Consider the following 57671-nt stretch of genomic DNA (forward strand, 5'->3'; position numbering starts at 1 on the left):
TCTCCAGTCAGTGCTTGTCCTGACTGGAGTTGTTTTAAGGCTGTTTCAAAATCAAATGTAGTTGCCATAATGCATCATTCCTGTTTTTAACAGTTTAAGGAAATGACACAGTTTTTTGAACACTACCGAAAATGTAGATGCAATCAGGCTGAACGAATACAAGGAATCTCACTATCCATCTGCTTTAGTGTTGTTTTGTATTTCCTGCGTTTCTACAATTCGTGTCACTAAAAGTTGGTCAATTTTAAAATGATCGACGTCGACCACTTCAAATTTATAACCATCAAAAAGTACAGAGTCGGCAGGACGCGGGATTTTACGTAGCTTATACATCATAAAACCTGCAATGGTTTCATAATTTTCATCATCTGGCATTTCATCAATTTGCAGCGCGTGTTTAATGTCTTCAATTGGCGTACTGCCATCAATTAACCAAGAGTTGTTATCACGTTTAATGATTTGCTGATCTTCTTCAATAGGTGTTACCCAATCGCCCATCACAGTAATCATAATGTCAGACAGGGTAATTACGCCTACAACCAATGCATATTCATTAATCACTACGGCAAATTTTTCTTTGGTCGAGCGGAAACGATCTAACACTTCAGAGAGCGTGAGTGTATCTGGAATGGTTAATACATTACGGATGGTGCTTTCATTTAGTTGTAGTAAAGATTGATTATTGAGGATTCTGACCAAAATATCTTTAGCATCAACATAGCCGATCACATCATCAATATTTTCACTGCAGACTAAAAATTTGGAATAAGGATATTCTGCAAGTTTTTGACGAATACTGGCTTCAGATTCCTTTAGGGTAAAAAACACCACATTTTCACGTGTGGTCATACTCGAAGGTACGTTACGTTCTTCAAGTTCAAACACGTTTTCAATAAAGTGATGTTCCTGCTTTTGTAAAACACCTGCTTGAGCGCCTGCATCCATGACTGCAGAAATATCATCAAATGTAATATTGTCTTCGCGCGTGGTATTTACTTTAAATAAACGGAACAGCACGTTGGCAATCGCATTAATCATCCATGCCAAAGGCTTGCATATCCGAATAAAAATTTGAATCGGATTAATCACCGATACCGCAATTTTTTCAGGGGCGATCATTGCCAAACGCTTAGGCATTAGGTCGGCAAATAAAATAAACAGCGAAGTCACTAAGGTAAATGACAAGGCAAAACTAAGCGTTTCAGCCCATGGTCCTTGATAGAAGCGCACAACTAAGTTGTAAAAATAAGGACGGAATGCGCCTTCACCTAAAATACCACCTAAAATGGCAACTGCGTTTAAGCCAATTTGTGAGGCAGCAAAAAAATCAGCTGAGTTTTCTTGTAGGTCTAAAACTTTTTGGGCACGTTCATCGCCTGATTCGGCTAGAATTTTCAGTTTAACTTTACGTGCACCAGCCAACGCAATTTCAGTCAGCGATAAAAAACCAGCTCCGACAATGAGGATGAGGATAATAACAATATTCTGGAAGAGGCTCACGAATCCACCTGTGGATTATATTATTTTAAATATAACAATTTGAATCTTTATTAAATCATGATTAAACAATGAGGAATATCGAAATATTCCTCATCTGAGTATAAGCGTTTGTGCCAATAAGTTCAGTGAATTTTTAATTAATAGGCTGAAAATTGAGAGTTATTCAGTAAAAACTCACGGTTTTCTTCTTCAATCATTTGGCGCGCTACATATAAAATCAATTGGCGTAACCAACGGTGTGCAGGGTGATGATGTAACAACGGACACCATGCCATCTTTAATTCAAATTCTGGAATATAAAATGGTGGGTCTTTAATCAGTAAACTTTGGCTTTTGGCTTGTAAGCGCGCAATACGTGTAGGTAAGGTTGCGACTAAATCTACATTAGACGCGAGTAGTGCAGGCATTTGATAATGACGGGTAAACACCGAAATTTTACGTTTTTGTCCAATACGCTCTAAAGCTTGATCAATCCAACCCAGTCCCGCTTGTTTCTCTGGATTCACACCAAAACCAACGCCCATACCTGTTTTAGAAACCCAAATATGTTGTGCATCTAAGTAGCTTTTTAAATTCAGGTTATTGGCAGCAGGGTGTTTGTGATTGAGCAGGCAAGAAAAACTATCACGCCAAACTAAAACCTGATGGAAACTTTGTGGAATTTCATTAAAACGGTTAATCGCCAAATCGACTTTACCTTGTTCCATGTCGCGATAAGACACATCACTCGGGGTTAAAAAGTCTAATACCACATTAGGTGCTTCAGAGCGTAAAGCTTTAACCAAGCGTGGGACTAATGTGGCTTCTGCGTAATCGGAGGTCATAATCCGAAACACACGATTTGAAGTATAAGGGCGGAACTCAGTACGCGGCTCCAAAATCATAGAAAGGTCAGATAAGGCATCGCGGATACGCGGTTGTAATTCTAAGGCACGTTCAGTTGGCGTCATGCCTTCAGAAGAACGAATTAGCAGGGGATCATTAAATAAATTGCGCAAACGACGTAAAATGTTACTCATCGCAGGTTGGGTAACGCCCAATTGTTCTGCAGCACGGGTTACATTTTTTTCACGAAGTAAGACGTCAAGATAAATTAATAGATTAAGATCAACCCGCTCCAGATTCATAAAATAAATACCGAAAATAAAATCACTAAATTATTGGAATTATGCCATAAGCCGTAAGGCTTGTGTATAAATTATGATGAAAAAATCGACGAGATAAACAGCAAAAAATCTGAATAAAAACAGCCACCCCCATCATTATTTCCTAAAGAAATGTAGGTTGCCTAGTACTGCATCTATACTTTTTAATCTTAAATGCAAAAACACTTAAAAGCATTGGCAGAACTGATAGCAGATTCTATTTTGTATGAAACTTATGCACTTACATTGCGCTGAAAAGCAGCAAAATTTTGCTAAAAAATGGCAGAAATCGCCAATGCAAGCATTTTTTATGAAATGCAAGACTTAAGTCTAATGCAGAAAATATCGGCACAGAGATGAATTTGTAAGCAAAGATATTTGATTGATTTTCTAAATAAGGTTTTTAAAATCAATATGTTGTGTTTTTCTTGTTTTTGTGAATTAAGACTTTGATCTATACATTTTTTTAAAAAATACCGAGAATTACACGAGAATATTGGATTAATTCATTCAGTCACTCTACTCTGTATTCATCGTAACGAAGTGCTCTAAATCTGAGCAATCAAGCATAAGCGCGATTTAGCCTTCGATTGATAAATCCTAAATAATATTACAGGGTACAATATCATGACTACATACCAAACAGCGATTGATGCAATCCGCGAATTAAAAGCAAAATTCGGCAACACTTGGGCAGACATCAGTCCTGAAGATGCTGCGCGTATGCAAATGCAAAACCGTTTCAAAACTGGTTTAGATATTGCTAAATATACAGCTGCGATTATGCGTCGTGATATGGCTGCTTATGATGCTGATTCAAGCAAATACACTCAATCTTTAGGTTGCTGGCACGGTTTTGTTGCGCAACAAAAAATGATTGCGAACAAAAAATACTTCGGTACTACTGAACGCCGTTATATCTACCTTTCTGGTTGGATGGTTGCTGCACTTCGTTCAGAATTCGGTCCACTTCCTGACCAATCTATGCACGAAAAAACTTCTGTTCCTGCATTGATCGAAGAAATCTACACATTCTTACGTCAAGCTGACGCGAAAGAATTAAACGATTTGTTCCGCGCACTTAAAAAAGCACAAGACGCTGGTGATACTGCTAAAGCTGCTGAAATCACTGCTCAAATCGACAACTTTGAAACTCACGTTGTGCCAATCATTGCGGACATCGACGCTGGTTTCGGTAACGAAGAAGCAACTTACTTATTAGCTAAGAAAATGATCGAAGCGGGTGCATGTGCACTTCAAATCGAAAACCAAGTTTCTGACGCGAAACAATGTGGTCACCAAGCTGGTAAAGTAACTGTTCCACACGAAGACTTCATCGCTAAAATCCACGCGTTACGTTATGCGTTCTTAGAAATGGGTCTTGACGACGGTATCATCGTTGCACGTACTGACTCTGAAGGCGCTGACTTAACTCAAAAAATCCCAGTAGTTAAAGAGCCAGGCGACATCGCTTCTCAATACATCAGCTACTTAGACACTCAAGAAATTGACATCTCTGAAGCGAAAGAAGACGAAATCCTAATCAAGCGTGATGGTAAATTACACCGTCCTAAGCGTTTAGCTTCTGGCTTGTACCAGTTCCGTGAAGGCACTCAAATTGACCGCGTTGTACTTGACTGTGTAACTAGCTTACAAAACGGTGCTGACCTTCTTTGGATCGAAACTGCGACTCCAAACGTAGAAGAAATCGCTCACATGGTTAACCGTGTACGTGAAGTTGTGCCAAATGCGAAACTTGTTTACAACAACTCTCCATCATTCAACTGGACACTGAACTTCCGTCAACAAGCGTACGACCGTTGGGTTGCTGAAGGTAAAGACGTATCTGCATACGACCGCGCTAAATTAATGAGCGCTGAGTACGACGATTCTGAATTGGCTGCTGAAGCTGACGAAAAAGTACGTACATTCCAAGCAGACGCTTCTCGTGAAGCAGGCGTGTTCCACCACTTGATCACTCTGCCTACTTACCACACAGCTGCTCTTTCTACTCACGAGCTTGCTCAAGGTTACTTCGGTTCTGAAGGTATGTTGGCTTATGTTGCTGGTGTACAACGTAAAGAAATCCGTGGTGGTATCGCTTGCGTTAAACACCAAGCAATGGCTGGTTCTGACATCGGTGACGATCACAAAGAAATCTTCTCTGGTGACAACGCGCTTAAAGCAGCGGACGAAGCTAAAAACACAATGAACCAATTCAACGCGTAATCGCTTGATGGTTTAAAAGAAAACCCTGCATCTGCAGGGTTTTTTTATGGCGATAAAAATAATCAAAGAATGCTGAAACACTTTTAAGAAACATCTTTAAAGAGATGTTTCTTTATTTATGAACAGTCAGCAGTTTGAACTTATTTAATTTTGATCACATCTGCCTGTACAGAAGTAGGGTAATGGAAAGACACCTTAATCCATTGTTTTTGTTGTGCGGGAATAGGCTCTAAAAACTGTCGATCGACTACCGCAGTATATTCCTGATACTGCTGATCGACCAAAATTAAATCATTGGCATGTAATTGCAATGCTTGATTAGATTGATTGTGAATTGCTAGAAAATAATCGTGTGCCATCACAGGGTCGTTTAACTCTTTGACCTCAACATTTTGTACGTGTTCGGCCTGAATATCGACATGCTTCAGCGCATTACTGACTTTTATACTTTCTACAGGATGTAGGAAAACCTGGGTTTCAATTTTCGGCTGATTTTTTATATTTCTTTGTTTGTATAAATTGAATTTAAGCCCGTGAGTTGTAAGCTGAATGCGCGCGTAAGCTTCTACATTTTCTGTGTGGAGCAACCATTCATCAATAGTAGTTTGAGATGGATGTTGATTCTGTTTTTCTCGCTGTTTGTTGTCTTGAGCAGCTTGAATCGTTCCTGTCACTTGGTTTTCGCTTTGGCGCTGTTTCGAGCGTTTAATGTCGCTAAGTTGAAAGGTTTGATCATCATTCAGGCGTAAGTGAATCACATGTTGTTCACAGTGGTCACAAGGTAATAAGGCTATAAAGTTACCTGTAGCTTGTCTTGACCAAGAAGTTGCTGATTTTTGAGATTCAGTTTTGTGCGCGACTGGTGGTTCAGAAGCCAAATTAGCTTGATATTCCTTACTTTGCTCGGTTGACCCGCAAGCAGCTAAAAGTAAGCTAAGTGTACTGAGTGCAATCGGATAACGATTCAGCATAAATGTTCTGAACTCAAAACTCTTGTTGCTGCCACCTTAAGCTTTCACCTTGTATCTGAAAAGCTAATTCGCCTTATATTTAATGAAAATTTGTAGCAAATCATAACAAGTTCGTGTTTTAACGTTTTAAATTTTACTTCAAGGATTACATCGGATTAGACCTTGAAACTCATCAAACTACGCGTAAATTCATATATTTACAATTTTTAAATCTGCTTAAATCTGGTAATAAATGGATGTAAAAACAGTATGATGTTGCATGGAATAAGAAAATTGAGATGAGTGCAGGGAATTTTTATACATTTATAAAGTATTTGTTTATTTATTAATCGTTTTAGACTTTTATATTTGGTGATGCTTGCTAGAATTCGCACACTTTATTTGGGGTATGCGGTTGTGTTTGAAAAGTTAGCTGAGCGAAGCTTAAATTTAATGGGTTGGGAAATCGACAATCATTGTCCGTTGGAATTAGACCAATATGTGATGATTGCAGCACCGCATACCAGTAATTGGGATGCCTTATATGCACGCTTAGGGCTTAAAGCTTTGGGCGTCAATGTTCGCCTGACCATTAAAGACAGCTATATGAAATTGCCGTTTGGGCCGTTTGTCCGTGCCATGGGTGGTATTGGTATCGACCGTCGTCCGAAAGCACCAGGCGAAGCACGACCTAGTATGGTTCAGCTCATGACGGACTTATTTAAAAACCATCCTAAATTGGTGATGTTGGTGACGCCTGAAGCCACACGTGCGCGTCAAGAACAATGGAAAACAGGTTTTTATCATGTTGCGTTAAATGCAGGTGTGCCAATTGCTTTGGCGTATATGGATTACGCAAAAAAGAAAACGGGTGTGGGAAAAATTGTGCATCCAACCGGTGATTTTGAAAAAGATATGGCTGAAATCATGGCATTTTATGCGCAGGTTCAAGCAAAATTTCCTGAAAGTTTTAGTGTCGATACACGTTACTATTCAGAATAAGCACACTATTTCAGTGTAATAATCTATCAAAACTAAAAGACAGGGGATTATCCCTGTCTTGCTTTAAAACGTGGATTGGATTTGCAAATCACAAATAATTTGCCACGACGTTTCACAATTTGACAATCGGCACGCGATTTTGCACTTTTTAAAGATGAACGAACTTTCATGAAGATAAACACTACAATATGTAATGTTATAATATTACATTAATAGATGACTCTTGAAAAGTGTCGATAGTCATAAAATTACCGCGTATCTTTTAAGGAGAAAATTTAAACAACAATCTTTTGGTATAAGCCCGCACGTACAGTTCCCGCTTTGCTCTCTTTAACTTTTTGCCAAGTCTGCGGTAATTTTAACAGGTTTAAATCACGATCTGCTTCAACATAAATCAGACCTTGTGCCGCAATGAGTGGATCAGCCAACCCTGCCAATTCTTCCCATAAATCTAAACTATAAGGCGGGTCTAAAAATACCAAATCAAACTGATCTTTTAGTGTCGCCAAAGCATGTTGTGCGGTAGAAACTTTTAATTGTGCTTTGCTTTTATTGACGCGTAATAATTCTAAATTTTGCTGTAAAAACTGTGCTTGTGTACGGTTTGGCTCAATCATGACCACGTGTGCCGCACCGCGAGACAGGGCTTCAAAAGCTAAAGCGCCCGAACCTGAACAGAGGTCTAACACTTTGGCGTTTTGCACATCCCACATTAACCAGTTGAATAAGGTTTCGCGCACTCGGTCGGGCGTAGGGCGTAATCCCTCAATTGAAGCAAAAGCCAACTGACGACGTTTCCATTCTCCACCAATAATGCGTAGTTGATTTTTCATGGCTTAGTCGCTCTCAATTGGGTTAGTGGGTACAACTGCTGTTGGCGCAGTTGCAGGTGGATTGGTTGGAGCTGAACTCGGAGTAGTTTGCGAAGGATTTGGGTTGAGCGCAGGGTGATTGGTTGCTGTATTCGGATTATTCACGTTATTCGTATTTGGTGCAGTAGATGAAGGGACTTCACCACTTGGCAATTCACTTGGTTTTAAACCTGCAGTCATTAAGCCACCACTCACTTGTGCGGCAGATGGACGAATTGGCTTTTTATTTTTATTCAGTAACCAATAGTCTAAAATTGGACGCGCCAAAGCCGTTGCTGCAGAACCACCGCGACCATTTTCTAGAATGATGGCAATTGCGATTTCAGGGTTTTCGGCAGGAGCGAAGCCAACAAATAAACCGTGGTCAAGCTGACGGTCGGTCAATAAGGCTTCGTTATAGCGTTTACCTTGCGCAATACTTTTAACCTGTGCTGTACCTGTTTTACCTGCAACTGAATATTGCAAGCCGCCTTTAATCCCTTTACCTGTACCTGATTGAATCACATCAACCATGGCATCACGCATTTTAATCCAGTCTTCTTCTGTGCCGTTAAAGTCAATTTTTCCGTTGGTACCATTGTGAACTTTAAATGGTTTCGCGCCACGACTTTCACGTAACACGTGCGGTGTGACTTTAAATCCTTTGTTGGCGGTGATGGCGGTGGCCATTGCTAATTGCAATGGTGTCGAGGTAAATGCACCCTGACCAATACTGACGGAAATTGTTTCACCTTTCATCCATTTGGCTTTGCGCGTACGCATTTTCCAGTCCGGGTTTGGGTAGAGTCCTGTGCTTTCACTTGGTAAATCGACCCCAGTTTTTTCACTGAAGCCAAATTGACGCATCCAGTCGTTCATTTTTTCAATGCCCATGCGATACGACAATACATAGAAGTAGGTATCACACGACACGACTTGAGCTTTGTGCATATCGACAATGCCATGCCCAGTTTTTTTATGGTCACGGAAACGGTGGCTGTCGCCTGGTAAAGTGAAATAACCATAATCCTGAATGGCGGTTTTCCAGTCGACATAGCCATAATGAATACCGCCTAAACCAAACATCGGCTTAATGGTAGAACCCGGTGGATAAACACCTTGTACTGCACGGTTATAGAGTGGTTGATCTAAATTATCGCGTAAGGCAGAGTAGTCGGTATGGCTAATACCTGTGACAAATAAGTTAGGGTTAAAACTCGGACTGGAGACTAAAGCTAAAATTTCACCTGTACGTGGGTCAAGTGCCACAATTGCACCACGGCGTTCTGCCAGTTGTTCAGAGGCGACCACTTGCAAGCCATAATCCAATGACAAAAACAAATCATTGCCACGTACAGGGTCTTTACGTCCTAAATTGCGCAGCACATTACCATGTGCATCGGCTTCTACAGATTCGTTGCCGGGTACGCCATGTAGCAAGTGCTCATACGATTTCTCCACCCCAATTTTGCCAATCAAGTTGGTGCCTGCATAAGCATCTTTGTCAATTTCTTTCAGTTCTTTGTCGTTAATGCGCCCGACATAACCAATCACGTGCGCAAATAAGTCACCATGCGGATAGTAACGTGTCATCTGGGTTTCAATATTGACCCCAGGGAATTGAAATTTAACTTCACTAAAACGGGCAATATCCGATTCATTTAAATTCAGCTTGATCGATACACGTTCAGTTTTACGTGAAGTTTTAATCCGACTTTTAAAGCGATCGATATCTTCTTCTGTCAGTTGTAAAACAGGTGTCAGTCGCGCAATGGTATCGTCAATATCTTCAACATCTGCACGGCTTAAAGTGGCTGAGAACACAGGGTAGTTATCTGCCAATAACACACCATTGCGGTCATAAATATAACCACGTGCAGGTGCGAGTGGTTGTAGCCGAATTCGGTTTTTATCTGATGCAGTCGCAAATTCATCGTAGCCGCTAATTTGTAAAAAGGCATAACGAGCCACCAACAGCAGCAAGAAAAAAACCACAACACCCACCGAAAAAAAGATGCGATTGCGAAAAATACGCTTCTCTTGCTGAGCATTTTTTAACGGATAGTGTTGTTTCATACAAAAATTGGCTTAACAAAAATGAGGGAGAACGAATTTGGACTATTCTAACGCATCTATTGGCAATTTTGAGTAACCATGTTTGACTGAATTGCCCGATTTAACCTAGAAGATGGGCGCAATCTTAATTTTTGACTTTAGCGACATCAAAATTGTAATTTGCTGTATATAAGAATCCTGACAATTCTGCTAGAGTCAAAACACGAAAACAGGACTGTTTTTAAAATTAAAACAAATGGACACTGGTGACAATAATGACAAAAGTCTATTCTTTCGTGGCATTACTTGCCTTTTCAAGTTTTAGCTTTGCTGGGAACACTACTTTTTTACCTGAAGCAAAAATTAGCGCAGATAGCGCAAAAACCTGGAATGTAGGGGCGGGTATTACCCAAAAATTACTGCATTTGAATGGTGAATGGGTCAATCCTTATGGCATTGCCTATCTAAAAGCGGGGGCTTTTTTAAATGGTGACCATGAAGTCGGTGGGCAAACAGGTTTTCGTTACCCATACCACCTCACAGGTAAAGACAAAAATGGTTATTATATTGGCGCTTACGCAGGACACCTAGAATCTAAATGGGTGGATGGTGAAGAAAAAGCGCGTTTAGGTGCAGGCATTGATCTGGCTTATGTATTACTGAGCCCTGAACGCATCAGTAGCTTTAGTGTTGGCATTGGCGCAGGTGAAAAATTGGAAGATCGACAAGGGCGAGTGATTGCGGAAACTGAGCCTAGACTACAATTTTCCTATACGCTCAGTATGGGTTTGTAGTCAGAATAGTGACTTTTAACTACTTTAGAATCTTGTAATTAGAACTAAATATGGAAAAAATGCATGCTTGAGTACGTCAATCAGTTGTGGCAAACCTTTTTGAATCGTCCAGATTTTTGGGCCGTGCTCAGTATTATTCCTGTGACTACTTTTGTGACTTGGGCGCACGTGTGGATGGCACTAAAAATGGTGTTCTATCCAATTAGCTTTTGGGGCTTTCACCTTGGGCCTATTCCTGTGGGATGGCAGGGGATTGTACCGCGTAAAGCAGGGCGTATTTCAGGCATCATTACCGATAACACATTGTCAAAATTAGGTTCATTGCGTGAGTTTCTCAATGCTATGGACCCTGACGATATGGCGCGTATTATTGGTGAGCAAGTGGGTTTTGAACTTGAGCACTTAATTGATGAGGTCATGTTAGACCGCAATGCTGTGCTTTGGGAAAACCTACCGTATTCGATTAAACGCCGTATTTACGCACAGGCGCATAAACAATTGCCAGGTGTGCTGCGTGAATTGGTGACTGAACTGACCTTGAATGTTGAATCCTTGGTGGATATGCGTGAAATGGTGGTCAGCCAAATGGAAGGTGATCGCCGCTTAATGGTACGTATGTTCCTAAAAGTCGGTCAAAAAGAAATTAACTTTATTTGGCATATCAGTGCATTGATTGGGATGTTCTTTGGTATTTTCCAAATGATTGTTTGGTTTCTTGTACCATGGCACTGGACGGTTCCATTTTGGGCGGCAATTTGGGGCTTCTTGACCAACTGGATTGCGATTTGGATGGTATTTAACCCAGTCGAACCACATTACGTGAAATATCCGCAGTTCTTTAAATTGACTGAAAATCGTCAATTTCCATGGATTAAGCCAGTGATTCCACGCATTGGGACTTATAATATTCAGGGTGCGTTCATGAAACGCCAAGAAGAAGTCTCGGATGTGTTTGCAACGGTAGTCACAGAAGATCTGATTACGTTAAAATCGATTATGACTGAAATGATGTATGGCAGTAAAAAAGACAAAACCCGCCGTATTGTCAAACGCCACATCAACGAAATTATGGAAACACCATTGGTTCGTACCTCTTTACAGTTGTCTTTGGGGCCAAAAGAGTATGCCAAACTCAAGACTGACTTGATTGATCGTTCGATTGAAATTACGATGGTGCCTGTATGCGACCCTGCCTTTAATGCGAGCCGTGCACAGAAAATTTATCAAATGTTCAGAGATCGTATTCGTGAACTGACGCCAAAAGAATTCCAGAATCTCTTGCGTCCTGCCTTTCAGGAAGATGAGTGGATTTTAATTGTCTTGGGTGGTGTAACTGGTTTTATTGCTGGTTTAATACATTTGTTTGTCGCTTTCTTATAAGAGGATGCTGGCTGCGTAAAGGGCGATGGCTCTGATATGCAACGAGTGTCAAATACATTGTTAAAATGAGGATGTTTTTTTATGCGCATTATCTTACTCGGACCACCTGGAGCAGGTAAAGGTACACAAGCTCAGTTGATCTGTAAGCGCTACAATATCCCACAAATTTCAACCGGTGATATGCTCCGTGCTGCAATTCGTGAAGGTACTGAATTAGGTCTACAAGCCAAAAGCGTTATGGACGGTGGCGGTTTGGTATCCGATGAACTGATCATTGGCTTAGTGAAAGAGCGTATTGCGCAGCCAGATTGCGTGAATGGTTGTATTTTTGATGGTTTCCCTCGCACTATTCCACAAGCTGAAGCCTTGGAAAGCGAAGGCATCAATATCGACCACGTGATTGAAATTGATGTTGCAGACGAAGAAATCGTACAACGTTTGTCTGGTCGTCGTCAGCACCCTGCATCTGGTCGTATTTATCACCTTGTTTACAATCCACCAAAAGTGGAAGGTAAAGATGACGAAACTGGCGAAGATTTGGTTCAACGTCCAGATGACCAAGAAGAAACCATTCGTAAGCGTTTAAAAGCGTATCACTCAGAAACTGAGCAATTGGTTGGCTTCTATCAAGGTCGTGCTGCTTCTGGTGAAAATGCACCAAGCTATAACAAATTGAATGGTCTTCGTCCAATTGAAGAAGTTCAAGCAGATTTGTTTGCTATTTTAGACCAAGCAAAATAAGTCTAGGTCTTAGACCAAGTCTGTTTAAAAGAAAATAAAATCGTTTAAACAGGCTGCTTGTTTTGACTTTAAAAGAGTCCTGATTCATATTAGGGCTCTTTTTATTTGTTTCAGTTTGGGAGAGTGCTTTGCAACATGCTGCTGTGATCATCATGTTATTGGCAAGTATTGCCGTTTTAGGCTTTCTTGTTTTTGTGAGCTATAAGTTGTTGCGCAACACACAAGCTCAGAATTCGGCTGAAAAAAAATCAGGCAAGCACTATCAATTGCATCCGAAACTTAAACAACAGCAAGAGCAACAACGTCAGTCTGAAGATTCTCAGGATAAATAAACCATCACACATCTGCAAAAGATTGCAATTTTAAATTTGGGCAGTTTTTATAAAACCTTATGAAAAAGAATAAAATTCTATTAATAATTCTTGTGGTTGGTATTATTACTTTAGGTATTGTAATTTTTATAAAATCTCAAGCAGTTACAGAGACAAAAAGATTAGGTAACGGTGAAAATACCAACCATGAAGAAACAAGTTCATCTCTGTACAATCTTGTGCATAGATTGCACAGTTATCCACACGATTTTGGATGATCCACATTGCTTTGATGATCTAGCTTGTCATCAATAAGTTTAGATCACTTTGCAAAAGTCTACCGAAGCACTTACTTAGATATGGGCGCGTGATGAATTTCATGCAGCGTAGTATGACGATGTGCACCAAATTCAAAGCGATCAGGCCAGTTACACACATCTGACACCACACATTCAGCGCATTTAGGCTTACGCGCAATACAACAATAACGGCCATGTAAAATTAGCCAGTGATGCGAGTCAATTAAAAATTCTTTAGGAATGACTTTAATCAAACGGTGTTCGACTTCTAAAACATTTTTACCTACAGCTAAACCTGTGCGGTTACCTAAGCGGAAAATATGCGTATCGACCGCCATGGTTGGCTGTCCAAACGCGGTATTTAAGACCACATTGGCAGTTTTACGTCCCACGCCAGGCAAGGCTTCTAAATCGGCACGATTATCAGGCACGATGCTGCCGTGTTTTTCGATGAGAATTTTGCAGGTTTTAATGACATTTTCTGCTTTGGAATTATACAACCCGATGGTTTTAATATATTCCTTTAAACCTTCCACACCTAAGGCATAAATCGCTTCGGGCGTATTGGCAACAGGAAACAGTTTGTCGGTGGCTTTATTGACGCTGACATCGGTCGCTTGTGCAGATAAGGTCACCGCAATCAGCAATTCAAATGGATTGGAAAAATTCAGTTCAGTGGTCGGATTTGGGCGTTGTTCACGTAAGCGCTCAAAAAAAGTCTGAATTTGCTTTTTGGTCATATTTTTAGACGGCTTTTCTTTGAGCGTGGTGCTTTTGGCAGTCGTTGTTTTAACCGCTTTATTGGTCAGACGTGTCTTTCTTTCGGGCATGTTTATGCTCCTAATTCACGTAACTGTTGTTGTAAATTGGTTAGTAATAGCCGTTTTTTCTCATCGTCACGCACACTGAGTTGTTTTTCGAGTTTTTTAATTTGTGTGCGTAATTTTGCCAGTTCGATGGTGGTTTGTGCATCGGCAGTGGAAATCTGTTCATTTTTTTGCACAGGCAATTCAATCACAGGCACAGCAGCATCGGCTTGTGCAGAAAATTGAGCAAACAGTTCGGTATCAATTTCTGCACGTACCACAGGGCCTTTACGGTGCAGACGACGTTGTTCTTCACGTTGTATGTGGGCGTAGTAGCGTTGGCGTAAATCATTCTGTTCTGCCACTCGTGCGCTATCAGAAAGCAGGGGTTGTGTATCTTCTACCAAGTCAATGCAATCGACAGGGCAAGGCGGAATACACAATTCACAGCCCGTACATAAATCAGTCAAAATGCTGTGCATGAGTTTGCCTGAGCCTAAAATGGCATCGACAGGGCAGGCATTAATACATTTGGTACAACCAATGCACTCATCTTCACGAATTAGGGCTTTCATACGCTGTGGGCGTCCATCTGCCTGCACAGGCCAAACACTGGCTTCTGCGGTCAATACAGGGCGTTGCAGTAAGTTTGCTAGTGCATCTGCAACAGGTTGTCCACCGGGTACGCATTTATTGGCCGCTTCGCCTTCTGCAATCGCTTTGGCGTAGGGTAAACAGCCATCACGGTGACCACATAAGCCACATTGAGTTTGAGGGAGCAGCGCATCAATATTTTGAATCAGAGCAATTTGCGAATTCATGGACAAACCAATGCCACTTTAACAGCAGCAGAAAAACGGAAGATAAGGCTAGGGGAAAATTCTAGGTCGATGATTTTAGCACGATTTTTGCTTTTAGGCTTGTGCGCAAATTAAGAACAACAATTGCTAGCTTTTTGGGCAAAAATGCTCAAAACTATGAATTAATTTGTTACATTAACTTATGGGCTTAACACGCTAAAAAATAAGTTAAATTTATGAAAATACAAATGTTTTAAAGTTTTTTGAAAAAAACTATTGTAGATTGTTAACAAAAGATATTTAATATTTTGCGCCAAAATATATCATTGATTGAAATTTTGACCAATTTTGATCCATTTTCTGCTGAGGATTAAGCGTTGAAATACAACAGCCTTAACGAATTCCTAGATTACGTTAAAACACGTGATGCACATCAACCAGAGTTTCTACAAGCTGTAGAAGAAGTAATGACCAGCCTTTGGCCGTTCATTGAAAAGAACCCTCAATATGCAGCACATGGTTTGCTTGAGCGTTTGGTTGAGCCTGAGCGTGCAATTCAGTTCCGCGTTTCTTGGGTAGATGACCAAGGTCAAACCCACGTAAACCGTGCATTCCGTGTACAGTACAACTCAGCAATTGGTCCATTTAAAGGTGGTATGCGTTTCCACCCATCAGTGAACCTTTCAATTTTAAAATTCTTAGGTTTTGAACAAACCTTTAAAAATGCTTTGACCACATTGCCAATGGGCGGTGGTAAAGGTGGTTCAGACTTTGACCCTAAAGGTAAGTCTGAAGGCGAAATTATGCGTTTCTGCCAAGCCTTAATGATCGAGTTATATCGTCATTTAGGTTCTAACACGGATATTCCTGCGGGTGATATTGGTGTAGGCGGTCGTGAAGTGGGTTACATGGCGGGTATGATGAAGAAGCTCAGCAATGACACTTCATGTGTATTCACAGGTAAAGGCTTGTCTTTCGGTGGTTCTTTGGCGCGTCCAGAAGCTACAGGTTACGGTACTGTGTATTTCGCTGAGGAAATGCTCAAGACTCGTGGCGATTGCTTTAAAGATAAAGTCGTTGCGATTTCTGGTTCAGGCAACGTTGCACAATTTGCTGCAGACAAAGCAATGTACTTGGGTGCGAAAGTAGTTTCACTTTCTGACTCGAATGGTACTGTGTACGTGAAAGAAGGTTTCACGCCAGAATTACTTGCTGAAGTGATGGAACTTAAAAACGTAAAACGTGGTCGTATTTCTGAATTTGCGTCTAAGCACGGTTTTGAATACCTTGAAGGTCAACGTCCTTGGGGTATTAAATGTGATATCGCGCTTCCATGTGCGACTCAAAACGAACTTGATGCGAATGATGCAGCAGCGCTTCTTGCAAACGGCGTAATCTGTGTTGCTGAAGGTGCGAACATGCCTTCTACACTTGAAGCGGTTGAGAAATTCGTTGAAGCGAAAATTCTTTATGCGCCAGGTAAAGCATCTAACGCCGGTGGTGTAGCAACTTCTGGTCTGGAAATGTCTCAAAACGCATTGCGTTTAGGCTGGACTTTCGAAGAAGTTGATGAGCGCTTACACGCAATCATGAAAGAAATTCACCGCAACTGCGTAAAATTCGGTACGAAAGAAGACGGTACCGTGAACTATGTAGACGGCGCAAACATCGCTGGCTTCGTAAAAGTTGCTGATGCAATGCTTTCTCAAGGCGTATTCTAAGTCTGACTGAGTTTAAGCTTGAAAAAAAACCGAGGTGAATGCCTCGGTTTTTTTATATTGCGATTTTATCGTTATAGAGTGCCTTTGACTGCTTCACGCTCTACGGTCATGTCGAATACATAGGCATATTTAGACTGGTCAGCTGCCGGATTTTTAATTTCATAACGTTTTACCCGAATAATCTGACGCTCATTCGATGAATGCTGAAAACCTTCGATCTGATCGTAAAATAAAGTCCAGTCTTTATCGACCTGAGTCTTTAAGCCTTTTTCATCATATTTGATTTCTTTCACCTGTAAGCAGGTTTGCTGAGCTACACCCGTACAGGCTTTAGTCTGTGACGAAACTTCCAGGAAAATGGTTTCTGCCTGACCTTGGTATTTGGTTTCCGGTGTCATTTTTCCGGTAAAGACATATTTTTGACCATCAGCTGCAGTAATACTCAGTTTTGGCTGATTGGCATCATTTAGATCCAGACTAAACGGAATATTACGCTTTTGCAGAAGCTGGCTGATAAAACGTTCCTGTTCCATTAATGGTGCATCACATGCCATCATGGTGCCCATCATGTCACCCGTACTCAGGGTATTATCTTTAACAGTCCAGCTCGTGCCAAGGCCATTACAGCCAGAAGCTACACTTAGTCTGCCTCGTTGATCAAAGCTCAGAACAATCGGGCGTTGCAGCCCACGATCAAGTTCCCAGGTATAAGCGGGCAAAATTTGTGTAGGCGTTTTTAATGTGGTGGATAGAGTAGAAATAGCCGGATCTCCTGAAGTGGCAGGAAGATGTGAAGATTGACATGCAGTTAAAGCCAAAGGGAGCAGGGCAAGCGCAAAAATACTGAATTTCATTGGTTTATATTCTATGTGCTAAAGTTTCAACGTGATTATAATCAAGAGATTAACAAAAAATATGGATACAAATCGTAGCTTTTGCTAACAAAATGTATCCAAATTAAAAAGTCAGATTTTAAATAAGCGGAGCTATCGGTTAGTCAAAACGATAAATATCCATACCGAGTGAACCCATGCTAAAGCTGCTATGTACAATGTTAAATCGATCTCCCGTACCCATTGCAAAAAACAGCGGTGCAAAGTGTTCTAGGGTTGGGTGATTACGTGCTACATGTGGCAATTGTTGCCAATCTAGTACTGCATCATAATTGCGATGACTTAAATGCTGCACCACACGATTACGGAAACTAGATGCCCATTCAGGCACAGCCGCATTGGGTGTATTCCATGATAATTCACGTAAGTTATGGGTGATACTGCCTGAGCCAATCAGTAAAATTTGCTGTTCACGTAATGGCGCTAAACTTTGCCCAATGTGATAAATCTGTTCGGCGCTCATATTCATGGGCAAAGAAATGGTAATCACTGGAATATTGGCATCGGGATACATGTGTAGTAATGGCATCCATACGCCATGATCATGCGGGCGTGTGCTGTTGGCATGGGCAGCAAAGCCCGCATCAGCCAAACGCTGCAAAATATCTTCTGCCAGTTCAGGTAAGCCAGGTGCAGGGTAGCGCAGGGCGTACAAGGCTTCAGGAAAACCACGGAAGTCATGCCATGTTTCAGGGCGAATACCTGTGTTGACCTCCAGTGCATTACTTTCCCAATGCGCCGACATCACCACAATGGCTTGCGGTGTTGGCAAATTTTCACTTAAACGGCTGAGTGCAGGCCCGACCTGTTCAGGATTGAGTGCCAACATGGGCGAACCATGTGAGATAAATAAACCGGGTAATGTCTGTAAGTTCATGCCTAGATCCCTAAAGCCTGCTGTTCTACAGCATCGCAAAAAAGTGTGTATAGCGAAATGTACTTTTGTTCAACGCTATGTTGCAGCTTTGCAACGTCGTTTGAGTTGAAGATATTTTGATAACTCAACGTACAAATTGAATAAGTTGATTTAACCTGCACGATGATAAGGATGGTTGTGGTTGATGCTCATAGCACGGTATAGCTGCTCAATCAGCATCACGCGAACTAAAGGGTGTGGCAAAGTTAGTTTGGATAATGACCAATGCCATGCTGCTGCTTTACGTACTGCTTCAGAGTGACCATCTGGTCCACCAATCGCAAGCACGACATCATTGCCTTCTAGCATCCAGCCTTTCATGGTTTCTGCAAGTTTTTCGGTGCTGAACTCTTTGCCGCCCACTTCCAAGGCAATTAACAGCTCATTGTTTTTCATGGCATTTAAAATGCTATCACCTTCAATTTGGCGATATTTTAGAATATCGGCCTCAGAATCATTTTTGCCACGTTTCGCCATTGGAAGTTCGACAATTTGAGTCTGCACAAAAGGCTGAATCCGTTTGAAATAATCTTCAAAACCAGTCAGCACCCAAGCAGGCATTTTTTGTCCAATGGTCAGAATGCGAATTTTCATAGGCGAGTTCATGTAGCGATCAATCAGAATCTCGCATTATAACCATGATTCAACACAAGCGCTGTGTAACGACACAATTTGCAATTGAATTTGCCAACAGGCTGTTGCTTTAATACTCAGCAATCTTATTGGTCTTTTTTGTCTTGGAATTATCAGCATGCGCGCGTTTCAAAGTCAGCAGTTATATTCATGGATATTGGGCGCGGGTATGGGATTGATGACCACTGCTACATTTGCTGTGCCTGAGGCTCAATGGGCAGAACCAAACAATTTGCAAGTCTATATGCAGCAAGTGATTGGGCAGCAGGGTTTGGGTAATTCCGAACAGTATCGTCATTATAAAAATGTGATTGAACTGAATCGGGTTTCGGCATGGATTCGGGAACAAATGCGAGTATTTGGAATTCCGTGTCAATTTCAAAATTATGTGGTCAATCAGCAAAGCTACCGCAATGTGGTGTGCAAATTGAATATCGGTGCTGCGCAAAAAACGATTTTTGGTGCGCATTACGATGTTTATGGGCAGCAGCAGGGGGCAAATGACAACGCTTCTGGCGTTGCAGGTGTAATCGAAACAGCACGAATTTTGGCGCAGGAAAAGAATAAACTTAGTCAAAATGTTGAATTTGTTTTTTATACCTTGGCAGAGCCACCATTTTTTAAAACCGAGTCGATGGGCAGTTTTATACATGCCAAATCTGTGCAGGCTGAAAAAGAAAAAATCCGTGCGGTGTATGTGCTGGATATGATTGGTTATTACGATAAAAATTTGGTGCAAAATTACCCAATCGGTTTAAAGTGGATTTACCCAAGTCATGGCAATTTTATTGTGGCATTGAGCAATATGCAATCACGTGAAATGAGTGCAAGCTATTGCAATACGATGCAGCGTTTGAACCAGTTGCAATGTGAGCGCGTGGTGGCACCGACTTTCATCAAGGGTATAGATTTTTCAGATCATTTAAATTATTGGAAATATGATATTCCAGCTATTTTAATTACCGATACGGGCAGTTATCGCAGCTCACTTCGCCATACCACAGGTGATACTTTAAAAACAGTAAATTTTGAAAAAATGGCACATGTCGTGAATGGCTTGGTTGCACAGATTTTATCACCTTGATGATTGATCGCAGCGCATAAAAAACGCAGCCCTGAATTGAAATAGGACTGCGGTTAAAAGGTCATCCACCTGGAGATATGGATGACCAGACCATGAAGCACGCTTCAATCAAAAGCGTCTGATCAATTTATCGGTCTAAATAGACCAAACAAGAAACATACAGCGCGATGTATCTTAAATTTATATATGTGGATGGTTTGCCTATTTTTCAAGGAAATTGAATTAAAAACAGACTATCCATTTTAAAAATAATTAAAAAATTATTCAATTATTTTAAATCCAGAATCTAAATACAACAAAAGAGCACCGAAGTGCTCTTTTGAGATGTTCTATGCTTAAAGCAGAGTAACTTGCTTAATGACGTGCGGCTTTGCCTGCTGCTACTGGCTTCACAATCGGTGCCTTGGTTAAAGGCTTAGGCATACTGGTCAGTGCCAAAGGCAAGATTTCATCAATGCTTTTCACAGCCTTGATTTCCAAACCTTCTTTGACATTGTCTGGAATTTCAGACAAGTCACGCACGTTTTCCTGTGGGATAAATACCAGTTTGATACCACCACGATGTGCCGCAAGAAGTTTCTCTTTCAAGCCACCAATGCGCATTGCACGACCACGTAAGCTGGTTTCGCCTGTCATGGCAATATCAGGACGAATTGGAATATCTGTAAATGCAGATACCAATGCCGTAGTCAATGCCAAACCTGCAGATGGACCATCTTTAGGTGTTGCACCTTCTGGCAAGTGTACGTGTACATCGGTTTCGGCAAATACATTGGCTTCAATGCCTAAACTGTCGGCACGGGTACGCACAACGGTCATCGCGGCCTTGATTGACTCTTGCATCACATCACCCAATGAACCTGTGGTGATGAAATTACCTTTGCCTTTCATGGTTGCCACTTCAATGGTGAGTAATTCACCACCCACTGAAGTCCAAGCCAAGCCATTTACACGACCCACTTCGGCTTCTTCTTCTGCCATACCATAGTCAAATTTGTGTGGACCAAGGTAGTCAGGCAAGTTTTGTGAAGTCACATCTACCTGTAGGTTTTTGGCTTTTTTGCTGACTGCTTCTTTCACCACCTTACGGGCAATTTTTGACACTTCACGTTCCAGACTACGCACACCTGCTTCACGTGTATAGCGCTGCACAATGTCACGAATCGCTTCTTCATGAACCGTCAATTCTTTAGCACGCAAGCCATTATTTTTGATGGCTTTAGGGACAAGATAGCGTTCTGCAATATTCACTTTTTCATCTTCGGTATAACCCGGTAGACGAATTACTTCCATACGATCTAACAGAGCTTCTGGAATATTCATGCTGTTGGCAGTACAAATGAACATCACTTCAGACAAGTCTAAGTCTAGATCTAAATAGTGATCATTAAACTTGTTGTTTTGTGATGGATCAAGTACTTCTAACAAAGCAGATGCAGGGTCGCCACGGTAATCCTGTGCCATTTTGTCAATTTCATCGAGCAAGAACAGTGGGTTCTTCACACCAACTTTAGTCAATGACTGCACAATTTTACCCGGCATCGCACCAATATAGGTACGGCGGTGACCGCGAATTTCCGCTTCATCACGTACGCCGCCTAGCGCCATGCGCACGAACTCACGTCCAGTGGCTTTTGCAACCGATTCACCCAGTGAGGTTTTACCTACACCCGGAGGACCGACTAAGCACAGAATTGGACCTTTGAGTTTTTTCACGCGCGACTGCACAGCAAGGTATTCCACAATACGGTCTTTGACTTCATCTAAACCGTAATGGTCGGCATCTAAAATTTCTTGTGCTTTCGCCAAGTTAATGCTGACTTTGCTGGCTTTGTTCCATGGCGTATCTAAAATTACTTCCAGATAGTTACGTACCACAGCCGCTTCGCTAGATGCAGGTTGCATGGCTTTTAGCTTACGGAACTCAGCTTCTGCTTTTTTGCGGACATGTTCTGGCAAGTCTGCTTCGGCCAGACGTTTTTCAATTTCAGCGACATCATCTTCCGCACCGCCGTTCATATCGGACAGTTCGCGTTGAATGACTTTCATCTTCTCATTCAAGAAGTATTCACGCTGATTTTTTTCCATCTGGCGTTTAACAGAGTCATGCAAGGTTTGCTCAATCTGCTGTTCTTCAGACTGTTGCAATAAATAAGTCATTAACTCGGTCAAGTGAGCTTCAAACTCATCGTGCTCAAGGAATTTTTGTTTGACATCAATATTCAATGGCACACGGGTTGCAACAAAGAACAACAACTGCAATAAATCTTCAATTTTATTGGCAGCAGCAATCAGTTCACGTGCATTGCGTAATTTTGCTTCTGCATATTGCGCAAATAAGGCACGTAATTCTTGCAAACGTGTTGCTTGGGTATTTTCATCCATCGCAACAGTCATTGGGCTCAAGCTGTGTTCTGCAGTCAAATACGCGTCTTCATCAATAATTTTTTCGAGTTTGGCGCGGTATAAGCCTTCAATCAGCACTTTGATACAGTTTTCATCATTTTCGTGATTCACAACTTGCACAATCTTCGCGACAGTACCGTATTGATATAAATTGTCGTGATCAATTTCTTCTGTAAGCGAATCTTTTTGCGCAACTACAAATACTAGATTGTCACTGTTACGAGCCACATCAACTGCATTGATCGATTTTTCACGACCTACAAATAGCGCGATTTGCATGTGTGGATAAACCACCACATCACGTAGCGCTAAAAGCGGTAATACACTTGGAACCTGAGGCTCTAAGGTTTCTTGATTCATAATAATTTCAGACATGGGCACTCCTAATGAGTGACAACGGTGTTGCCATGTTTTTAATAGTGATGGGTATTTTTTAAAATACAAGGGTAGGTCAACACAAATTGTTTAAAAAGTAGCTAAATATGTGATTTTAAATTGATCTATTCAGTCAAAATGATCAATTTAGCGTTTCAAGGTGCGTTTAAACTGTAAAAAATGTTGTGGAGTTAGTAAGGCATCTACAGGTTGATCCCAATTTTCACGTGGCAAGCGTGTATGAATTAGCTGAAAATCATGTGCAATCCCTAAGCGATAAGGATGCTGCGGGGCAGAGGCTAAAGTGCGGTCATAATAACCACCGCCCATTCCAATGCGGGTGCCATGCGTATCGCAAGCCAATAAGGGCATCAAGACTAAATCTAAATGGGAGATGTGTTTTCCGCGACTTGTTCTTGGTTCTTGCATCCCCAAACGATGATGGGCAAAGCGACGCTGACGATATTGTTGTGGGGTGATTTGTACCCACACCAAGTGTTGATTCATATTGCAAATCATGGGCAAATACACTTGTTTGCTATGCGCGAAGCAATATTCAATGATGCGGTGTGTATGAATTTCACCAAAAGCATGTAAATACATACCCACTTTTTTTGCGTACTGAAATTTTGGCAGTCGTATTAGCCGCTGCAAAACAGCTTGCTGTGCGTGTTGCTGTTGGGTGCGCGTGACCGCTCTGCGCTGTTGTCGAAGCTGTTTACGCAAGGTTTTAAGTTCCAACAACTGCATCTCGGCACATCCTTATATTCTTGAGTTTAAATGCTTGAATGGGTATGGGATTACTGTCATTTCATCGACAAAAACAAGCTTTTATCATACTTGGCATTTTAACAGGATGTGATGCTGTATTTCTGTTTATCTGAAACTTGACCTGCTATCGGATAGTCTAGCTCGAACCCTAGACGCAAAATTACAAAAACTCTTATGCTATTGCCCAATCAATGCCACGCCAACAATCTTCAAGATCGCTTCAAGATGGATTAGGCAGGCTTCAGTTAAAAACAACAAATATGTAAAAACACAAGCCAAAACAAAAACAACACTTTCATTTTGCTGTTCAGGGAGAACAAGAACATGAATTATTCCAACAAGGTGTTTAAACATCTACTTCAAGGCGTGCTGGCTTTAGGAAGTTGTGTCAGCGCACAAAGTTATGCAGATTCGACCTATTTACCGCAGCCACCGAATACCCAACAAGTCTTTTTTGTCGGCAATAACTGGGATGGCACAGTGACGGTGATTCACCCTTCACAAGACTTTGGCAAAGTGGGTGTGGTCAATATGATTCCTGACCGCAAAGAGCGTTTATTAGAAATTCATTTAAATCCAGTGAAATTGATTGCCTACACTTACATTCAACAAACTGCAGGTGAGGGCAATGACCAGTTGGTGGATGATATGTATTCCACGCCAGATGGACAGTCGATTGTGGCTTCACGTCCAAGTTTTGCCGATGTGGTATCCATCAACATTAAAACGGGCAAAATTAATTGGCGTACGCCAGTCGAAGGTTTCCGCGCAGACCACATGGCGGTTTCACCAGATGGACAACGTGTTGCTGTGTCGGCATCGTCAGGTAATGTGGTGCATGTTTTAGATATTCATACAGGTAAAGAATTGGGGCGTTTTGCAACAGGGGATAAGCCGCACGAAAATATTTACTTTGCAGGTGGAACGAAAATCTTAAACTCTGCGATTGGTAACGTAGAAACTTCGATGGATGCACAGTGGCAAGATTTTACCAAAGGTAAGCGCTTTATTACCATTGCCGATGCCAACAATTATAAAGTTCTGAAAAAAATTGATTTCCGACCTGCGTTAGATGCCTTTGGACGTAAGGATTTATCCAACTCAGTGCGTCCTATGGTGCTAAGTAAAGATGAAAGCAAACTTTATGCGCAGGTTTCATTTTTTAATGGTTTGGTGGAATACGACTTAAAAACCGATAAAGTCACGCGTATTGGACAATTACCAGGCAGCAGTACAATTCCAAAAGACCGCAGCAAATGGGTAAATGATTCACGTCATCATGGTTTATCCATCAGCGCAGATGGCGAAAAACTCTGTGTGGCAGGCACGATGGATGATTACGCGACCATTGTAGACCGTCAGAGTTTAAAAGCAGGCAAACTGATTCCTGCAGGTAAACCATATTGGGCAACCCGTAGCCCAGATGGAAAAAGCTGTGTGATTTCAGAAAGTGAAACCGATGTGGTAACGGTGATTGACTTTGCTACGGGAGAAAAAGTCCGCAGTGTGCCAGTGGGGAATCACCCACAGCGAGTGCGTTTGGGTTATGCACCAAGCGATTGGTCGACGCCGTAATTTTTAAGCCGATCATAACAGGCAAAGCATGCTAAGGCGCTCAAGACGATATTTGAATTGAGCGCATTTTAGGATGGTTTGCTTATGGAGCATGCACATGAATGGGACTCGATGGCTCGGTATTGGCTTTTTTGTTTTGGCGGTCGCGGTGTTGTTTACCGTGGTGTATGTATTTCAACCACCGAATAAGACTGTTTTGGAAACAGTGTGGGTGAAACCGAACACGGCTTCCACAGAGATAGAAACAACGCAAAGTCTATATTCAGATGAATCTGAAAATGTACTGGAAACAAACGCTATGCTAGAGCGTGCTGCGGTATCTGCAGTTGAAATGCAGCAATTAATCCAGCAACGTGATCAGTTGTATTTAGGCTTTAAGCAAATTAGTACAGGTTTAAGCCAAGGGCAAAAGCCTGATTTAAACCGTGTACAAAGTATGTTGCTACAGCAGGAACAATTGGTACAAGCAGGCGTATTAAGAGCAGAAGATGCAATGAACTATAGCCAGTTTTTAAAGCAAATTTTACCTGAAATTGCAGGGCAAATTGATTTGCATATTTCGCTTTTAAAGCGCCTGAACGTGGTGACAGGTTAAGCCACAGTAAGGTGTGAGTTGCTGTTATAAATACACGATGACGCCATTGTTGCAGTCAATAATGGCGTTATTTTTTTGTCTAAAAAATTCTTTTAATCCACATGTTTTTAAGCCGAATAGCGGCCACTTGAGCTGAATTTATCCATGATTCCTTTGATCAAGCGTTCAATTCATCTTAGAAGAAAGCACACGTATTTTACTGTATTAGACGAAAGTTGTATAAGGCTGTGCCGAATAAATTTGGTTTTTCCTTCCTCTTAAAAACTACAGAAAAAACAAAGTTTAAATTTTTCTTCACCGTATTTTTTATGCTGCGAACAAAGATCATCTTTATTTAAATTGGTATGACCATATGGATAAACAATCCAACCAATATTGACATTTATTTGTATAAAACTATTATTTGTTGCAAATGTTAAGAGTATTTTGATTTTTATCTTAATATTGGTCAGACCAAAATTAGAATTTTATCTATATGCTTAGACCTATGTTTACGTTTGAGTGAGCATTTCAAGGAGATGACAATGCTTCAACATTGGCAACAGATCTACGATCCAATGGCAAATATTTGGATTTCGAGTCTTATTGCATTAATCCCGATTATCTTTTTCTTTCTGGCATTGGCTGTATTTCGCTTAAAAGGAAGTGTTGCGGGAACAATTACGGTTATTTTGGCGTTATTAGTGTCGTTATTTGCCTATGGCATGCCTGCACCAATGGCTTTTGCTTCATTGATCTATGGCTTTTTCTACGGTTTATGGCCAATCGCATGGATTATTATTGGCGCATTATTTTTATATAAAATCTCTGTAAAAACAGGGCAGTTTAACATTATTCGCTCATCTATTCTGTCAATTACAGAAGATCAGCGTCTCCAGATGCTACTAGTGGGCTTCGCGTTTGGCACATTTTTAGAAGGTGCAGCGGGCTTTGGGGCGCCAGTGGCAATTACTGCTGCTTTGTTGGTGGGTTTGGGTTTTAAACCTTTATACGCTGCGGGTTTATGTTTGATTGTGAACACCGCACCTGTTGCGTTTGGCGCAATGGGGATTCCAATTATTGTGGCGGGTCAGGTTTCGGGTGTAGAAACCATGGAAATTAGCCAGATGGTTGGGCGTCAGTTGCCATTTATGGTGCCTATTGTGCTGTTCTGGATTATGGCAATTATGGATGGCTGGCGCGGTGTGAAAGAAACTTGGCCTGCAGTGTTGGTGGGTGGTGGTGCTTTTGCGATTGCACAATACTTGACCTCTAACTTTGTTGGACCTGAGTTACCTGACATTACAGCCGCAATTGCCTCTTTGATTAGTTTAACGGTCTTATTTAAATTCTGGCAGCCAAAACACATTTTCCGTTTTAGCGATGCAGACACCAAAGTGGATGCCAACTTAGTTGCAGAACAACAGCAAAAATACAGCATCGGGCAGATTGTTAAAGCATGGTCACCTTTTGCAGTGTTAACGGTGATGGTCACTATTTGGAGCATCAAGCCGTTTAAAGATTTATTTGCCAAAGATGGCGCAATGCACGACTGGGTAATTTCCATCAAAGTGCCATTTTTACACCAACTGGTGCAAAAGATGCCGCCTGTGGTCGCTGATGTTAAAGACTATGATGCGATCTTTAAGTTCGATTGGCTTAGCGCAACTGGGACTGCGATTATGATTGCGGCCATCATCACCATCATTTATTTAAAAATGAAACCGCGTGAAGCTGTTAAAACTTTTGCTGAAACCATCAACGAGCTAAAAACACCAATTTATTCTATTGGGATGGTGTTGGCGTTTGCATTTATTGCCAATTATTCAGGTATGTCTGCGACTTTGGCACTGGCTTTGTCACACACAGGCAATGCTTTCACATTCTTCTCGCCATTTTTAGGCTGGATTGGGGTGTTCTTGACAGGTTCAGATACTTCAGCCAACGCCTTGTTTGCTGCCTTGCAAGCCACAACCGCACAGCAAATTGGTGTACCAGAAGTTCTGTTGGTTGCTGCCAATACCAGTGGTGGGGTAACAGGCAAAATGATTTCACCGCAATCTATTGCAATTGCCTGTGCGGCTGTTGGTTTAGTCGGTAAAGAATCGGATTTATTCCGCTTTACCGTGAAACACAGTATCACGTTCACCGTAATGATCGGTATTATTATCACTCTACAAGCTTATGTGTTCCCATGGATGATTCCATAACCACATGCACAAGAGGATAGCCGCATGAAAGTTTCCGACAAAGTTGTTCAAGACCTGCGCACACTGGTTGAAAAAAATCAGATGCAAGTCGGAGACCGATTGCCTGCCGAAAGAAAGTTATGTGAACAACTCGGGGTTTCCCGTTCCTCTTTGCGTGAGGCTATTCAGCAATTGACCAGTCAGGGCATGCTGGTCAGCAAAGTTGGAGCGGGTACTTTTTTGCAACAACTGCCTACCAATTGGTCGCAATATCAAATTGTGCAGCCTTTAAGTAACCTGATTGATGAAGATCCTGCTTATCGTTTTGATGTGCAGGAAGCACGAATGGTGCTTGAAGGTGGTACGGCATGGTATGCCGCACAGCGGGCAACTGCTGAGGATTTGAAAAACATCCGTGCCTGTTATGAGCAAATCGCCCATTTTCAAATTTTAGGTGATGACGATCAGGCAGCAATTGCCGATGCCAAGTTTCATTTGGCAATTGCCGAAGCATCGCACAATTTGGTGCTCATTCAAATGATGCGCGGCTTATTTGATTTGTTGCAATACAACGTAGTTTTGGGCAGACGCAAAGTCTATACCGAAGCCCACCGTTTCGATCAGTTGCACGATCAACACTTTCAAGTGATGGATGCAATTGAACGCCAGGATCCAGAAGCTGCCCGTTCGGCAGTGTGTGGACATATTGAATTTGTAGTTCAACAAGTACGCATGATAGACGAGGAAGATGCGCGTCGTCAGCGTGCGAGTCGATTAAACAGGATAGCGCCATGATTATTTCTTCTGCGAATGATTACCGCGAAGCAGCCAAACGCCGTTTACCGCCATTTTTATTTCACTATATTGATGGAGGTGCGTACGCGGAACAAACGCTGAAAAGAAATGTGGAAGACCTTTCACAGATTGCCTTGCGCCAACGTGTTTTGAATGACATGTCGGCTTTGAGTTTAGAAACCACCTTATTTAATGAAACCTTGTCAATGCCTGTGGCTTTGGCACCTGTGGGTTTAACGGGCATGTATGCGCGCCGTGGTGAAGTGCAGGCTGCAGTTGCAGCTGACAAAAAAGGTATTCCGTTTACTTTATCTACCGTGTCGGTGTGCCCAATTGAAGAAGTGGTGCCTGCCATTTCACGCCCAATGTGGTTTCAATTATATGTATTACGTGACCGTGGTTTTATGCGCAATGCCTTGGAACGTGCCAAAGCAGCAGGCTGTTCAACCTTAGTCTTTACGGTAGATATGCCTGTGCCTGGCGCACGTTATCGTGATGCACATTCGGGCATGAGTGGTCCAAATGCTGCTATGCGCCGCTATATGCAGGCAGTGATGCATCCAAACTGGGCATGGGATGTTGGCTTACTAGGTCGTCCGCATGACTTGGGCAATATCTCTAAATACTTAGGCAAACCAACAGGACTTGAAGATTATATTGGCTGGTTAGGCAATAACTTTGACCCATCTATTTCATGGAAAGACTTGGAGTGGATTCGTGAATTCTGGGATGGCCCAATGGTCATTAAAGGCATTTTAGACCCAGAAGATGCTAAAGATGCTGTGCGTTTTGGCGCTGATGGAATTGTGGTGTCCAATCACGGTGGTCGTCAGTTAGATGGTGTACTTTCAACTGCACGTGCTTTACCGCCAATTGCCGATGCAGTGAAAGGGGAACTAAAAATTCTAGTGGATTCAGGTATTCGTAATGGCCTAGACGTGGTGCGCATGTTGGCGATGGGTGCGGATACTTGTATGCTCGGACGTGCCTTTATTTATGCACTAGGCGCTGCAGGTGGGGCGGGTGTGAGTAATTTACTCGAATTGATTGATAAAGAAATGCGAGTCGCAATGACCTTAACGGGTGCTAAAAACATTCAAGCGATTAACTCAGATTGCTTGGTACAACTTGAGCGTGAACTGAAAGGCTAAATTGCCAACAGGAGCGATCAATCCATCAACCGATGCATTTGGCTGAATCGCTTAATTGTATTTTTCACCTTGTTTCAGGACTTGTACACTATGCCACAGACAATTTCTTCTGCAACACAATTTGATGCTGCAGCAACCCTCAAAAACTTGGTCGATATTGTGGGAAAAGCGCATGTATTGACCCATGAATCAGATACTCGTTTATATCGTCAAGGGCGACGTTTTGGCGAAGGACAGGTTTTTGCGGTGGTCACGCCAGGTTCTTTATTGCAGCAGTGGCAAGTGTTACAAGTGGCTGTGGCAGCAGATTGCATTATTATTATGCAAGCCGCCAATACTGGACTCACGGGTGGTTCTACCCCTTTTGGTGATGACTATGATCGTCCTGTAATTTTGATCAACACCCAACGTTTAAAAGGTATTCAGCTCATCAACGATGCCAAGCAAGTGATTTGCTTGCCTGGTGCAACATTGGATGCTTTGGAACAGCAATTGGCGCCGCATCAGCGTGAGCCACACTCAGTCATTGGTTCATCTTGTATTGGCGCTTCAGTGTTGGGCGGGGTATGTAATAATTCAGGTGGTGCATTGGTCAGACGTGGTCCTGCCTATACTGAGTTGGCCTTATATGCACAAGTCGATGCACTGGGCGAGTTGCAACTCATCAATCATTTGGGGGTGAATTTAGGGAACTCGCCAGAAGAAATTTTAACCAAACTTGAGCAACAACAATATCGCCCTGAAGATATTGAATATTCGGAACATTGTTGTGCTTCAGATCAGCGTTACGTGCATGATGTTGCCCAAGTCGATGCCGATACGCCTGCACGGTTTAATGCCGACCCGAGCCGTTTGTTTGAAGCTTCGGGTTCGGCAGGTAAAGTCTGTGTGTTTGCAGTGCGTTTGGATACATTTGAGAAAATTCCGAGTCAGGTGTTTTATATCGGCAGCAATCAGCAGGATGATTTAACCGCGATTCGCCGTTTTTTATTACGTGATTTGCCGCGTGTACCGATTGCTGGCGAGTATATTCATCGAGATGCCTATGACATTGGTGCAGAATATGGCAAAGACAGCTTCTTGTTTATCGAGAAGTTTGGCACCAGTAAAGTACCTGCAGCTTTTGCCATGAAAGACAAAGTTGATGGTTTTCTAACCCGTTGGGGCATGCGTGGATTGTCGGATAAAGTTTTGCAAATGTTCACGAAACTACTGCCAAATCATTTACCAGAACGCATGAACCAATTTCGTGATTTGTATGAACATCATTTAATTTTGCGCATTGAGCAGCAAGATGTTGCGGCAGTACAGCAGTTTTTAATGGATTATTTTATCACGCGCAATTCCGGCAGTTTTTTTCTATGTAATGAAGATGAAGGCCGCAAGGCTTTTCTGCATCGCTTTGCAGTGGCAGGTGCTGCAATTCGTTATCGTGATACACATCGAAATGAAGTGGAAGACATTGTTGCTTTAGATATTGCGTTAAGACGTAATGATCAGCAATGGGTTGAAACCTTGCCCGAAGAGTTGGAGCAGGCGATTATACATAAGTTGTATTATGGTCATTTTTTATGTCATGTCTTTCATCAGGACTATATTATTAAAAAAGGCGTAGACCCGTTGGCGATGGAACATCAAATGTGGTCATTGCTTGATGCACGTGGGGCAGAGTATCCTGCAGAGCATAATGTTGGGCATTTATATGTGGCGAAGCCTGCCTTAAAGCAGCATTATCAAAAATTGGATCCGACCAATTGTTTTAATGTGGGCATTGGGCATAGCTCTAAATTAAAAGCTTGGCGTTAAATAAGGATGAAAACTGAGCAGTGAAACTGATTCTAAGGAAAGATGGATATGTTTAAGTTAGATAGCAAACTGCTACAGATTTTTTACTATGTATATAAATTAAAAAATGTGTCTGCAGCAGCAGATGCATTGGGCATGAGTCAGCCTGCGGTTAGTAACTGTTTAAATAAAATTCGTCAGCATTTTAATGACCCATTATTTTTAAGGGTTGGCAATGAAATGTTGCCTACAGAGTTGGCGAAACAGATTTTTTCACCGATTAGTGAAATTATTAATAAAATTGAAACGGTCAATAATTTTAAAGTCGATTTTGATCCGACACATTCCGATCAATTATTTACCTTGGCAATGACCGATGTTTCGCATTTGGTTTTATTGCCAAAACTGACCAAGTTTTTAAAAAAATATGCACCTTCAGTGCGGATTAAAATTCGTCCTATTACCCGTGAAACCAGTTATCAAATGGCAAATGGTGAAATTGATTTTGCGATTGGTTTTTTACCTGAGTTAGAGCAGGGTTTTTATCAGCAGCAATTATTTTTACAATATTATGTGGTGATTAGTCGTAAAGATCATCCACGTATTTGTGAAAAAAGTTTAGATGTTGAAGCTTATATTCGTGAATCGCATGTCGATGTAGATACCAGTATAGGTCACTACCATATTGAAAATGAATTAAGCAATCGTGGTTTAAGACGTAATATTCTAATGAGTATCCCAAGTTATTTAGGGGTCGGTTTAATTGTGCAAGAAACCGATATGATTGCGACAGTGCCTTATTATTTAAGTGAGGTGTTATTGGCACGCGGGAATTTACAAGTAGTGAGTGCGCCTTTGAATTTTCCAACCTATCCTGTACGACAATATTGGCATACGTCTTGTCATCACCAAACCAGTCATCAGTGGTTAAGAAAAGTGATTTTTGATTTGTTTAGTCAGCATCCTTAATTAATCGTATTTAAAGTAAAATTTTTATAATTTTTTAAATTATCATTCGCTAATTCCCTCATCTTCAAAAGAGCAGGCTAGGCTGAGGGAATTAGTGATTCTTTTTTATAAGGCAATAAAACTAAATTTCTGCCCACGATTTTGATTGCAGCTATACATTTTCATTTTTCCATTATAAATATCTAAACATTTGCCTGTATCTGCACTACGAATACGCTGACCATCGAGATACCATTTTTGGTTACTTTGTCCATTACAGGTATAAGCAATTACTTCAGCACCATCATGTTTCTGTTTTCCTGCTACATCTAGACATTTACCTTGCACGGTAATGCTTTGATCAGGATGGAAAATAAAATGCTGATTGGTACCATCATGACAATGTGAAGTCTGAATGGAACGTTGATTACTGCGACTAAAATCTACGCAGCGACCATCATAGGTTTTAATTTTGACTTTTTGTTGCCATGTTTGTGCAGGATAAGGCATAGGTGTTGGCATATAAATGGTTTGTTGTGCAGGACGTTCTACAGGTGTACTTGCTGGAATTTGAGGTTGAATGACGATATTGGGAATCTGCCCCGATGCTGTTCCGTCAACTACAATACATGCTGTTAAAAGTGAGCAACTGCTTATAGTGAAAAGTGTCTTAAACATAAGAGAAAACAATTTATTTATTAGGTGGATAGGATAAATTTAAAGCATGGAATAAATATTTATTTTTTGTAATTTTATGAGTAATTGACCCTAAAAATTTATCGAATAGACAAGGTTTTCAGCAAAAAATAAGAACGAAAAAATTCAAGTTGTCTTTATTTGTTATTAGTCGGTGCATTCTTAGGAAGTGTGTGGTAGAAATTGTATTTAGAGGATATATTTCTGATTTAGTTTGTGGTCAGCAACAAGCGAATTATCCAATTTGTTGAATTGAACATCAAAAATTCAACTATATTGCTTTAAAATTATGTGATTGAGTTGTAAAATTATGTGTTAAAGTTGGCAATTGTCACAGTTTTTGAATTTTTGGGGTAGGAACTGTTGAAACATTTTTTACTACGACTTGGATTGGATCTGCGTAAACTTATTTTAATTTCCACAATTTTAAGTGTATCAGGCTTATTTGTCGTAAGTATTTTTATTTTAAATTATGTAATTAAACAACAATTAATTCAAAATTCACTTTCGATCAATGAAAAATATGCAGAAAAAATTGCCACCAGTGCCAATCAACATTTTTCAGATATGCTGCAAGAGTTGGATTATAGTGCACGTTTATTAGAAAAAAAATTTTATAATACACAAGTTAGAAAAGAAGAAGTAAAACGCTTAAAAAATCAATCGAATAATTTTAATAGTGTTTTATTGGTAGAGCAGAATAAACATATTTTAGCTTATGCACCTAATACATTAAAACTTAATTTTAATCAGGCTTATAGTACCATTGGTATTGATGGATCTATTGAAAAAAAGAAAACTTATATTTCATCTCCCTATTGGTCTATAAGTAATAATTTAATCGTCATGATGTTACAACCTATTTATAATAAAACACATCAATATTTAGGCTTAATCAGTGGTACGATTTATTTACAGGAGCAGAACTTGATTAATACCATGCTCAATACTCAGTATGATTATAAAAAAAGTTATATGTATGTGATTGATCAACATAATCGTATTATTTTTCATCCAGATAAAAAGCGAATTGGTGAAAAAATTATCAATAATACAGGTTTGGATTATATTAATAAGAATACAAAGGGATCAATTCGTTTAAAGAATAGTTTAGGTATAGATAATTTGGCGGGTTTTGCACATATTCCAAGTGTAAATTGGATTGTAGTTTCTCAGCAGCCCACAGATGATTTACTTGCACAAGCTAATACGCTGATTTTTAAAGTATCGATTGGAATCTTCATTTTTTACTTTTTTATTTTTTTATTGATTTGGTATATCTCAAGCTTTATTTCTTCACCTTTGAACCGCTTGGCACGTATGGCAAGTATGCTCAATCATGCGGACATTGAAAATAAAATTAAAGAAGTTGATCCGTGGTATTTCGAGGTTTTAAAGTTTAGAACCTCATTATTAATGAGTTCGGAAACCTTTAGTGATCGGATTGCGGAGTTAAAACATCGTGTCAATACGGACCCATTAACAGGTTTATATAACCGTCGTGGTATGCAATTATTTTTAAATGAACTGCTAGAGACTCGTACCGAATTTGCAGTATTAGCCATTGATATAGATTTTTTTAAGCAAATTAATGATCAGTATGGGCATGATCAAGGTGATGTGGTACTTAAAACGCTCGCGCAAATAATGCTAACTAATTTTAGGGAACAGGATGTTTGCTGTCGTAGTGGCGGTGAAGAATTTCTAGTTTTAATGACGACTGCAGATGCAAATGTGGCATATAAAGCTGCGGAGCGTTTAAGAACGACCATGCAACAAACCAATATTAATGGTATGGGTGAAATTACCATCTCAATTGGTATCGCATTTTGGTTTAAAGATGCAGAGGATATTTCTGAAGTGCTTAAACTTGCAGATAATAAATTGTATGAAGCCAAACATGCTGGGCGGAATTGCACAAAGTCTACGGCTACATGAGAATTTGGATAGATTCCTATTCAGCTAACACAGAGGCATGCGATGGAAAAAGATCAAGATCCAACGATTGTGGTTGAAGACAGTCCTGAACAAGAAAAATATGAACTTCTGAAAGAAAAGCTGAAATACAAACAAGCGGAGCGCGAAAACTCTAAAAAGATTGATCATAAACAAGTACGGCTGAATATTCAGGCCGATGCCTTGCCAAGCAAAACCTTTTTTATAATGAATGCTTTGGCAGCTATTATTGCAGGCTATGGTTTATTGTCTAATTCAGCTGCAGTGGTGATTGGTGCAATGCTGGTTGCGATGATGCTTGGTCCCATTTCAGGTATGGCTTTAGCATTTATTGATAATCGATGGTTGTTTTTTAAAACAGCATTTAAAACCTTAGTTTTAGGTGTGTCGATGATTGTCAGTATTGGCATCATTTTAGGTCTTATCAATATTAACTTACCTATCACCCATGAAATTCTGTCTAGAACTCAGCCTACCATTATGGATTTAATGATTGCACTTGCGGGTGGTGCAGCAGGGGCATTTGCAGCCGTTTCACCACGTCTGTCTGTGGCTGTTGTTGGCGTTGCAGTTGCGACTGCTTTGGTACCGCCGCTGGTTGCAAGTGGCATATTAATTGCGCATCTGGAATGGAAACATGCAGCAAATGCTCTGCTGTTGGCACTGACCAATATTGTTGCTATTCAAATTAGTTCTTCACTGGTGTTATGGGCAGCTGGTTTTAGACGCGGTTCAGATGAAGAAGTAAATAGCACAGTAATTGAATTTATTAAAAGAAATATCGTGAGTCTTTTAGTACTTTTTGCGCTGGGTATCTATTTAAGCTTTAACTTTATGATGATGTTAAATAAACAGATGTATGAACATCAGGTAGAAAGCTTGATTGAAAGTCAATTTAATCAACATAATAATTTGATTGATACGGTGCAGTTTGATCGGCGTAAAGAGATGACTTTAATTCGCGTAGTCTTGCGTGGAGATATAGCGCCAAAACCTCAACAGATTTCTGCATTGAATCAAAAATTAGCACAAGACCCACGTGGAAAACCAAGTGTGGTTCAAGTGCGCTTTATTCCTGTGCAAATTATTCAAGCCAAAGAAAGTCCTGATTTTGATATTAAGCAAGTTGAAGCCGAGCAATTGATACAACCTTAGATTCAACAATAAGAAATTGATGGTATTTACAGCTTACTTTAGATGGAGTCTTATTATTCAATAGGGCACTCATAATGTTACATATTACACCGATTTAATTTAATAGTCTCAAAAGGTTATAGTTAAGCCAATTTTAAGCTAAACCACTTAGCATCCGATTTATTTCAAATCAGATTCACTATGCTTCCACGCTCTCCTTACAAAGGCACTTCTGGTTTACAACGGATTTTGAATGCCACAGGCTATTCTTTGGCAGGCTTTAAAGCCGCCTTTCAAAATGAAGCGGCATTTCGGCAAATCATTCTGATTAATTTACTGCTGATCCCGCTCAGTTTTTTCATGCCTGTCAGTCGTGTTGAACAAGTGCTCATGATTGTGGTGTGTTTACTTGCCATCATTGTCGAACTGATTAACTCTGCTATTGAAGCCGTGGTCGATCGTGTTTCGATGGAGCAACACCCCTTGTCTAAAAATGCCAAAGATATGGGCAGTGCAGCGCAATTTGTTGCTTTGGCAATTATCACATTGACTTGGGGCGCATGCCTGATTCCTGCTTAATCCTTCAAAAAAGCATAAGACAGACTTTAAAATAGATAGTGAGTTGAGTAATCCTCATGCGGCATCAGCATTCAAAATTTTTACTTCTTCAAGCAATTTTACTCCTTCTGAGTTTGCTGATATTGCTCAATTTTTTTAGCGTTGCAGGCACGCTAGATTTACACCTAATTCAACCTTTTATAGATGCACATGCAGAATTTCCACTGCGACAAAATTGGGCATTGGCTGAATTAAATCATCGTTATGTCAAATATATCCTGATTGCAGTATATCTGAGCTATTTGCTGGCTTGGTTGCTGTCTTTCAGATTTCAAAAATTACGTGCTCGTCGTTGGAAGTTTGGCTATTTCTTTTGGATGGCGGTGATTTCAACCAGTGTGATTGCAATACTTAAATCGCAGTCGGCACATGCTTGCCCATGGGATATGAGCATTGCCACAGCGCATGGCGTTTGGTGGGATTTAAGTGCAACGGCAGGGCATTGTTTTCCTGGTGGGCATGCCTCAAGTGGTTTTGCTTTATTGGTAGGGTATTTTGTTTATCGGGTTGCTCAACCTAAACGTGCTTATTTTTTCTTAATTGCAGCATGTATTTTAGGCATGGGGATGGGCTGGGCGCAAATGATGCGCGGGGCACATTTTTTTAGTCATAATCTTTGGACAGGCTGGATTACTTGGTGTTTGAATGTGGTTGCCTATGCATTCTTGGCGCATAAATTGCACACTCAAAATCTAACTTAAAACCCGATCTTAACGTATCGGAAATTTAACCTGCACACATAAACCACCTAAACTGGCACTTTTAGAAAACTCTAAACTTGCACCTAAGCGTTGGGTGGCTTTATCTACAATAGATAAACCTAAACCACTACCAATTTCCGCATGGTTATGAATACGGTAAAAACGCTGTCGAATTTGATTGAATAGTGCGGGGTCAATGCCTGCACCACTGTCTTCAATTTGCAAAATTGCATGTTGTTCTTGCTGAAAAATAGTCACATTAATCACGCCTTGTTTGGGGGTATATTTAATCGCATTATCAATTAAATTATAAATAATGGAATGCAAAGCAGAACTTTGTCCATGAATATTCAACTCTTGGCGTTGTTCGACACCTAAATCAATATCTTTTTGCAATGCCAATTGAATGAGCTGTTCCACACAGGCAATGGTCATTTGATTTAAAGATAGGGTTTGATCGTTTTCAATTAGACTATCTGAGGCATCTTGCTTGGCTAAGCTTAATAACTGATTGACTAAATGCTGTAAACGCAAAACCCCTTGGCTTAAATTATTGAGGGCATCACTATGTGGAAATTGCTGCAATAAAATTTGTACTTGTAAATTGAGTGCAGTGAGTGGGGTACGTAATTCATGTGCAGCATCGGCAACGAACTGGCGCTGTTCCTGCTGTGCGGCAGAAATTCGCGTAAATAACTGATTCATTTCCTGAATCGTGGGTGCAAGCTCGACAGGATAATCCAACATGTGAATCGGGCTGAGATCCTGCGCTTTACGACGTGCCAATTCGCTTTTAAAGTTATTTAGTGGTTGAAAATTATGACGAATCAGCCAACCCAAAGCCAAAAGGGCAAAGGGTAAAAATATTGCATAGGGAATAAACATATTTGCCGCTAATTCTAAAGCTAAATATTGGCGCACAGAGTTTTGCTGGCTAATTTGAATCTGTAGGGTTTCTTGCGGCAAAATATAGGTATGCCACAGTCCAACTTCGGTTTGATGATTATAAAACCGTTATTTAAAACCTACTCAAACCTACTCAATGTGGGTTTGATGTTTAATTCCTACTTCACCATCAAGAACCTAAAACATTTGCTTTAGGGATTACCTCAATTCCATAGGCTGTCACGGTGTAACTCACCGCCTTAATCACCACTTATGCAGTGATTAAATCTTTATCCGCATATCGCAGGATATTAATTGATGCATTAACATCACGATTTTGGATGGTTTGGCAAACTAAGCACTTCCACTCTCGCGCAGAAAGTGTGAGAGATTGATTTAATTCACCACAGCACGAACACATTTTACTACTTGGGAAGAATCGACCAACCGAAAGTACCGATTTTCCATGCTGTTTGGCTTTATAAATCAACTGCCTTTTAAACTCATAAAAACCCATATCGGATATAGCTCTTGCGAGTTTACGATTCCTCAACATGCCTTTAACATTCAAATCTTCAATCGCAATCACATCAAAACGTGTTACCAAATCCGTTGTGACTTGATGAAGATTATTCTTGCGTAGACAGGCAATTTTATAGTGCAGGCGAGATAGCTTGGCTTTTGCTTTTTCTCGATTCTGACTACCTTTTTTCTTACGACTAAAAGACTTGTTGAGTCGCCTTAGTTTTGCAAGCTGTCTTTTAAGTGGTGCGTTAGAAGGAATAACCTCACCATTTGAAAGGGTGGCAAGATTAGAGACACCCAAATCAACACCGATACTTAAACCTGTTTTCGGTTTAAGCTTTTCGATCTGGGTGAGTTCGACAGCGATTGATACAAACCACTTACCACCTTGTTTAAATATTTTGGCCGAGAGAATTTTACCCTTATAGCGCAGATTCTCAGTCATTTTCACCCAACCCAAATTAGGGATTTTAATAGACCGACCCTTTACGCTAAATTGATCATTTGATAATGAAAAACGGTCATCCTTGCCTTTTTTTCTTGGCTTGGGGTATCCTGATTTGCCGTTAAAAAATCTATCAAAAGCACTACCCAACTGCTTAATCGCCAACTGTGGTGCGCACTTAGTCACTTTCTTCATGAAAGGATATTTTTCAAATTTAAAAGTGTTTAGGTGCTTTCTTAATTTACTCTCTTTAGGTCTATTAAGAAGCATTTCATTCACCGCAACATCATAATACTCACACTGATCTCGATATTCCTTATCAGCCTTGTATTGTCGCTGCCACTCTCTTAAAGCCCAATTATACGACAAACGAGCAACACCACTTGCCTGAGCAAAATGGCTTGCTTGTTTATTATTGGGCATCAATTCAATGATATGCCCTCGTATAAATCGACTCATAGTGCTTCTTTGACCGCCTGTATTAGCTTTTGGTTCTTTTTACTTCGGCTTCCATATAATCGTGCTGAAAATACAGTGATAATTTCCAGGACATCTTGAGCCAGTTCCTCCTCAAAACTCAAATTTTCACCCTGATTAATAATTACAATTTCAACATTCCGAGCTTCACATAAAGCAAAAACCAATTCAGCACCAAAACGTAATAATCGATCTTTGTGGGTTAAAACCAATCGACCAATTTCATTATTAATAATTCCATCCAAAAGAGCCTTAAGCCCTTTTTTGTGATAATTCATCCCTGAGCCTAAATCACTAATAATCTCAAATGTCCATCCCTGCTTGGCACAGTACATTTCCAAAACTTGTTTTTGTCGCTCAAGATCAGCCTTTTGATCGTGACTAGATACTCTTGCATAAGCAATAGTTTTTCGGCTGTTCTGAATTGATAGATCATGGATAAGTTCAGGTGTGATCTTGCTTAGATCGTAACGTCTGTGATTTTTTGGGGTTCTATCTGCGACTAAAGTGCCTTCCTCATCCCATCTTCTTAGGGTTTGGATGGAAACACCCAGTGTTTTAGCTGCAACGCCAATACTAACATATCTATTCATTTGTATATAATAATATAGAAATAGGTAGATTTCAACTAGCAGTTATTAACCCTGGTTTTTCTACGGGTTGTAGCAACACATCTTGAGGGTGTAATTGTGTTGTAGCATCGTCATATGACCAAATATCGACAAATAAGTCTTCTTCGCTATATCTCTGATTTAAATCGATTTGGCTCTGTGTAGGTTCAGGATGGTTCGCTGCAATGCGTTCTGCCAAACTTTGCATTTGTGCATCTAAAATTTCATTCATTTCTTCTAGGGCAATTCGATACGCTGCAAATACCAAAACGCAGCCCAACATGACACTAAAGATAGAAACATAAACAATCAGACGTTTTTGCAAAGAGTAGGATTGCATTAAATTTGCCCTAAACGGTAGCCCAAACCACGAATGGTACGAATAAAGTCCTTGCCAAGTTTGGCGCGTAAATGGTGAATATAGACTTCAATGGTGTTGCTGCTGACTTCACTGTCAAAATCATATAATTTATCTTCTAAATTACTTTTAGAGAAAATTTTATTAGGGTGGCTGACCAAAGCCATTAAAATTGCCCATTCACGATTCGACAATTCGATATATTCACCTTTGAATTTTGCCAAATGTTGTTCGGTATCTAAGACTAAATCGCCATAACTTAAAATATGTGCGGTATCGTTTACAGGATTTTGTGCGCCGCTACGTCTGAGCAGGGCATAAATTCGCGCCAGTAATTCATCAAATTCATAGGGTTTAATTAAATAATCATCTGCACCCTGATTTAAACCATCCACCCGTTGTTGCAATTGATCACGCGCAGAAATAATCAGCACGGGCAATTGTGGATGTAACTGGCGAATGTTTTTTAATACCTGCATGCCGTCCATCATGGGTAAGCCTAAGTCCAGCAACACCAACTGGATATCTTGCTGCTCTAATTGCTTTAAGCCATCAATCCCGTTGTTCCCCCAAGTAACATCAAATTGCTGTAACTTGAGCAAGGTTTGGGTCGATTCGGCAATCATAAAATCATCTTCAATGATTAATATTTTAGGCATGTGATGACTCGTGCTGCGGTTGAGTGGTAGATGGGGCAGAACATTGATTCAGCATATCATTTTTCGGATCAATCACTTGGCTTTTTACATCTAGTAAGCTCAATAAACTTGGGAAAAGATTGTCCTGACTCAATGCTGCTTGGCGTTGTGCTTTTAAGCAATTCACTTGCGCGGAATTTTGTTGTTGCCAAGCTTCTGAAAACCACATCAGCATCGGTACATGAGTTTGTTGAGTCGGTGCCATAGAATACGGTGCGCCGTGTAAATATAAACCATGCTCGCCTGTCGATTCACCATGATCAGATAAATACCAAAAACCAGTTTGATAGTGTTTTTGTTGCTCTAAAGTTTGAATCAACTGACTTAAAACATGGTCGGTATACACAATCGAGTTGTCATAGGTATTGCGTAAGGCATCGGCACTGCAACCCTGAATCGCATTGCTGTTACACGTCGGTTGGAAGGGTTGATAAGCTACGGTTGAGCGTTTGAAATAAGCAGGTCCATGACTGCCCATTTGGTGCAAGATAATTAAATGTGAACGTCTGTCTTTCGGGTCAAGCTGAGCAAGATAAGCCTGTAAACTGTCCACTAAAATTTCATCTAAACATTCACCGCTAGCATCACACCATTTTTGTTTTAGCGCTGCAGGAATTTGATATTGCTGCACCCGATCACAGGCACCTTTACAGCCTGAATTGTTATCAATCCAAGTGACTTGATAACCTGCACGCTGAGCAATATCCAGTAATCCTTCACGGTGACTTGCCAGTTGTTCATCATAATTTTGGCGTGGCATCCCCGAGAACATGCACGGCACAGAAACAGCCGTGGCTGTACCACAAGAGCTGACTTGAGTGAAATTAATCACAGGCAGCTTAGAGAGTTCAGGGTTGGTATTTTTTGCGTAGCCATTCAGCGAGAAGCTTTCGGCACGTGCAGTTTCACCAACCACCAACAGCATAATTTTGGGTGCTGTGCCTGTTTGCGCACGTTGAATTAAATGTGCATCTTCACCATAGCGCAGCAGCGGCAAATTCTGTTTGGGTGCTTTCTTTTTATAATACGATAGACTAGAGGCAATCGCATTTTGTGGAGAAAGCATGCCTTTTAAATCACGATGCTCGCGGAAGATTGCAGCATAATCCACATAAAAACAGAACAATAAACCCAAAATCAGCACAATCGAAACTACACTGCCTAAAGTCTTTTGCAGTAATTGACGGGCAAAATGAGTCGGCTGAATTTTAACAGACCACACCAAGACCAATGGCAATAGTACAAACAGCACACTCCAAACCACTAAGCGTACAGACAAAAGATCACGTACTTCACGTACATCGGTTTGCAGCATATTTTGAATTTGGTCTGCGGTAATCACTACGCCCAAGCTATTAACAAAATAAGCGCTGAATCCACCGACTACAATCAAAATACTGGCTAATATTTTGGCATTCCAACGCCAGTTTAGCCATTGCAGCAACAGATGATACGCCGATACGATGACGATCACAGTTGCAATCAATAAGCCTATGGCTTTAATGCCCTGATAAGGTGTGAATTGTTGAATTTTCTCATAAAATCCATAGTTCAATACCAAGCCTAACCATAGGGCAAGCAGTAGATTGAAATAGAATAAAGAAATCGGTTTTTGCCAAAAGCGTAGTCGGGCAAAGATAGATGGAGCAAGTGGTGATTCGGGCTGCTTAGACATTGTCAATGATTCAAAAGACTTTAAGATGCTTTAGTTTAAAATTTGAAACTTAAAACTGACTTAAAATTGTGGGCTGAATCTGTTGTAGTTTTATTTGATTAACTTTGAAGATAGAAGTTTTAGAGATATAAACTTTGCATGGATAAGCTGTTCATTCATGTTATTTCTGAAGCTTGCCCTATCTCTGAACATATTTTTATCCAAAGATAGGGCAGATTTTTATACTGAGTTTTCTAGATTTTAAGCCACAGCGACATGGAACATTGAACCAATCCACGCACTGAATACCATGGCGACAATACCCCAGATCATGACACGCAATGCACCTTTCCACATACTTGCGCCACCGACATAGCTGGCAAGCGCACCCATAACCCCTAGACTGATTACACCGACCAACATCACGCCTTTGTCTAACAGATGTTCAGGTAAGAGTAAAATAGACACCAACGGGAATAATGAACCTACAGTAAATGCCAATGCCGATGAAAAAGCTGCCATAAATGGCTGCGCTGAGGTGTGTTCTAAAATACCAATTTCGTCACGGGCATGGGCATCTAGAGCATTGTGAGCAGTCAGTTGTATGGCAACTTGTTCTGCCAATTCGGCATCTAAACCACGAATCATATAAATATTGGTGAGTTCTTTTAGTTCATGCTCTGGATTGAGTTTTAATTCGCGTGCTTCCATCGCAAGGTCATTTTGTTCAATGTCTTGTTGAGATTTCACCGAAATATATTCACCTGCTGCCATAGAAGCAGCGCCCGAAATTAAGCCTGCAATACAGGTAATTAACAATGTTTGAGAAGATGCACCACTGGCTGCCATCCCCACGACCAAACTGGTCACAGAAATGATCCCATCGTTCGCACCCAATACTGCAGCACGTAACCATCCAGACCGTTCAATATAGTGTTTTTCGAGGTGGTAAGAATGTGGCATAGATCAAACTCTCTTGTTATTCAATTTTCGTTTATTGATGTGTGATATAGCATAAATCATTCTAAAAAATTTATCGTTTAAAAATGAGAGGTATTTCACAAAATAGATGAAGTCGTAATGTGGTTTTTGAGTTTGAGCTTGGAGTTTTTTATAAAATTTCCTTAAATTTCAACCTTTAAATGCCTTAAAAAATGATCAATAGCTTGTAAGATGATAAAAGAGATTGATTCAATCAGGCTTGCAAGTAAATAGGAAATATCGTGATGTCTTTTCAGAATATTGTGGTACCTGTAGTGAGCGAAGTCAGTCTAAAAACCATTCATCGGTTGGGTGCAGGGTAAAGTATGCCTAAATTATCTCGTGACTTAGTATCGCCAGACGTATTTGATTTAAAGTCATTTATTTCTCCTCGCATTAGGGGTAGATGTCGCACTTGCAGAAGTCATACGTGGACACGGTACAATTTATGATGCAGAAGTCTGTGATGCTGCGGTTCGTTTAATTAATGAAAAAGGGTATGAATTACCGCGCTAAAATATGCGTAATGAATAGTGCTAAAACTTGATTGTTGTGCAGTTTATCGGAGAGATTCTTAAAAAGTGTTAAATTTATCTCGTAAATTGTTTAGAATATCTATCAATTCAAATTGTGTTTATATATAATACGCTCCCATAAAGTAACAGATATTCCAAGTTTCCCCCCACACTTCCCCAAAGTGTGAGTTTTTTTATGCTATGTATTAAAAAGATAGGGATGTAGATTTCCTAAGTTAAATTTAAGCTGACAGATACAACAATGGTTTCTAACAAGTGGATAACTGTCAGGTCTTGTTTGAATGGGGGAAGCTTAATTCCAAATCACTTCCCCAATTCAATATCTTTCAAAATCACACAATCTGCCTGTTCATCGCCAGAGCAATGATCTGCAGAGCTTTGCAACCAGTTCGCCATTTCCTGTAATTGCGTAATCTTCTGTTTTAAGGTTTCAATATGTTTAAGCGTTAGTTGCTTCACTTCTGCACTTTGTCGGTCAGCATTTTTCCATAAACCTAGCAATTCTTTCATTTGCTCAGAAGAAAACCCCAAATCCCGTGCATGCTTAATAAAAGACAAAGTTTTTAAATCTTGCTCAGAATAAATCCGATAACCCGAAGCAGAGCGTTTGGCGGTATCCAGTAAACCAATTTGCTCATAATAACGAATCATTTTGCTGGAAATACCCGATAGCTTAGAGGCTTGACCAATATTCATGTGACTTCTCTCATAAAAAGGGCGTAGAGCAATCTTCTAAACCCTTTTGTATGTTGCATTTAAATCTGTGCTGCTTGGAAATATTTTAAACGGAGCGCATTACCCAATACAAACACTGAAGATAATGCCATCGCGCCCGCAGCAAAAATAGGCGAGAGCAAAATACCTGCAAACGGGTATAGCACGCCTGCAGCAATTGGAATCAAGGCAATATTATAAATAAATGCCCAAAACAGATTTTGACGAATATTGCGGATAGTGGCTTTACTCAAAGCAATTGCATTGGGCACACCTTGTAAATTGCCCGACATCAATACAACTTCGGCTGCTTCAATCGCAACATCTGTACCTGTACCAATCGCAATTCCAACATCGGCTTGTGCCAAAGCAGGGGCATCATTAATACCATCACCCACAAAAGCCACACGTCCAAATTGCTGTTGTAATTCACGTACAACATCGACCTTGCCTTCAGGTAAAACCTCGGCCACCACATGATCAATCTGTAAACGTGCAGCAATTGCCTGAGCCGTATGTCGGTTATCTCCCGTAATCATCGCCACTTTTAAACCCAGTTGATGCAACGCCGCAATAGCAGCAAAAGTCGTGTCTTTAATTGGGTCTGCAACGGCAACAATGGCTGCCAGTTGTTGATCAATCGCCATATAAATGGGTGTTTTGCCTTCTTGTCCTAAACGTGCAGCTTCTGCATTAAAAGCGCTAACATCTAGCCCAATTTGTTGCATATAACGGTCTGCACCAATCTGAATACGTTGACCATTCACCAGTGCTTCAATACCTGAACCTGTGATGCTGTCAAACTCGGTCACAGGCAGTAAACTGACTTGCTTTTCTGTTGCAGCTTGCACAATCGCCAGTGCAATGGGATGCTCAGATTTCGCTTCTACCGATGCCAAAAGTGCAAAGACCTGATCTGCATCAAAACCCGATTGCACATGAAAATCGGTTAATGTTGGTTTGCCTTCGGTGAGCGTTCCTGTTTTATCCACCGCGACCACTTTAACATCTTGCAAAAGCTGCAAAGCTTCGCCTTTACGAAACAGCACGCCCATTTCTGCGCCACGACCTGTTCCCACCATAATTGAAGTCGGTGTGGCTAAACCCATCGCACATGGGCAGGCAATAATTAGAACAGCGACTGCATTGACTAAACCAAAGGTTAGGGTAGGTTCTGGGCCAAAAATAAACCACACAATAAAAGTAAGTGCAGCCAATAACATCACGGCAGGTACAAACCACATGGTCACTTTATCCACCAAGGCTTGAATAGGTAATTTAGAGCCTTGCGCTTGTTCGACCATACGAATAATTTGCGCCAACACCGAAGCTTCACCAATGGCAGTAGCACGAATATTTAGTGTGCCATTTTGGTTGATGGTACCGCCTACAACTTGATTGCCCACTTGTTTTGCCACAGGAACAGGTTCACCTGTAATCATCGATTCATCTATATAACTATGACCTTCGACTACTTCACCATCTACAGGAATACGTTCACCCGGGCGGATTTCGACAATGGTATTGGAACTGACTTCTGCCACAGGTACTTCAATGATTTGACCATCTCGATGAATACGCGCAGTTTTGGCTTGCATACCAATTAAATGCTGAATGGCTTGTGAAGTGCGACCTTTGGCTTTGGCTTCGAAATAGCGCCCTAGCAAAATTAAACTGACAATCACTGCCGCAGCTTCATAATAAACATGCACTGTGCCTTCTGGTAAAAGCTGTGGCATAAATGTCGCTACCAATGAAAAACTGTATGCAGCCAAAGTTCCCACAGCCACCAAAGAGTTCATATCAGGCGCAAAACGTAACAGCGCTGGAATCCCTTTTTGATAAAAACGACGTCCTGGTAACAGCAGCACCAATGTGGTTAAAGCAAATTGAATCAACCAACTTTGTTGTTGCCCAATATTGTGCATCACCCACATGTGAAAGGCGGGAATCATGTGTGAGCCCATTTCCAGAATAAATACAGGCAAGGCTAAAATCAGTGAAATTACTAAATCACGTTTCAGTTGTTGCTGTTCCAGATTCTTTTTATCGTGTTGTTCGTTAGAGTCGTGTTGCAGCAGTTTGGCGTCATAACCTGCTTTTTGAATCGCTCGAATCAGGTCTTGGCTAGAAACTGTGGCATTCGGTTGAATCCATGCGCGTTCAGTCGCCAAATTGACATTGGCTTGTTCTACACCAGACACTTTCTTTAAGGCTTTTTCGACACGTGCTACACACGAGGCACAGGTCATGCCATCAATAGACAGTTCTATTGGTTGAATGGCAGCTATATCAAAACCTGCACGTTGCACTGCCTTAATGAGCAGTGCACGGTCTAAAGGTTGCGATGCGTGAATCAGTGCTTTTTCTGTTGCAAGATTCACTTCAGCTTTTTCTACACCATCGACTTTTTTTAAGGCTTTTTCGACACGCCCGACACATGAGGCACAGGTCATGCCTTCTATAGACAAAGTTTCCTGATAGGGAGAGGCATTTGGGTGTTTTGCGTCCATGGTCGTCTCTATAATTTGGAGGATGTGTTTAGCATATAGATTGACACGATGGTAAGGTCAAGTAAATTTTAGCCCAAAATAGGCTTGACCTTGCCAGCATGGTAAGCTTTAAACTACAGTTCAACAAAGGCAGAAGTGTGGAGTTCGCAATGAAACTATTGATTGAAAATATGACTTGTGGCGGTTGTGCACGTGGTGTCACGGCAACCATTCAAGATGTTGATCCTGCTGCAAAAGTTGAAGTCGATTTAGCGACTAAAATTGTGACTGTGGAAAGCACTGCAACAGTAGATCAAATTACCGCTGCATTGGCAGAAGATGATTTTCCTGCACAAGTTCAATAAAACTGCATCATCTAAGAAGCTCCGAGTGAGCTTATCGTAAGGTCAATTGGTCAACTGACGAATTGACCTATTTTTTTGCCTGCCGATTTTTTTCTCGTTGTTTTTTGATGTGACCAACTGAATACATTTTGATCACGAAGATGCTAAACCAAGCCAATCAGAAGCTGAGATTTTCTAACTTCAAGCTGAGTTTCATTCATTCAGGGCTGAAATCTACTGAATGAACTATGTGCTGTCCTCTAAAATATACTCTTCAATATTTATCGGAATAAAAATATTTTTTGGTTTTAACTTGTTGTTATTGAAATATTTATTTTAATTTTTAAATTTAAGGGATAACAGAAAAACCATCATTTTTAGATGTTTTGCTGCATATTTTAAATTAAGGTGAATAAAATTCACTTTGGACTGAGGTTAAATCATTTTTATTCACTTTGTCGTTCCAGTATAAATACCCTCATTCAGAAATTTTAACTTTTTAAATTTGGGTAGTAGATCATCATGACAAAGCCATTCACCTGTTCAATTAAACGTATTCGTTTTGACGAAAACTATGAACCTGCTAACAACACGCGTTTAACCACCAATTTTGCAAATTTGGCGCGTGGTGAAAGCCGTCAGGAAAATTTACGCAGAACTTTAGCGATGATCAATAATCGTTTTAACTCGCTGGCATCTTGCGATAACCCAAAAGGTGATCGTTATTCGCTTGAAATCGACATTATTTCTGCAGAAATTGATATTGAAGGAAATGGCAAAACTTTTCCATTCATTGAAATGCTAAAAAGTACGATCACAGATCATCAAACAAATGAACGTATTGAAGGCATGATTGGCAACAGTTTTTCATCGTATGTTCGTGATTATGATTTTAGTGTGGTCTTGCCAGCATTAGGCTGCAAAGTAAATGAAAAGCCTGAAAGTTTTGGTGATTTACATGGCAAGCTTTATCAGCATTTGGTCAGTTCAGCAGTGTTCCAAGCTGAGTTTCAAAAACAACCTGTGATTTGCCTGAGCGTATCAACCACAAAAACTTATTATCGTACGACCAATGTGCATCCTGTCTTAGGTACAGAATATAAAAATGATGAATATTCAAGAACCGATGACTATTTTGAAAAAATGGGTTTAACCGTGCGTTACTTCAAACCTGAAAATAGCAATGCACCGCTTGCGTTCTATTTTTCTGGCGATTTACTGCATGATTACACAGATTTTGAGTTGATCAGTGCCATCAGTACTATGGAAAGTTTCCAGAAAATTTATCGTCCTGAAATTTATAACACCAACTCACCTGCAGGCGAGGTCTATCAGCCAAGTTTGAATTATCAGGATTATTCATTAACCCAAGTTGTATATGACCGTGTTGAGCGAGGTCAGTTGGCAGTCAAGCAGGGCAAATGGACTGAAGAAAACTTTATCAAGCCTTATCAAGATATTCTTGAACAATGGGCTGCCAAGTTCGTGCCGCTACATGCTGCCAATCAAGAACGTGTTGCTTAACTTAAAATACAGATAGAAGATTCAAAATGGCTATTTTATTACCGACCTCAACGGCTGGCAGTTTACCTAAACCTTCGTGGCTCGCAGAACCTGAAAAGCTTTGGTCAGCTTGGAAATTAACAGGGCAAGAATTACTGGACGCAAAACAAGATGCGCTACGTCTATCACTGCATGAACAACAGCAAGCAGAGATTGATATTGTGAGTGATGGGGAGCAAACCCGTCAGCATTTTGTCACCACCTTTATTGAACACCTTGAAGGTGTCGATTTTGAAAAACGTGAAACAGTCAAAATTCGTGATCGTTATGATGCCAGTGTCCCTTCTGTGGTGGGTGCAGTTTCTAGGCAAAAACCAGTCTTTGTTGAAGATGCCAAATTCCTGCGTTCACTGACAGATCAACCCATCAAATGGGCGCTGCCTGGTCCTATGACCATGATTGATACTTTATACGATGCGCACTACAAGAGCCGTGAAAAACTGGCGTGGGAATTTGCCAAAATCCTGAATCAGGAAGCGCGTGAACTTGAAGCAGCAGGCGTGGATATCATCCAGTTTGATGAACCTGCGTTTAATGTGTTTTTTGATGAGGTGAATGACTGGGGCGTGGCAACATTAGAGCGCGCGTTAGAAGGTTTGAAATGTGAAACAGCCGTGCATATTTGCTATGGCTATGGCATTAAAGCCAATACCGATTGGAAAAAAACACTCGGCTCAGAATGGCGTCAATACGAAGCAGTTTTCCCAAAACTACAGCAGTCTAATTTGGATATTATCTCACTGGAATGTCACAACTCACGTGTTCCGATGGATTTGCTTGAACTTATCCGTGGTAAAAAGGTGATGGTGGGTGCGATTGATGTCGCAACGAATACGATTGAAACAGCCGATGAAGTTGCAGATACATTGCGCAAAGCATTGCAATTTGTCGATGCTAACAAGTTGTACCCATCGACTAACTGTGGAATGGCACCATTGAGTCGTCAGGTTGCACGAGGCAAGTTACAGGCTTTGGCTGCTGGTACGAAGATTATTCGCCAAGAATTATCTAGTTAAGCGTTCGATCAGGCGAAGTGAATTCAAACCAAGTGAATTTAAGTTAAGTGAATCAGGGATGCTTTTTCAGGCAAAAAGCATCCTTTGAACTTTCTAAAAAAGTTGAGTGTTGGAATACGGTGATGGTTAAAGCAACAGACTTCAAAAATGCAATGTCTTTCTTATCAAGTGCAGTCAATGTAGTGACGACAATGGGAGATGCAGGACGTCATGGTTTTACTGCATCTGCGGTATGTAGCGTGACAGATACACCGCCAACATTATTGGTGTGTATGAACAAATCATCGCGTTCTCATCTCAGTTTTTTAGAGAATAAAGTGCTGTGTGTGAATGTGCTAAATGCAGAACAAGAACATCTTTCTAATGCATTTGCCTCATCAAAATTGAGTTCCGATGAGCGTTTTAAGCAGGCTGAATGGGCAGCTTTGGAAACAGGTGCTCCTATATTACAAAATGCATTGGTCAGTTTTGATTGTGAAATTTCACAAATTCAAGAAGTGGGGACGCATACTATTTTTATTTGCCCAATTGTTGCTATTCAAAAAAATCAACAAGATCAGGCGTTGGTTTATTTTAATCGTCACTATCATCAAGTTGGTGAAACTGAGTTTGTTTAATTCGCTATAAAATATTGCAATATGCGATAATCAGTTTATACTTGATTTATAGCAAAATGCGATAAAATATTATGCATGTGATCACCCACGCTAGAATTATAGAGGCAATGCACAAGTGGCCACAGGCTGAAACAGCACTCGATGGTTGGTATCGAATTATTAAGGCAAATGATCCGAAAGACTTTGCCGAAATGAAGCAGTTATTTCCAGCAGTTGATAAAGTTGGAAAGTTTCATGTATTCGATATTGGTGGGAATAAGATTCGACTTATTGCTGTTGTGATGTATCAGGCAAAGCGTGTGTATATTCGTCATGTGTTATCCCATAAAGAATATGACAAAGGTCATTGGAAGGAGGATTAGTATGAACGCAATGATTAAACAGGCTGTAGATCACTGGCACTACGTTGCTCCTTTGCTGAGTAAACCAGAAAATGAAAAAGATTTTCATGCACTTGTCGAGGCTTTAGATGAGCTTTTAGATATTGTTGGTGATGATGAAACGCATCCTTTAATGGGGCTGATTCATCAACTCGGTGACTTGGTTTCTGTTTATGAAAATGAACACCTGCCTATTCCTCATGGAGATGGTCGTGCTGCTTTAGCTTTTTTGATGGCGCAACATGGATTAGGTCAATCTGACTTGGCAGAGGTTGCAACTCAATCTGTGATTTCGGAGATTTTAAGCGGCAAACGCCAGTTGAATATTCGTCATATTAAAGCGCTGTCTGAGCGGTTTAAGGTTTCTGCTGATACATTTTTCTAAACGATTTTATATTTTTTAGACATTTTATTTTTAGGTGGTGTTTCAAAAAGTATGCTGAAACAAAGCAGGTTGAATTTTGATAAAATAGAGAAATGCGAATAACTCTAGAAATCAAATGTCCAACCTGCCTCAGTGACAGTATAAAGAAAAATGGCATCAAAGTAGATGGGAAACAAAACTATCAGTGCAAACACTGTAAACGTCAGTTTATTGGTGACCATGCTCTGAGCTATCTAGGATGTAATTCAGGCATTACTCGAAAAATATTACAGTTGATGGTCAGAGGTAGTGGTATACGAGATATCGCTGAAGTTGAGCGAATCAGTATCGGTAAAGTTTTACGTACTTTAACCGAATCGACCTACCAAATTCAGCCTAAACAAAGTCATTATGAGTCTCTTGAAGTTGATGAGTTTTGGACTTTTGTGGGAAATAAAAATAATAAACAATGGCTTATTTACGCCTACCATCGAGAAACAGGTGAGATTGTTGCTTATGTTTGGGGTAAAAGAGACTTAGCTACAGTTCAACGATTGAAGACAAAGCTTAAACAATTAGGTATTCACTACACCCGAATTGCAAGTGATCATTGGGACAGTTTCATAACTGCTTTTAAAAACTGCGAGCAAAGTATTGGTAAATTTTTTACTGTAGGTATTGAAGGTAATAATTGCAAAATAAGGCATCGAATTAGGCGCGGTTTTAGAAGGAGTTGTAATTTTTCAAAAAAGATTGAAAACCATTTTAAAGCTTTCGACTTAACCTTTTTTTACATCAATAATGGCTTCATTTAATGTCAGCATACTTTTTGAAACACCACCTATTTTTAGATATTTAAAAATAAATAGCTCCGAAGATGCCGCTGCATGTCGTTACCCTGAACCCGAAAAAGTTCAAGGCGGACGCGACGCATACTTGCTGGGTTTCCCATACGAGATGGGCATACGCTCTAAATATGCAGAACACAATCCTAAGATTAAAGTATCGGCAGGGATATAGACTCGCTGGCGAACACCTCAGAGTTAGAATTAGTATAACCCATCTCAGTTGCTTGGCAACTCATGTTCACGAATTAACTATAAAGATAGAGCTTGTTTGCATAGCCTTTATGCAAACTTAAGTCAAAAAAACACCACTTAAGTAAGGGCTTCAACTTCTTGCAAAATGGTGCTGAGTAAACGCTCACAATGCTCATAATGCTGCAAAGATTTATTCATAGAAAGAACCTCTTGCATCAACTCTAAAGCCACCACAATAATCAGTTTGCTCGGTTCCATATTGGGCGCTTTACGACGAAACTCATCATAGCGTTCATTCAATAATTGTGCCGCACGCTCTAAATCTTCTCTTTTTTCTTCAGTTGTGGCTAAACGGAAACTATGTCCTAAAACACGTAAATCAATTGGAATTTGAACTGACATATTAACCTTCCTCACTCACTTCGGCAGGGTGGGCAAGTTGTTGAATTTCTTGCGCATGATGATCTTGAGCTGTACCTAAAATTGCAAGACGCTGAATAATGGCTTCCACTTTGGCTTTTGCATGCTCATTTTTTTGTAACAATCTTTCACGTTCTTGTTTGAGTGTCTGAATTTCGTGCTGATTTAAACGCTGATCATTCAGCATTTTTTCTTTTAAAATGCGTAATTCATTGCGTTCAGCCAAAATTTCCTGAAAGCGGTTTTTCAAATCAGTACAGCTTTTTTCCAAACGACTGTAACGATCTGCCAATGCTGTCGCATCTTGATTTAACTGCTGTAATTGCGCTTGCGTGCTGCTTAATTGCTCAGTCAGATTCTCAATTTCATCTTGCTTGGCAGTAATGATGCCGTTTCTTTGAACAATTTGAGCATGATGCTGTTCCTCAGCAGTTTGCTTGGCTGTGCTGAGGGCGGCATTTTCACTTTCATAATGATTAATTCGTGTTTTTAAAACACCAATATACGCTTGTAGACGCTGTAATTCTTCTAACATATCGTGGTCGCACAGTATTGCAAACAAAGGTAATATATACGAAGTATAGAGATTGGATAAACGAATGCAAGACGATATTTCAGGTTGGTCGGAATGGTTCCGCAATTTTTCTAACATTGAAGAAATTTCAAGCCCAAGTGAGTTACATGGCTTGCTGACAGGTATAGTTTGTGTGACAAATGCACCAACCGAAACCGAATGGCAGCAGATTTTAGAAACTTTAAATGTGCCAGAATTAGAGCCAGCCGCACTCTCACTTTTAACCGATGAATCAGAAGATGTCGCACATGCCTTGTCTGAAGATGAGTTGGATTATTTGCCGTTGTTGCCAGATGATGAACATCTTTTACAAGAACGTGTGCAAGCTTTGGCGGATTGGTGTGCAGGCGTCGTGCTTGGGTTTGGTTTAGCTTCTGGGCATATTCGTTCAGATGAAATCGAACTGATTGAGCATTTACAAGATGTCGCTGCGGTTGAATTTGAAGATTCAGACAATGATGAAGAAGGCGAAGAAAGCTATCAGGAATTGTATGAATTTGTACGTTTGATTCCTGTGAGTTTATCTGTAGGACGTAAAAAAGTGCCTGTAGAAGAAAGCTCTTTATTGCAAAACTTACATGCTAAGTCGCGTCAACAAACCGTACAAACAACACAAAACGCAAGTGCTGTTGTTGAAATGTTTACGCCACACCGTCCGAGTTAATCGGGCGTTGTGTGCCTAAGTTAAGTCGGTGTAAGGTGCTTTAAGTCATTACAACAATCATATTTTCATCATTTTATATATGTAGACCGTATTTATGAAAAAACTGACTCAAGTCGAATTTAAAGAACGTCGTGATCAACTTGCAGAACTGATGGGACCCAATAGTGTCGCAATTATTGCAACCAGTCCTGTGGCAATGCGTAATCGTGATGCAGATTATAAATATCGTGCCGACAGCAGTTTTTTCTATTTAACAGGTTTTGCTGAACCTGAAGCAGTTGCGGTGATTGAAACCTATGAATCAATTGATGAAGGTTATACCTACACGTTGTTCTGCCGTGAACGTAACCGTGAAATGGAAATCTGGAATGGTTATCGCGCAGGTTTAGAAGGTGCAATTGAGCTGTTTGAGGCAGATGAGTCTTTTGCAATTGCGCAATTAGATGCAGAAATCATCGCCAAAATTGTCAATAAAGACACGTTGTACTATCGCTTGGGGCATCAGACTGAATTTGATGTACGTGTTGCGGCATGGAACCAACAAGCTGATGCACAACATCGTCAAGGCAATACTGCACCTGCCAAAATTGTTCAGTTAGATCGTTTGCTGGATGAAATGCGTTTGCATAAAACTGAGTCTGAATTGGAACTGATGCAAATTGCTTCAAATATTAGTGCAGAAGCACATACTCGTGCCATGCAAACAGTAAAAGCAGGCATGATGGAATATGAGCTAGAAGCTGAACTGAATTATATTTTTGGTAAAAATGGCTGCGTACCTGCCTATAACAGTATTGTCGGTGGTGGTGAAAATGCCTGCATTTTGCATTATGTCGAAAATGACAAAGTGCTTAAAGATGGCGATTTAGTCCTGATTGATGCAGCCTGTGAATATCAGTGCTATGCCTCAGATATTACCCGTACTTTTCCCGTGAATGGTCAATTCAGTCCAGAACAAAAAGCACTGTATAACATTGTATTGGATGCGCAAATTGCAGCAATTGAAGCTGTACAAATTGGTAACTCCTATAAAGAACCACACCATGTTGCGGTGCGTATTTTGGTGCAAGGTTTGCTTGATCTAGGCATTATGCAGGGCAATTTAGAAGAAATTATTGCTTCGGAAAGTTATCGCCAGTTTTATATGCACGGTACAGGGCATTGGTTGGGCATGGATGTGCATGATGTCGGCAGCTATAAACACGGTGAAGACTGGCGTGTTTATGAAGAAGGTATGGTGGTGACCGTTGAACCGGGTCTATACATTGCACCCGATGATGAAACGGTAGATGCTAAATGGCGTGGTATAGGTATCCGTATTGAAGATGATATTGTTGCGACTGCGAACGGGCCATTGAATCTGACTTCAAAAGTGGTGAAAACCGTAGAAGAGATTGAAGCATTGATGGCAAAAGCTAAATCTGCTTAATTGGGTCTAATCAAAGCTGGTCAAGTGATCAGCTTTTTTATTAGAAAGCGCGTGTAAATTTTGAGTATGTAAATAATTTTTAGTCTTTGATCCGCTTTTTTGCTTCATCATAAACAATGTTATCAGCACGCTTTCCAACGGTAATGAGCAAAATAACGACCTGATCATCTTTGACCTGATAAATAAGTCGGACACCCGCTTTTAATAATTTGATTTTATAGCAGCCAGCAAGATCACCTTTAAGCATGTTCTTTGGAATATGTGGCTGCTCAATGACTTTGGCTAATTTTTTCTTGAATTGGTCGCGGATAGCACTCGGAAGCTTTTCCCATTCTGCAGTGAAGTCCTTATGACGTAAAAGATTATAAGTCATCTAATGTGACTTCCTCGAACATCTCTTTAGGATCATTCATGCGTTTACGGACAAGTGCCAATAGTTCAGCATCTTCTTCTGAAAGCAACGCTTTCTGTACTGGAAGCTTTCCAGTCGTTGCCACATATTCAAGAATATTGGTAAAGAAATCGGTAGGTGAGATACCTTGTTCTTTAAGGATTGAATAAGATTTTTCTTTAAGGGCTTCATCGACCCTGAAATTAACAGTAGCCATCACTTCTCTCAGTTATTGAATGTATGGAAATATTGTAATGCAATATGCATTACAAAGATAGTTTGTATAATAACCATTATGTGAGATCATTTTTATCGTTGAGCTTATTCTAAAATCAATCATCAGCCATCAATAATACTAAGTATTGAATTTATCTTCTCTTGTGTCATACATGGCTCGGAGCAAGAAGATGAGGGACTAATAATTATAGTTTGAATTGGACATTTGCAAGAAGTCTAATCATCTTCCATAGCTTCAACACTAATTCATTATAAAAATAAATGACTTTGCGGTAAGATAAAATCCATTACAGATTATACGTATTTCGATTGAATCTTTTGAAGTCGAATACCTCATAAAAAGGATCAAGGCATGCAACAAGAAGTGATCATTGTAGGCGGTGGTATGGTCGGGCTAAGCTTAGCCTTGATGTTGGCTAAGTCAAACATTGCAGTGAAGTTGCTAGAAGCGATTCAATACCCCAATTATGAC

54 protein-coding genes, 1 other RNA gene and 2 pseudogenes (1 of these 57 running past the window's edge) are annotated in these 57671 nt (G+C 40.5%); 29 read left to right on the plus strand and 28 right to left on the minus strand.

The genetic code is table 11. The annotated features are described in order from the left end of the window. Positions 1–171: 171 nt before the first annotated feature. Complete coding sequence (locus tag FTU71_RS07845; protein WP_179994051.1) at positions 172–1500, minus strand: hemolysin family protein; 1329 nt, start codon at positions 1498–1500, stop codon at positions 172–174. Between the two features lie 137 nt (positions 1501–1637). Continuing rightward, entirely contained in the window at positions 1638–2627 is a 990-nt protein-coding gene (locus tag FTU71_RS07850; protein ID WP_004977282.1) for a LysR family transcriptional regulator, read from the minus strand. 645 nt (positions 2628–3272) lie between these two features. Here FTU71_RS07850 and FTU71_RS07855 point away from each other — a divergent pair. Continuing rightward, the gene (locus tag FTU71_RS07855; RefSeq protein WP_004977281.1) at positions 3273–4874 is read left to right on the plus strand and encodes an isocitrate lyase; all 1602 of its coding nucleotides are present in this window, start codon (positions 3273–3275) and stop codon (positions 4872–4874) included. Positions 4875–5014: 140 nt separating this feature from the next. Here FTU71_RS07855 and FTU71_RS07860 read toward each other — a convergent pair whose 3' ends face one another. Then, positions 5015–5845 carry a copper resistance protein NlpE N-terminal domain-containing protein gene (locus FTU71_RS07860; RefSeq protein ID WP_180111777.1) on the minus strand — a complete coding sequence of 277 codons (831 nt, stop codon included), beginning with the start codon at positions 5843–5845 and terminating at the stop codon, positions 5015–5017. A gap of 432 nt (positions 5846–6277) precedes the next feature. Between FTU71_RS07860 and FTU71_RS07865 the strand changes: the two genes are divergently transcribed. Further along, on the plus strand, positions 6278–6826 hold the full coding sequence (locus FTU71_RS07865; RefSeq protein WP_257222467.1) for a 1-acyl-sn-glycerol-3-phosphate acyltransferase: 549 nt from the start codon (positions 6278–6280) through the stop codon (positions 6824–6826). Between the two features lie 47 nt (positions 6827–6873). Here the strand turns inward: FTU71_RS07865 and ykgO are convergent, their stop codons facing one another. The 3 genes from ykgO to mrdA all read right to left on the minus strand — a co-directional run bounded on the left by ykgO (position 6874) and on the right by mrdA (position 9753). Next, complete coding sequence (ykgO, locus tag FTU71_RS07870) at positions 6874–6996, minus strand: type B 50S ribosomal protein L36 (RefSeq protein ID WP_026438469.1); 123 nt, start codon at positions 6994–6996, stop codon at positions 6874–6876. 105 nt (positions 6997–7101) lie between these two features. Then, entirely contained in the window at positions 7102–7659 is a 558-nt protein-coding gene (gene rsmD / locus FTU71_RS07875; RefSeq protein WP_004970724.1) for a 16S rRNA (guanine(966)-N(2))-methyltransferase RsmD, read from the minus strand. A 3-nt stretch (positions 7660–7662) separates the two neighbouring features. Beyond that, positions 7663–9753 (minus strand): penicillin-binding protein 2, encoded by a 2091-nt coding sequence (gene mrdA / locus FTU71_RS07880; RefSeq protein WP_096901482.1) that lies wholly within the window; start codon positions 9751–9753, stop codon positions 7663–7665. Between the two features lie 254 nt (positions 9754–10007). Here mrdA and FTU71_RS07885 point away from each other — a divergent pair, with 254 nt between their 5' ends. From FTU71_RS07885 to FTU71_RS07900, 4 genes are all read left to right on the plus strand, one after another. Further along, positions 10008–10526: a hypothetical protein gene (locus FTU71_RS07885; protein ID WP_004970721.1), complete on the plus strand. Its 519-nt coding sequence runs from the start codon at positions 10008–10010 to the stop codon at positions 10524–10526. A gap of 63 nt (positions 10527–10589) precedes the next feature. Further along, on the plus strand, positions 10590–11906 hold the full coding sequence (locus tag FTU71_RS07890; protein WP_180111779.1) for a hypothetical protein: 1317 nt from the start codon (positions 10590–10592) through the stop codon (positions 11904–11906). Positions 11907–11987: 81 nt separating this feature from the next. Further along, positions 11988–12647 (plus strand): adenylate kinase, encoded by a 660-nt coding sequence (adk, locus tag FTU71_RS07895; protein ID WP_004970717.1) that lies wholly within the window; start codon positions 11988–11990, stop codon positions 12645–12647. A gap of 128 nt (positions 12648–12775) precedes the next feature. Then, positions 12776–12979: a hypothetical protein gene (locus FTU71_RS07900; protein WP_004970716.1), complete on the plus strand. Its 204-nt coding sequence runs from the start codon at positions 12776–12778 to the stop codon at positions 12977–12979. Positions 12980–13307: 328 nt separating this feature from the next. Here FTU71_RS07900 and nth read toward each other — a convergent pair whose 3' ends face one another. Both nth and FTU71_RS07910 read right to left on the minus strand, forming a co-directional pair. Beyond that, positions 13308–13997, minus strand: a complete 690-nt coding sequence (gene nth / locus FTU71_RS07905) for an endonuclease III (RefSeq protein WP_178867175.1) — start codon at positions 13995–13997, stop codon at positions 13308–13310. A gap of 92 nt (positions 13998–14089) precedes the next feature. Beyond that, complete coding sequence (locus tag FTU71_RS07910) at positions 14090–14884, minus strand: RnfABCDGE type electron transport complex subunit B (protein ID WP_004970712.1); 795 nt, start codon at positions 14882–14884, stop codon at positions 14090–14092. A gap of 356 nt (positions 14885–15240) precedes the next feature. Here FTU71_RS07910 and gdhA point away from each other — a divergent pair, with 356 nt between their 5' ends. Beyond that, positions 15241–16584, plus strand: a complete 1344-nt coding sequence (gdhA, locus tag FTU71_RS07915; protein ID WP_004970711.1) for an NADP-specific glutamate dehydrogenase — start codon at positions 15241–15243, stop codon at positions 16582–16584. Positions 16585–16655: 71 nt separating this feature from the next. Here the strand turns inward: gdhA and FTU71_RS07920 are convergent, their stop codons facing one another. The 3 genes from FTU71_RS07920 to rlmH all read right to left on the minus strand — a co-directional run bounded on the left by FTU71_RS07920 (position 16656) and on the right by rlmH (position 18987). Then, positions 16656–17438 carry an META and DUF4377 domain-containing protein gene (locus FTU71_RS07920; protein WP_004970709.1) on the minus strand — a complete coding sequence of 261 codons (783 nt, stop codon included), beginning with the start codon at positions 17436–17438 and terminating at the stop codon, positions 16656–16658. Positions 17439–17577: 139 nt separating this feature from the next. Continuing rightward, positions 17578–18354: a dioxygenase gene (locus FTU71_RS07925; RefSeq protein ID WP_096901485.1), complete on the minus strand. Its 777-nt coding sequence runs from the start codon at positions 18352–18354 to the stop codon at positions 17578–17580. Positions 18355–18504: 150 nt separating this feature from the next. Further along, positions 18505–18987: a 23S rRNA (pseudouridine(1915)-N(3))-methyltransferase RlmH gene (gene rlmH, locus FTU71_RS07930; RefSeq protein WP_026438445.1), complete on the minus strand. Its 483-nt coding sequence runs from the start codon at positions 18985–18987 to the stop codon at positions 18505–18507. Positions 18988–19144: 157 nt separating this feature from the next. Between rlmH and FTU71_RS07935 the strand changes: the two genes are divergently transcribed. Beyond that, entirely contained in the window at positions 19145–20110 is a 966-nt protein-coding gene (locus FTU71_RS07935) for a M28 family peptidase (RefSeq protein ID WP_373683476.1), read from the plus strand. Positions 20111–20464: 354 nt separating this feature from the next. Here FTU71_RS07935 and lon read toward each other — a convergent pair whose 3' ends face one another. After that, entirely contained in the window at positions 20465–22891 is a 2427-nt protein-coding gene (gene lon, locus FTU71_RS07940; protein ID WP_131260796.1) for an endopeptidase La, read from the minus strand. A gap of 147 nt (positions 22892–23038) precedes the next feature. Continuing rightward, the gene (locus FTU71_RS07945) at positions 23039–23635 is read right to left on the minus strand and encodes a 5-formyltetrahydrofolate cyclo-ligase (protein ID WP_026438444.1); all 597 of its coding nucleotides are present in this window, start codon (positions 23633–23635) and stop codon (positions 23039–23041) included. 351 nt (positions 23636–23986) lie between these two features. On the opposite strand from FTU71_RS07945, the gene FTU71_RS07950 reads away from it, so the two are divergent. From FTU71_RS07950 to FTU71_RS07980, 7 genes are all read left to right on the plus strand, one after another. Next, positions 23987–25237: a YncE family protein gene (locus tag FTU71_RS07950; protein ID WP_096902747.1), complete on the plus strand. Its 1251-nt coding sequence runs from the start codon at positions 23987–23989 to the stop codon at positions 25235–25237. Between the two features lie 97 nt (positions 25238–25334). Then, positions 25335–25832: a hypothetical protein gene (locus FTU71_RS07955; RefSeq protein ID WP_180111781.1), complete on the plus strand. Its 498-nt coding sequence runs from the start codon at positions 25335–25337 to the stop codon at positions 25830–25832. A gap of 518 nt (positions 25833–26350) precedes the next feature. Continuing rightward, positions 26351–28021 (plus strand): L-lactate permease, encoded by a 1671-nt coding sequence (gene lldP / locus FTU71_RS07960; protein ID WP_179988566.1) that lies wholly within the window; start codon positions 26351–26353, stop codon positions 28019–28021. Between the two features lie 24 nt (positions 28022–28045). Beyond that, a complete protein-coding gene (gene lldR, locus FTU71_RS07965; RefSeq protein ID WP_004970689.1) occupies positions 28046–28795 on the plus strand; it encodes a transcriptional regulator LldR in 750 nt (249 codons plus the stop codon). Then, positions 28792–29946, plus strand: coding sequence for an FMN-dependent L-lactate dehydrogenase LldD (gene lldD, locus FTU71_RS07970; protein ID WP_178319514.1), 1155 nt, complete (start codon positions 28792–28794; stop codon positions 29944–29946). The genes lldR and lldD overlap by 4 nt, the downstream gene beginning before the upstream one ends. Before the next feature lie 90 nt (positions 29947–30036). Continuing rightward, complete coding sequence (gene dld, locus FTU71_RS07975) at positions 30037–31752, plus strand: D-lactate dehydrogenase (RefSeq protein ID WP_035311162.1); 1716 nt, start codon at positions 30037–30039, stop codon at positions 31750–31752. 48 nt (positions 31753–31800) lie between these two features. After that, the gene (locus tag FTU71_RS07980; RefSeq protein ID WP_004970549.1) at positions 31801–32700 is read left to right on the plus strand and encodes a LysR family transcriptional regulator; all 900 of its coding nucleotides are present in this window, start codon (positions 31801–31803) and stop codon (positions 32698–32700) included. A 105-nt stretch (positions 32701–32805) separates the two neighbouring features. Here FTU71_RS07980 and FTU71_RS07985 read toward each other — a convergent pair whose 3' ends face one another. Continuing rightward, a complete protein-coding gene (locus FTU71_RS07985) occupies positions 32806–33357 on the minus strand; it encodes a ricin-type beta-trefoil lectin domain protein (RefSeq protein WP_019837853.1) in 552 nt (183 codons plus the stop codon). Positions 33358–33738: 381 nt separating this feature from the next. Between FTU71_RS07985 and FTU71_RS07990 the strand changes: the two genes are divergently transcribed. From FTU71_RS07990 to FTU71_RS08005, 4 genes are all read left to right on the plus strand, one after another. Next, positions 33739–35313 carry a sensor domain-containing diguanylate cyclase gene (locus tag FTU71_RS07990; protein ID WP_180111783.1) on the plus strand — a complete coding sequence of 525 codons (1575 nt, stop codon included), beginning with the start codon at positions 33739–33741 and terminating at the stop codon, positions 35311–35313. Between the two features lie 42 nt (positions 35314–35355). Next, positions 35356–36486, plus strand: a complete 1131-nt coding sequence (locus FTU71_RS07995; RefSeq protein ID WP_004970544.1) for a TIGR00341 family protein — start codon at positions 35356–35358, stop codon at positions 36484–36486. 180 nt (positions 36487–36666) lie between these two features. After that, positions 36667–37044 carry a diacylglycerol kinase gene (locus FTU71_RS08000; RefSeq protein WP_004970542.1) on the plus strand — a complete coding sequence of 126 codons (378 nt, stop codon included), beginning with the start codon at positions 36667–36669 and terminating at the stop codon, positions 37042–37044. A gap of 56 nt (positions 37045–37100) precedes the next feature. Then, on the plus strand, positions 37101–37784 hold the full coding sequence (locus FTU71_RS08005; RefSeq protein WP_180111785.1) for a phosphatase PAP2 family protein: 684 nt from the start codon (positions 37101–37103) through the stop codon (positions 37782–37784). A 9-nt stretch (positions 37785–37793) separates the two neighbouring features. Here FTU71_RS08005 and FTU71_RS08010 read toward each other — a convergent pair. The 9 genes and pseudogenes from FTU71_RS08010 to FTU71_RS08050 form a co-directional block, all read right to left on the minus strand. After that, positions 37794–38795, minus strand: a pseudogene (locus FTU71_RS08010) (ATP-binding protein); the annotation flags it as partial. A 145-nt stretch (positions 38796–38940) separates the two neighbouring features. Further along, a complete protein-coding gene (locus FTU71_RS08015; protein ID WP_154320786.1) occupies positions 38941–40098 on the minus strand; it encodes an RNA-guided endonuclease TnpB family protein in 1158 nt (385 codons plus the stop codon). Further along, positions 40095–40709: an IS607 family transposase gene (locus FTU71_RS08020; RefSeq protein ID WP_152342123.1), complete on the minus strand. Its 615-nt coding sequence runs from the start codon at positions 40707–40709 to the stop codon at positions 40095–40097. Before FTU71_RS08020 ends, FTU71_RS08015 begins: the two co-directional genes overlap by 4 nt. Positions 40710–40758: 49 nt before the next feature. Further along, a pseudogene (locus FTU71_RS08025) lies at positions 40759–41067 on the minus strand (two-component sensor histidine kinase); the annotation flags it as partial. Continuing rightward, positions 41067–41744: a response regulator transcription factor gene (locus tag FTU71_RS08030; RefSeq protein ID WP_179988912.1), complete on the minus strand. Its 678-nt coding sequence runs from the start codon at positions 41742–41744 to the stop codon at positions 41067–41069. The pseudogene FTU71_RS08025 and the gene FTU71_RS08030, both read right to left, overlap by 1 nt. Next, complete coding sequence (locus FTU71_RS08035; RefSeq protein ID WP_180095768.1) at positions 41737–43458, minus strand: phosphoethanolamine transferase; 1722 nt, start codon at positions 43456–43458, stop codon at positions 41737–41739. Before FTU71_RS08035 ends, FTU71_RS08030 begins: the two co-directional genes overlap by 8 nt. Before the next feature lie 240 nt (positions 43459–43698). Next, positions 43699–44400, minus strand: a complete 702-nt coding sequence (locus FTU71_RS08040; RefSeq protein ID WP_096902719.1) for a VIT family protein — start codon at positions 44398–44400, stop codon at positions 43699–43701. 857 nt (positions 44401–45257) lie between these two features. Then, positions 45258–45650, minus strand: coding sequence for a Cu(I)-responsive transcriptional regulator (gene cueR, locus FTU71_RS08045; protein ID WP_004970532.1), 393 nt, complete (start codon positions 45648–45650; stop codon positions 45258–45260). A 59-nt stretch (positions 45651–45709) separates the two neighbouring features. Further along, positions 45710–48181 carry a heavy metal translocating P-type ATPase gene (locus FTU71_RS08050; protein ID WP_180111787.1) on the minus strand — a complete coding sequence of 824 codons (2472 nt, stop codon included), beginning with the start codon at positions 48179–48181 and terminating at the stop codon, positions 45710–45712. A 149-nt stretch (positions 48182–48330) separates the two neighbouring features. Here FTU71_RS08050 and FTU71_RS08055 point away from each other — a divergent pair, with 149 nt between their 5' ends. The 7 genes from FTU71_RS08055 (at position 48331) to FTU71_RS08085 (ending at position 53259) form a co-directional block, all read left to right on the plus strand. Beyond that, entirely contained in the window at positions 48331–48525 is a 195-nt protein-coding gene (locus FTU71_RS08055; protein WP_004970528.1) for a heavy-metal-associated domain-containing protein, read from the plus strand. 501 nt (positions 48526–49026) lie between these two features. Next, the gene (locus FTU71_RS08060) at positions 49027–50028 is read left to right on the plus strand and encodes a putative oxygenase MesX (RefSeq protein WP_154320486.1); all 1002 of its coding nucleotides are present in this window, start codon (positions 49027–49029) and stop codon (positions 50026–50028) included. Positions 50029–50054: 26 nt separating this feature from the next. Then, entirely contained in the window at positions 50055–51083 is a 1029-nt protein-coding gene (locus FTU71_RS08065) for a methionine synthase (RefSeq protein ID WP_179988915.1), read from the plus strand. A gap of 122 nt (positions 51084–51205) precedes the next feature. After that, the gene (locus FTU71_RS08070; protein WP_180111789.1) at positions 51206–51700 is read left to right on the plus strand and encodes a flavin reductase; all 495 of its coding nucleotides are present in this window, start codon (positions 51206–51208) and stop codon (positions 51698–51700) included. Between the two features lie 71 nt (positions 51701–51771). Then, positions 51772–52062, plus strand: a complete 291-nt coding sequence (locus tag FTU71_RS08075) for a type II toxin-antitoxin system HigB family toxin (RefSeq protein ID WP_019836372.1) — start codon at positions 51772–51774, stop codon at positions 52060–52062. Position 52063: 1 nt separating this feature from the next. Beyond that, positions 52064–52465 (plus strand): type II toxin-antitoxin system HigA family antitoxin, encoded by a 402-nt coding sequence (locus tag FTU71_RS08080; RefSeq protein ID WP_004970519.1) that lies wholly within the window; start codon positions 52064–52066, stop codon positions 52463–52465. A gap of 92 nt (positions 52466–52557) precedes the next feature. After that, entirely contained in the window at positions 52558–53259 is a 702-nt protein-coding gene (locus FTU71_RS08085) for an IS1-like element ISPa14 family transposase (protein ID WP_104852640.1), read from the plus strand. Between the two features lie 49 nt (positions 53260–53308). Here the strand turns inward: FTU71_RS08085 and ssrS are convergent. From ssrS to FTU71_RS08100, 3 genes are all read right to left on the minus strand, one after another. Further along, a non-coding RNA gene (gene ssrS / locus FTU71_RS08090) (6S RNA) lies at positions 53309–53491 on the minus strand. A 110-nt stretch (positions 53492–53601) separates the two neighbouring features. Further along, positions 53602–53886, minus strand: a complete 285-nt coding sequence (locus FTU71_RS08095; protein ID WP_004970518.1) for a cell division protein ZapA — start codon at positions 53884–53886, stop codon at positions 53602–53604. Position 53887: 1 nt separating this feature from the next. Next, positions 53888–54439, minus strand: coding sequence for a hypothetical protein (locus FTU71_RS08100; protein WP_154320487.1), 552 nt, complete (start codon positions 54437–54439; stop codon positions 53888–53890). A 64-nt stretch (positions 54440–54503) separates the two neighbouring features. On the opposite strand from FTU71_RS08100, the gene FTU71_RS08105 reads away from it, so the two are divergent. Together FTU71_RS08105 and pepP are read left to right on the plus strand one after the other, a co-directional pair. Then, entirely contained in the window at positions 54504–55142 is a 639-nt protein-coding gene (locus FTU71_RS08105) for a UPF0149 family protein (protein ID WP_179996074.1), read from the plus strand. A 94-nt stretch (positions 55143–55236) separates the two neighbouring features. Continuing rightward, a complete protein-coding gene (gene pepP / locus FTU71_RS08110; protein ID WP_154320488.1) occupies positions 55237–56571 on the plus strand; it encodes a Xaa-Pro aminopeptidase in 1335 nt (444 codons plus the stop codon). Positions 56572–56650: 79 nt separating this feature from the next. On the opposite strand, the gene FTU71_RS08115 is transcribed toward pepP, so the two are convergent. After that, positions 56651–56944 carry a type II toxin-antitoxin system RelE/ParE family toxin gene (locus FTU71_RS08115; protein WP_004970510.1) on the minus strand — a complete coding sequence of 98 codons (294 nt, stop codon included), beginning with the start codon at positions 56942–56944 and terminating at the stop codon, positions 56651–56653. Further along, a complete protein-coding gene (locus FTU71_RS08120) occupies positions 56934–57179 on the minus strand; it encodes a type II toxin-antitoxin system RelB/DinJ family antitoxin (RefSeq protein ID WP_004970507.1) in 246 nt (81 codons plus the stop codon). Before FTU71_RS08120 ends, FTU71_RS08115 begins: the two co-directional genes overlap by 11 nt. A gap of 372 nt (positions 57180–57551) precedes the next feature. On the opposite strand from FTU71_RS08120, the gene ubiH reads away from it, so the two are divergent. After that, positions 57552–57671: the beginning of a 2-octaprenyl-6-methoxyphenyl hydroxylase gene (ubiH, locus tag FTU71_RS08125; RefSeq protein WP_179991267.1), read on the plus strand. 1089 nt of this gene lie beyond the right edge of the window; the window shows 120 of its 1209 coding nt (coding positions 1–120); the start codon lies at positions 57552–57554; the stop codon falls past the right edge of the window.

This window comes from Acinetobacter sp. YH12136, from assembly GCF_013418545.1.
Taxonomy (GTDB): domain Bacteria; phylum Pseudomonadota; class Gammaproteobacteria; order Pseudomonadales; family Moraxellaceae; genus Acinetobacter; species Acinetobacter towneri.

What these genes read in the sequence shown, in the direction of transcription:
- FTU71_RS07925 (WP_096901485.1), bottom strand. Translation starts at nt 18,354, where the DNA reads ATGAACTTACAGACATTACCCGGTTTATTTATCTCACATGGTTCGCCC.
- FTU71_RS07920 (WP_004970709.1), bottom strand. Translation starts at nt 17,438, where the DNA reads ATGAAATTCAGTATTTTTGCGCTTGCCCTGCTCCCTTTGGCTTTAACT.
- FTU71_RS07985 (WP_019837853.1), bottom strand. Translation starts at nt 33,357, where the DNA reads ATGTTTAAGACACTTTTCACTATAAGCAGTTGCTCACTTTTAACAGCA.
- FTU71_RS08070 (WP_180111789.1), top strand. Translation starts at nt 51,206, where the DNA reads ATGGTTAAAGCAACAGACTTCAAAAATGCAATGTCTTTCTTATCAAGT.
- FTU71_RS07855 (WP_004977281.1), top strand. Translation starts at nt 3,273, where the DNA reads ATGACTACATACCAAACAGCGATTGATGCAATCCGCGAATTAAAAGCA.
- FTU71_RS07910 (WP_004970712.1), bottom strand. Translation starts at nt 14,884, where the DNA reads ATGAATTCGCAAATTGCTCTGATTCAAAATATTGATGCGCTGCTCCCT.
- dld (WP_035311162.1), top strand. Translation starts at nt 30,037, where the DNA reads ATGCCACAGACAATTTCTTCTGCAACACAATTTGATGCTGCAGCAACC.
- FTU71_RS08075 (WP_019836372.1), top strand. Translation starts at nt 51,772, where the DNA reads ATGCATGTGATCACCCACGCTAGAATTATAGAGGCAATGCACAAGTGG.
- FTU71_RS08060 (WP_154320486.1), top strand. Translation starts at nt 49,027, where the DNA reads ATGACAAAGCCATTCACCTGTTCAATTAAACGTATTCGTTTTGACGAA.
- FTU71_RS08030 (WP_179988912.1), bottom strand. Translation starts at nt 41,744, where the DNA reads ATGCCTAAAATATTAATCATTGAAGATGATTTTATGATTGCCGAATCG.
- FTU71_RS08020 (WP_152342123.1), bottom strand. Translation starts at nt 40,709, where the DNA reads ATGAATAGATATGTTAGTATTGGCGTTGCAGCTAAAACACTGGGTGTT.
- FTU71_RS07955 (WP_180111781.1), top strand. Translation starts at nt 25,335, where the DNA reads ATGAATGGGACTCGATGGCTCGGTATTGGCTTTTTTGTTTTGGCGGTC.
- lldD (WP_178319514.1), top strand. Translation starts at nt 28,792, where the DNA reads ATGATTATTTCTTCTGCGAATGATTACCGCGAAGCAGCCAAACGCCGT.
- FTU71_RS08050 (WP_180111787.1), bottom strand. Translation starts at nt 48,181, where the DNA reads ATGGACGCAAAACACCCAAATGCCTCTCCCTATCAGGAAACTTTGTCT.
- rsmD (WP_004970724.1), bottom strand. Translation starts at nt 7,659, where the DNA reads ATGAAAAATCAACTACGCATTATTGGTGGAGAATGGAAACGTCGTCAG.
- FTU71_RS08100 (WP_154320487.1), bottom strand. Translation starts at nt 54,439, where the DNA reads ATGTTAGAAGAATTACAGCGTCTACAAGCGTATATTGGTGTTTTAAAA.
- nth (WP_178867175.1), bottom strand. Translation starts at nt 13,997, where the DNA reads ATGACCAAAAAGCAAATTCAGACTTTTTTTGAGCGCTTACGTGAACAA.
- FTU71_RS08000 (WP_004970542.1), top strand. Translation starts at nt 36,667, where the DNA reads ATGCTTCCACGCTCTCCTTACAAAGGCACTTCTGGTTTACAACGGATT.
- mrdA (WP_096901482.1), bottom strand. Translation starts at nt 9,753, where the DNA reads ATGAAACAACACTATCCGTTAAAAAATGCTCAGCAAGAGAAGCGTATT.
- ykgO (WP_026438469.1), bottom strand. Translation starts at nt 6,996, where the DNA reads ATGAAAGTTCGTTCATCTTTAAAAAGTGCAAAATCGCGTGCCGATTGT.
- lon (WP_131260796.1), bottom strand. Translation starts at nt 22,891, where the DNA reads ATGTCTGAAATTATTATGAATCAAGAAACCTTAGAGCCTCAGGTTCCA.
- FTU71_RS08035 (WP_180095768.1), bottom strand. Translation starts at nt 43,458, where the DNA reads ATGTCTAAGCAGCCCGAATCACCACTTGCTCCATCTATCTTTGCCCGA.
- adk (WP_004970717.1), top strand. Translation starts at nt 11,988, where the DNA reads ATGCGCATTATCTTACTCGGACCACCTGGAGCAGGTAAAGGTACACAA.
- FTU71_RS07950 (WP_096902747.1), top strand. Translation starts at nt 23,987, where the DNA reads ATGAATTATTCCAACAAGGTGTTTAAACATCTACTTCAAGGCGTGCTG.
- cueR (WP_004970532.1), bottom strand. Translation starts at nt 45,650, where the DNA reads ATGAATATTGGTCAAGCCTCTAAGCTATCGGGTATTTCCAGCAAAATG.
- FTU71_RS08095 (WP_004970518.1), bottom strand. Translation starts at nt 53,886, where the DNA reads ATGTCAGTTCAAATTCCAATTGATTTACGTGTTTTAGGACATAGTTTC.
- FTU71_RS08085 (WP_104852640.1), top strand. Translation starts at nt 52,558, where the DNA reads ATGCGAATAACTCTAGAAATCAAATGTCCAACCTGCCTCAGTGACAGT.
- FTU71_RS08115 (WP_004970510.1), bottom strand. Translation starts at nt 56,944, where the DNA reads ATGACTTATAATCTTTTACGTCATAAGGACTTCACTGCAGAATGGGAA.
- FTU71_RS08040 (WP_096902719.1), bottom strand. Translation starts at nt 44,400, where the DNA reads ATGCCACATTCTTACCACCTCGAAAAACACTATATTGAACGGTCTGGA.
- FTU71_RS08105 (WP_179996074.1), top strand. Translation starts at nt 54,504, where the DNA reads ATGCAAGACGATATTTCAGGTTGGTCGGAATGGTTCCGCAATTTTTCT.
- FTU71_RS07980 (WP_004970549.1), top strand. Translation starts at nt 31,801, where the DNA reads ATGTTTAAGTTAGATAGCAAACTGCTACAGATTTTTTACTATGTATAT.
- FTU71_RS07860 (WP_180111777.1), bottom strand. Translation starts at nt 5,845, where the DNA reads ATGCTGAATCGTTATCCGATTGCACTCAGTACACTTAGCTTACTTTTA.
- rlmH (WP_026438445.1), bottom strand. Translation starts at nt 18,987, where the DNA reads ATGAAAATTCGCATTCTGACCATTGGACAAAAAATGCCTGCTTGGGTG.
- FTU71_RS07865 (WP_257222467.1), top strand. Translation starts at nt 6,278, where the DNA reads ATGGGTTGGGAAATCGACAATCATTGTCCGTTGGAATTAGACCAATAT.
- pepP (WP_154320488.1), top strand. Translation starts at nt 55,237, where the DNA reads ATGAAAAAACTGACTCAAGTCGAATTTAAAGAACGTCGTGATCAACTT.
- FTU71_RS07995 (WP_004970544.1), top strand. Translation starts at nt 35,356, where the DNA reads ATGGAAAAAGATCAAGATCCAACGATTGTGGTTGAAGACAGTCCTGAA.
- FTU71_RS07935 (WP_373683476.1), top strand. Translation starts at nt 19,145, where the DNA reads ATGCGCGCGTTTCAAAGTCAGCAGTTATATTCATGGATATTGGGCGCG.
- FTU71_RS08015 (WP_154320786.1), bottom strand. Translation starts at nt 40,098, where the DNA reads ATGAGTCGATTTATACGAGGGCATATCATTGAATTGATGCCCAATAAT.
- FTU71_RS07885 (WP_004970721.1), top strand. Translation starts at nt 10,008, where the DNA reads ATGACAAAAGTCTATTCTTTCGTGGCATTACTTGCCTTTTCAAGTTTT.
- FTU71_RS08120 (WP_004970507.1), bottom strand. Translation starts at nt 57,179, where the DNA reads ATGGCTACTGTTAATTTCAGGGTCGATGAAGCCCTTAAAGAAAAATCT.
- FTU71_RS07850 (WP_004977282.1), bottom strand. Translation starts at nt 2,627, where the DNA reads ATGAATCTGGAGCGGGTTGATCTTAATCTATTAATTTATCTTGACGTC.
- lldR (WP_004970689.1), top strand. Translation starts at nt 28,046, where the DNA reads ATGAAAGTTTCCGACAAAGTTGTTCAAGACCTGCGCACACTGGTTGAA.
- FTU71_RS08065 (WP_179988915.1), top strand. Translation starts at nt 50,055, where the DNA reads ATGGCTATTTTATTACCGACCTCAACGGCTGGCAGTTTACCTAAACCT.
- FTU71_RS08055 (WP_004970528.1), top strand. Translation starts at nt 48,331, where the DNA reads ATGAAACTATTGATTGAAAATATGACTTGTGGCGGTTGTGCACGTGGT.
- FTU71_RS07890 (WP_180111779.1), top strand. Translation starts at nt 10,590, where the DNA reads ATGCTTGAGTACGTCAATCAGTTGTGGCAAACCTTTTTGAATCGTCCA.
- lldP (WP_179988566.1), top strand. Translation starts at nt 26,351, where the DNA reads ATGACAATGCTTCAACATTGGCAACAGATCTACGATCCAATGGCAAAT.
- FTU71_RS08080 (WP_004970519.1), top strand. Translation starts at nt 52,064, where the DNA reads ATGAACGCAATGATTAAACAGGCTGTAGATCACTGGCACTACGTTGCT.
- FTU71_RS08005 (WP_180111785.1), top strand. Translation starts at nt 37,101, where the DNA reads ATGCGGCATCAGCATTCAAAATTTTTACTTCTTCAAGCAATTTTACTC.